Below are 55,841 nucleotides of genomic sequence, written 5' to 3'. Positions count from 1 at the left end.
TCGAAGTTCAGCGTCGTCAAGCTCATGCCATCGCGGCTGCGCCAGATCGGCATCGCCAAGACGGAACCCGGCGACGAGAACAACCAGGACATTTCCACGCTGGTCGGCAAGGTCGATATCCGCCAGCTGGAAAACTACAGCCAGGCCGATCCCGACGCCTATTCCTACAGCGGCGGCCTCAACCGTACGACGCAGGGCCTTCTCGAATTCGTCGAAATGTTCAAGGCGCCGATCAAGGTGCTGCACCCGCTGCTCACCGCCACGCAGGAAGGCAGCTACAACGGCACCGAGAATTTCGGCGCCTTCCCGTTCCAGGGCATCGTGCTCGCCCATTCCAACGAGTCCGAATGGCTGCAATTCAAGCACAACAAGAACAACGAGGCGTTTCTCGACCGTATCCTGGTGGTCAAGGTGCCCTATTGCCTGCGCGTCACCGAGGAGAGGCTGATCTATGAAAAGCTGCTGCGCGAGAGCGAGCTTTCCGCCAGCCCCTGCGCGCCGGAAGTGCTGGAGAATCTCAGCCGCTTCACCGTCGCCACGCGCCTTACGCCGCATGAAAATTCGCCGACCTACACCAAGATGCGCGTCTATGACGGGGAAAACCTGAAGGATACGGATCCGAAGGCAAAATCCCTGCAGGAATACCGCGATGCCGCCGGCGTCGACGAGGGCATGACGGGCGTCAGCACGCGCTTCGCCTTCAAGGTGCTGTCGGAGACCTTCAACTACGACACCAAGGAGGTCGCGGCCGACTCGGTTCACCTGATGTACATCCTCGAACAGGCGATCCGGCGCGAGCAGTATCCCAAGGAGGTCGAGGCGAACTATCTCGATTTTATCCGCTCCGAAATCGCCAGCCGCTATGCCGAGTTCATCGGCCACGAGATCCAGAAGGCCTATCTCGAATCCTATAGCGAATACGGCCAGAACCTGTTCGACCGCTATATTTCCTATGCCGATGCCTGGCTCGAGGACCAGGATTTCAAGGATGCCGATACGGGCCAGATCCTCAACCGCGAGATCCTCGACAGCGAGCTCTCGCAGATCGAAAAGCCCGCCGGCATCGCCAACCCCAAGGACTTCCGCAACGAGGTCGTGAAATTCACTCTTCGCGCCCGCGCCCGCAACGGTGGGCGCAACCCGGCCTGGACCAGCTACGAGAAGCTTCGCGAGGTTATCGAGAAGCGCATGTTCGGCCAGGTCGAAGACCTCCTGCCGGTCATCAGCTTCGGCTCGAAGAAGGATGGTGCGACCGAAAAGCAGCACGCCGAATTCGTTCAGCGCATGACCGAGCGGGGCTATACCGTGCGCCAGGTCCGACGGCTCGTCGATTGGTACATGCGCGTCAACAAGGCCGGCTAAGCGTACCGGATTTGGGGCTGGAGTAGGGGATGGCGCATGCCGAATTTCATCGATCGCCGGCTTAACCCGAAGGACCGGAGTCTCGGCAACAGGCGGCGTTTCCTGAAACGGGTGCACGACGAGCTGAAGCGCACGATCCGCGACAAGGTGAAGTCGGAGAAGATCGCCGATATCGACGCCGCGCACGGCGTTCCCATTCCCAAACGCGGCGCGGACGAGCCGAGCTTCCAGCATTCGGGAGGCAGCGGCGAGCGCAATTATGTCCTGCCGGGAAACGAGGTCTTCTCGCCGGGAGACCGCATCCGCAAGCCGGAGGCGGGCGCCGGAGGTGGTGGTGGACGCGGTCGGGGGCGTGGCGAAGATGCGGACGACTTCCTCTTCGTGCTGTCGCGCGAGGAGGTGCTTGACCTCTTCTTCGAGGATCTGGAGCTTCCCGACATGGTGAAGCTGAACCTCAAGGAAACCGTCACCTACAAGTCGCACCGCGTTGGCTTCACCACATCGGGCACGCCGAGCAACATCAATGTCGGGCGGACGATGCGCAACAGCTTCGGCCGGCGCATCGCCCTGCGGCGGCCGGGCGAGAAGGAGATCGCGGCGCTTAGCGAGGAGATCGCCGCGCTCGAAGCCGCGGCGGAGCCTTCCCGCCAGCAGCGCCAGCGGCTGAAGCAGCTTCGCGAGGACCTTGACCTGCTGGAACGGCGGCGCCGCCGGATCGCCTATGTCGATCCCGTCGATGTGCGCTTCAACCGGTTCGAACGCCAGCCCCTGCCCAATGCGAGCGCCGTGATGTTCTGCCTGATGGACGTCTCCGCCTCGATGGGCGAGCGCGAGAAGGATCTTGCCAAGCGCTTCTTCGTCCTGCTGCACCTGTTTTTGAAACGCCGCTACGAGCGCATTGAAATCGTGTTCATTCGCCACACGGACGAGGCGCGGGAAGTCGACGAGGAGACCTTCTTCTTCAGCAAGCAGAGCGGCGGCACGGTCGTTTCCACCGCGCTGGAGGAGATGGTGCGCGTCATCACGGATCGCTATCCCTCGAATATCTGGAACATCTATGCGGCCCAGGCGTCCGACGGCGACAATGCCAGCGGCGATTCCGAGCGCTGTGCCACGCTGCTGCGTGATACGCTGATGAAGCTCTGCCAATATTACGCCTATGTCGAAATCATCGACGAGCGCGAAAGCGAGATCTTTGGCACGACGGACAACGGCACGTCGCTGTGGCGGGCCTATCGGACCGTCGACGGTGCGGTGCGGAATTTCCAGATGACGCGCATCGCGCGGCCCTCGGACATCTATCCGGTCTTCCGCAAACTCTTTGCCCGGAACCAGCCCGACCAGCTGCGCCGGTGAAGGAGGAACGGATGGCAAAAGAGCCGGTTTCCACCCTGCTGTTCGAAGGTTCCGAATGGAACTTCACGACGCTTTCGCGCGCCTACGAAGCGATCAAGGAAATCGCCATCGGCGAGATGGGGCTGGATGTCTATCCGAACCAGATCGAGGTCATCTCCTCCGAGCAGATGCTCGATGCCTATTCGTCGGTCGGCATGCCGCTGATGTATCAGCACTGGTCGTTCGGCAAGCGCTTCGTCTTCGAAAACGAGCTCTACCGCAAGGGCAGGCGCGGGCTCGCCTATGAACTGGTGATCAATTCCAACCCCTGCATCACCTATCTGATGGACGAAAACACCATGCCGATGCAGGCGCTGGTGACCGCGCATGCTTCCTTCGGCCACAACCATTTCTTCAAGAACAACTACCTGTTCCGCCAGTGGACGGATGCCGGCGCGATCCTCGGCTATATGGACTTCGCCAAGAAATACATTGCCAAATGCGAGGAGCGGCACGGCCTTGCTGCCGTGGAAGAAATCCTCGATTCGGCGCATGCCCTGATGGACCAGGGCGTGTTCCATTATCGCCGGCCGCCACGGCTTTCATCGGAAAAGGTCAGGGAGCGGGCGCGCGAACGGCTGGAATACGAGGAGCAAACCTATAGCGACCTGTGGCGCACGCTGCCGACGGCGACTGGCAGCGTCGGCGTGGAGGAGGCAGAGCGCGAGGCCGGCGAGCGCAAGAAGGTCCTGAACCTTCCCGAGGAGAACCTGCTCTACTTCCTGGAGAAGCACAGCATCATCCTGGAGCCCTGGCAAAGGGAAATCCTCCGGATCGTTCGCGTCATCGCGCAGTATTTCTATCCGCAAGGCCAGACCAAGGTGATGAACGAAGGGTGCGCGACCTATGTGCACTATACGATCATCAACCGGCTGTTCGATCAGGGCCGGATGAGCGAGGGTGCCATGCTGGAGCTGCTGGCAAGCCACGCCAATGTCGTCTTCCAGCCGAACTTCGACGATCCCCGCTTTTCCGGCATCAACCCCTATGCGCTGGGCTTTGCGATGATGCAGGACATCGAGCGCATCTGCACGGCGCCGACGGCGGAGGATCGCGACTGGTTTCCCAACATTGCCGGCAATGGCGACTGCATGGGCACGCTGAAGGATGCGTGGGAGAACCACCGTGACGAATCCTTCATCCTGCAATATCTGAGCCCGGCGCTGATCCGGAAATTCCGCCTGTTCCAGCTCTCCGACCGCTCGGCCGACACGTTTTGCGAAGTCGCCTCCATCCATGACGAACGGGGCTATTCCGCCGTGCGCGCCGGCCTTGCGCGCAACTACGATCCGGGCGCGAACCGCCCGGATATCCAGGTCATCGATGTCGACCTGCTTGGCGACCGGCAGCTTCGCCTGCGCCACCGCATCAAGAACGGCATCCTGCTGGATGAAGGCCGGCGCGATGCGACGTTGACCCATATCCGCCGGCTCTGGGGCTATGACGTCAGCCTCGCCGGCGTCGACGATGCGACCGACCGGGTCGTCTACGAGTGCTCCTCGAAGGTATCGTGACTCACAGCGTTCCCATGCCGCCGTCGATCATGATCTCGCTGCCAATGGTGTAAGCGGCTTCATCAGAGGCGAGGAAGACCACGGCCTTGGCGATCTCCGAGGGCGTGCCGAAGCGGCCGGCCGGAACCAGGCCCTTGATGCTCTCGGCGACGTTCTTGAGGTCGGCCTCGTTGAAGCCGAGCTTGCCGTAAAGCGGCGTCGAGATGGGGCCGGGGCTGACGGCGTTGACGCGGATGCCGCGGCCGATCAACTCGCCGGACAGCGTGCGGATCAGTGATTGCAGCGCGGCCTTCGAGGCGGCGTAGACGCTGGAATTCGGCATGCCGATATGGGCGTTGACCGAGGTGTTGAGTACGATTGAGGCGGGGTTGGCGAGGATCGGCAGCAGCGCCTGCACCAGGAAATAGGGGCCTTTGACGTTGATGTCGAAGACGCGGTCGAAAGCGGCTTCATCCCAGGCATCGACGGGCTTCAGCAGCGCGACGCCGGCATTGACGAAGAGAATGTCGAGGCCGCCGAAGGCCTCGTTGATGGTTGCCGCCACTTGGCTCTGGCCTGCGACGTCGGCGGCGTCCGCCTTGATGACGAGGGCGCCGTCGTCGAGTTCCTTGCGCGCGGCCTCTAGCGTTTCCGGATTGGTGCCGGTGACGGCGACGCGGGCGCCTTCAGCCAGGAATTGACGCGCCGTTTCCAGCCCGATGCCGCTGGTGCCGCCGGTGATGAGGGCGCGTTTTCCGTTGAGCCTGTCCATGATCGTTGTTCCTTCGGGTTATATTGCTGTTTGCTGAAGACGAATATGGCGCAGGCTGCGCGTTCGCACTACAATGCCAAAGGCAGATCTATTTTCCGGAAAAACCGAACGATGAAACTCGACGGCATAACAAGTTTCGTGGCGGTCGCCGAAGCGGGCTCGATCAGCGAGGCGGCGCGCACGCTGCGGCTGTCGAAATCGGTGGTGAGCGAGAGGCTGGCGGAGCTGGAGCGCAGCCTCGGTGCCACGCTGCTCCACCGCACCACGCGGCGAATGTCGGTGACGGAGGATGGCGCCGCCTTCCTCGAACGCGCCACCCGCATCCTCAGGGAAGTTTCGGAAGCGGCAACCGATCTTGCCGAACGGCGCGGCACGCTTGCCGGCCCGATGCGGATTTCAGCGCCCGTCACCTTCGGCCGGCTGCATCTCGGGCCGGCGCTCTTTCCGTTCCTGGCGGCCAATCCGAAGATAGAAATGTCGCTCGACCTCGACGACCGCCGCGTCGACATCGCCTCGGGTGCCTATGACGGCGTGGTGCGCCACGGGACGATCGATGATTCCCGCCTGATGGTGTGGCGGCTGGCACCGAGCCGCCGCGTTCTGGTCGCCTCCGGCGACTATCTCGCCAGCCACGGCACACCGGCGACGATCGCCGAACTGGACGGGCACAAGGGCGTTTTCTACACGAACCGCGGCGTGGCGGACTGGCGCTTCGCGACGGCTGACGGCATCGAGATCGTCCGGGCACGGGTCGGCTTGCGGGTCAACAATGGCGACATGCTGCGCGACGCGGCGGTCGCCGGGCTCGGCATTGCGCTGCTGCCGCTGTTCATTGCCGGGCCGGATATTCGCGCCGGCAACCTGAAGCTCATCGATGTCGGCGTGCGGCCGAGCCCGGAATTCATCTATCTCGCGCATCCGGAAGGACGCCGCTCGTCCGTCAAGCTTCGCGCGCTGGCGGACCATCTCAAGGCGGCCTTCGGCGATCCGCCCTATTGGGAGGAGGGGGCGGGCTGACATGCGGCCCGATTGTTCGGTAAAGCCGGAAGCGAGATCCGCCGTTGGTTGGCTAATTCGAACGACGGTTCGGTGATAGTCATGCTTCACCAACGGGCTGAAAGCGGCGGTCGATCGGATCGCCTTCCCGGTAGGTGGGAGACCAAAATGTTGAAAACCATCCTTGCCTTGGGATTGCTCGTCTTTGCCGCGCCTGCCGGCGCCGAGGTCCCCGATTTTCCGGCTTCCTTCGAGACGCAGGAGATCACCACCAACGGCGCCACCATCCATGTCCGCGTCGGCGGCGCGGGGCCGGCCGTGGTCCTGCTGCACGGTTACGGCGAGACCGGCGACATGTGGGCGCCGATGGCGGCCGATCTTGCCCGCGACCACACGGTCATCGTGCCGGACCTGCGCGGCCTCGGCCTATCCTCCAAACCGGAAAGCGGCTTCGACAAGAAGACGCAGGCCGGCGACGTCGCCGGTGTGCTGGATGCGCTGAAGGTCGAAGAGATCGACCTTGTGACGCACGATATCGGCAACATGGTGGGCTTTGCCTTCGCCGCCGCGCATCCCGACCGGACGAAACGCTTCGTGCTGATCGATGCGCCGGTGCCGGGTGTTGGCCCCTGGGAAGAGATCCTGAAGAACCCGCTGCTGTGGCATTTCCGTTTCGGCGGGCCGGACATGGAGCGCCTCGTCGCCGGCCGTGAACGCATCTATCTCGATCGCTTCTGGAACGAGTTCTCGGCGACGCCCGCCCGCTTCACCGAAACGTCGCGCGAGCACTATGCCAAGCTTTATGCCCTGCCGGGCGCCATGCATTCGGGCTTCGCGCAGTTCGCGGCCTTCGATCAGGACGCGATCGACAACCGGGCCTTCCTGGCTGCCGGCGGCAAGCTGACGATGCCGGTGCTGGCGATCGGCGGTGAGAAGTCGTTCGGCCCCATGATGGCGACCGTGATGCGCGCCGCCGCCAGCGACGTGACCGAGGGCGTAGTGCCCGATTCCGGCCATTGGATCATGGAAGAAAACCCCGAAGCCACGACGAAAATGGTCCGGGCGTTTCTCGACAAGGCAAACTGATCCCGGCCGGAAAATGACCCGTCCTTCGACCTCCGCCCGGCCGGGCGGGGGTTTTGCGGCGCACTGTCACAAAAACATCATGCGGGCTTCCTAATAAGTTCTGGTGGCGGGATAAGACCGGTCGATCGACTGGCTTGGTGACCTGCCGCGCGTCCGGGCAAATGGATTCCGATCATGTTCGAAAACGATCATCTGAGCCGCATCAAGGCAGAAATCGCCGACAGCTTCGACGAGGAGCTGGAAATGCAGATGGAAGAGGAGCAGCTGGACGCGCTCGTCTCCGAGGGCATGTCCGAACCCGCGCCGCAGACGATCGAGCGGCGCATCTATTTCCGCGAGCTGTTCCGTCTCCAGCATGAGCTGGTGAAGCTGCAGGACTGGGTGCAGCACAACAAGCTGAAGGTCGTCGTGCTGTTCGAAGGCCGCGATTCCGCCGGCAAGGGCGGCGCCATCAAGCGCGTCACGCAGCGTCTCAACCCGCGCGTCTGCCGCGTCGTCGCCCTGCCGGCGCCCACCGAGCGCGAGCGCAACCAGTGGTATTTCCAGCGGTACGCCGCCCACCTGCCGAGCGCCGGCGAAATGGTGCTGTTCGACCGCTCTTGGTATAACCGTGCCGGCGTCGAGCGCGTCATGGGCTTCTGCAGCGCCGAAGAGCTTGAAGAGTTCTTCCGCTCGGTGCCGGAATTCGAGCGCATGCTGGTGCGCTCCGGCATCATCCTCATCAAATACTGGTTCTCGATTACCGACGACGAGCAGGAATTCCGCTTCCGCATGCGCATCCACGATCCGCTGAAGCAGTGGAAGCTTTCGCCGATGGACCTGGAAAGCCGCGTCCACTGGGAGGATTACACCAAGGCCAAGGAAGAGATGCTGGAGCGCACCCACATCCCCGAGGCGCCATGGTGGATCGTCGAGGCGGTGGACAAGAAGAAGGCGCGGCTGAACTGCATCGCCCATCTCCTGACGCAGGTTCCCTATCAGGACGTGCCGAAGGCCCCGATCGAGCTGCCGGAACGCGTGCGCAACGACAACTACATCCGCCATTCCCCGCCGGACGACATGTATGTGCCGGAGGTCTACTGACATACCGGTAAGGACACGGATGGAGCATTTTATTTGAATCTCCTCCCTGAGATGGACAAGGAGCACCCGCCGGGCCTCATCGGCGCCTGGCGGGCGCGTCCCGGCGAACGCGTAGTGCCGCTTGCGCCCCAGGAAATCGGTCCGGCGCTCGGCGCCGAAGACGGCTGGGTCTGGCTGCATGTCGATCTCGTTGACCAGCGCATGCAGGGCTGGCTCGCCGGCCATTGCCCCTTGCCCGCGGCCGCGCGCGCCATCCTCGACGGACATGACGAAAGCCTGGTGCTCGGCCAGGAGGCCGGCACGCTGCATGGCGTCGTCGCCGACATGCAGATGGACATGGACCGCATGTCGACCACAATCGGCCGCATGCATTTCGCGCTCACCGACCGGCTGCTCGTCACCGGCCGGCGGCATCCGCTGGAGGCGGTGGACCGGGTGCGGCGATCCTTCGCCGAAGGTTTTTCGCCCGCAACGGCCTGCGAGCTTTTCGAGGGCATCGTCGCGGCCTTCTGCAAGAACACCAATCTTAGGCTCAACGAGGCGACCCGGCTGCTCGACGCGGTGGAAGACCGCATTGTCACCGAGCGGCTGAGCGACGAGCGCCGCAGCCTGAAGGAAGTCCGCCGGCTGGCTGTGTCGCTGCATCGACCGGTGGCGGGCATGGTAGCACTGTTCGAGGAGGAGGACCGCGAGGACTGGGCGCTCTCCGAGGCTACCCATGCCGTGCTGCACCGGCTTTCGTTGCGGCTGGAGCGGCTCGACCGCGAAATCGTCATGGTCAACGATCGTGCCCGCCTGCTGCAAGAAGAAATGGCGGCGGAACTGGCGGACGAATCGAACCGCAGCCTGCGGGCGATGGCGGTGATGAGCGCGCTGCTGCTGCCCGGCACGCTGGTCGTCGGCGTGTTCGGCATGAACACGGCCGGATTGCCGTTCAGCGTGGGTGAATCCGGATTCGGCTGGGCGATGGCGCTCGGCGTCGGCGCCACCGCGCTGTTCTACTGGCTGCTGCGCCGTGCCGGCATCAGCCTGCGGTTCTGATCGTCCCGTCTTGCCTTGTTTGGCCTATTCGGCGGCGACGATGTGGAATTCCCGTGCGCCGTCGCATTTCTTCGCGCCACCCATGATGTAGATGAGACAGCTCGTGCGCAGCAGCGAGGCGAAATTCGACACCGAACCATTGATTTCCAGCGCCTCGTCATAGAGCGTCGAGAGGAAGCGGGATGTCGACTGACCCTGGCCTATGGCCATCTCGTCGATCAGGTCCCAGAAGGCTGCTTCGATCTGGATGCTCGTCGAATGGCCGCCGATCCGCACAGAGCGGTTGACAGGCCGATAGCGTTGCGGGTCCTGGCCCGCAAAGACCTCACACATGGTTTATCCTCCAGTCTTGTTTTTATACAGGCGATTATGCGGCGGCCCTTGAATTTGGTCAAATCATCCTGTGTCGCCCTGAAACAAGAAAAATCCTTCGCATAAAACTCCAGAAATGAAAAACGACGTGCGGTAATGGGCTGCTACCCACGGCGGTGATTCCAGGCGCAATCTTCCCTCCACAAGTCGAACTGCAAGCAGGGGAAGGCAGCGTGGCAAAGTCCATTCATTCGATGATCCGCGTTCTGGATGAAGACCGGTCCGTGGATTTCTACAACAAGACCTTCGGGCTTGCGGTCGCCGACAGGCTCGACTTCGAGACCTTCACGCTCGTCTACATGAGCAATGCCGAAAGCGAATTCGAACTCGAACTGACGATCAACAAGGGCCGCACCGAGGCCTACAATCTCGGCGACGGCTACGGCCACCTCGCCGTGTCGGTTTCCGACCTCGACGGCGAGCACACCCGCATCTCCGGGCTCGGCTTCACCACCGGCAAGATCGTCGAGTTCAACCGCGATGGCGGCCTGCTTGCCCGCTTCTTCTTCGTGACGGACCCGGACGGCTACAGGATCGAGGTCCTGCAACGGCACGGCCGCTTCAAATGAACGGGCTGGCGGCCGGAGGAGGGCCGCCGGTCTCAAACGCAAAGGGAGGAACCTGACATGACGACGATCTACGAGCAGCGCCCGGGACTTTCCCGCCGCGAGCTTTTGAAGCGCGGCACGATCGGCGCGGCACTCATCATCTCCGGCAGGGCGGTGATCAGTCCCGACAAGGCCTGGGGTATGGAGACGACGGCGCTGAAGCCGGAAACGATGGCGACGCTGATCAAGCTCGCCCGCGACATCTATCCGCACGATACGGTCGCCGACCGCTTCTACGCCATCGCGGTCAAGGGCCACGACACCAAGGCCGGCACGGACGCTGCGCACAAGGAACTGATCGAGGCGGGCATCGCCGATCTCGACAAGCGGGCCGGCGAAGGCGGTTATCGTGCCCTCGGCTGGGAGGATGATCGCGTAAAGATCCTGCATGACATCGAGAGCACGCCCTTCTTCCAGGCGGTGCGCGGCGACCTCGTCGTCTCCTTCTATAACCAGAAGGAGCTGTGGCCGCATTTCGGCTACGAGGGCGAATCCTATTCCAAGGGCGGTTATATCGCCCGCGGCTTCGACGACATCGAATGGCTTTGACGGCGGTCTGACGGAACGCGCCGGAGGAGGCGCGACCGCGGCGTTGACGCCGACCGCACATGTTTCGGGAGGAAACCATGGCAGCTCCTTATGATCTCAACGACGACAGCGTGGTCGTCATCATCGGCTCAGGCGCCGGCGGCGGCACGCTGGGCAATGAACTGGCGCAGAAGGGCATCGACGTCGTCGTGCTTGAAGCCGGTGCGCGCATCGAACACGAAGACTTCATCAACGACGAGTGGGACAGCTTTTCCCAGCTCGCATGGCTCGACCACCGCACGACCGGCGGCGGCTGGCGCGTCTCGAAGGATTTTCCCAACCTTCCGGCCTGGATCGTCAAGGCCGTGGGCGGCACCACGACGCACTGGGCGGGCGCCTCGCTGCGCTTCCAGGAGCATGAGTTCAAGACGCTCACCAACTACGGCAAGGTCGAGGGCGCGAACCTGCTCGACTGGCCGGTGACGCTGGCCGAACTTGAGCCCTACTACGCCAAGGCCGAAGACAAGATGGGCGTGACCCGCACCAACGGCATCGAGGGCCTGCCCGGCAACAACAACTTCAAGATCCTGAAGGCCGGCGCCGACAAGCTCGGCTACAAGGAATGCCACACCGGCAACATGGCGATCAACTCGGCCGACCGCGACGACCGCATGAGCTGTCAGCAGACCGGCTTCTGTTTCCAGGGCTGCAAATGGGGCGCCAAATGGTCGACGCTCTACACGGAAATCCCGAAGGGCGAGGCGACCGGCCGGCTGGAGGTGCGGCCGAATTCCCACGTCGTCAAGATCGAGCATGACGACAGCGGCAAGGTGACGGCCGTGGTCTATGCCGACAAGGACGGCAAGCTGCAAAGCCAGAAGGCCCGCATCATCTGCGTCGCCGGCAACTCCATCGAAAGCCCGCGCCTCTTGCTCAATTCCGCATCGAGCAAATATCCGGACGGGCTTGCCAACTCCTCCGGCCAGGTCGGCAAGAACTACATGCGCCACACGACGGGCTCGGTCTACGCCGTGTTCGAAAAGCCGGTGCATTTCTACCGCGGCACCACCATGGCCGGCATCGTGCGCGACGAGGCGAAACACGATCCGTCCCGCGGTTTCGTCGGCGGCTACGAGTTGGAGACGCTGGCGCTCGGCGTGCCCTTCATGGCGGCCTTCCTCGATCCCGGCGGCTGGGGCCGTCCCTTCGCCTCGGCGATGGACAGCTATGCCAACATGGCGGGCCTCTGGATCGTCGGCGAGGACATGCCGCAGGAACAGAACGCCGTAAAACTGCATGGCGAGCTGAAGGACAAATATGGCATGCCGATCCCGGACGTCTGGTTCACCGACCATCCGAACGACGTCGCCATGCGCAACCACGCCTACAAGCAGGGCGAGGCGCTCTATGCGGCGGTCGGCGCGACACGCAGCTTCCCGACGCCACCCTATCCCTCGACGCACAATCTCGGCACCAATCGCATGAGCGAGAAGGCGCAGGATGGCGTCGTCAACAAATGGGGCCAGACGCACGACATCAAGAACCTGTTCGTCTCGGATGGCAGCCAGTTCACCACGGGGGCGGCGGAAAACCCGACGCTGACCATCGTCACGCTCGCCATCCGCCAGGCCGACTATATCGCCAAGGAGATGGGGGCCGGCTCGATCTGAGGTTTACCGCGATCCTCCCCGGTCGCCTCCGGGCGGCCGGTGATCGCGTGCGGCTCCATCGAGCCGTGCCACCTCTGGCCGGCTTCGGCCGGCCACCTTTTGCCGTCCTTCCACGCGGAGCCTATCGCTGCATGAAAATAATCGCCGTCCTCGCGGGCCTCGCCTTGCCCTTCGCCGCACATGCCGCGGAAGGATCCGCGGAAGCGGGCGCCGTCGTCTTCAAGAAGTGCACCGCCTGCCACAGCGCCGACAAGCCGACGAACAAGGTCGGCCCGCATCTCGTCGGCATCGTCGACCGCCCCGCCGCCTCGCTTGCCGACTACGGCAAATATTCCGACGCGATGAAGGAAGCCGCGGCCGGAGGCCTGAAATGGGACGAGGCAACGCTCGCCGCCTATCTCGCCGGCCCCAGGAAGATGATCCCCAAGACACGCATGGCCTTCACCGGCCTGAAAGCCGGTGACGCAGCCGACGTCATCGCCTATCTCAAATCCCTAGAGCCCTAGTTGCCCGCAGCGGCGCAGGCATTGCGAAAATGATCAGCCGGGAAGTTCTCATGACTGCCCCGCGGGAGACTGGCCTTCAGCTTTCGCTTCGTTCTGCTCGAAATAGGGCGCGAACAGCCTTCCGAGTTCGCTGAGGTCCAGCATAACGCGCCGCAGGTGCAACTGCATGATCTCGCGGGCCTTCTCCGTGTCACGGGCCATCACCGCCTCCAGCACGCCCTGGTGATCCTGCACAAGCTGGTCAAGCTGGCCGGCCTGGACGGACAGGCGGCGCACACGGTCCATGTGCTTCTTGGCGTCGGAGATGAAGCTCCAGACGCCTTCGCGCCCGGCTAGGCTGCAATAGAGCGCGTGCATGCGTTCGTCGCATTCGAAGAAGAGATCGGGATTGTCCTCGACGATGGCCAGTTCCTGCTCCTCGATGGCCTGGCGGATGCCGAGCAGGATGCGCCGGTTCGATTGCTGGGCGGCTTCCGCGACGATGGCCAGCTCCAGCTGCTCGCGCACGAACTGCGCCGTGCGCACCGCGTCCATGCGGATGGGAGCGACCACGACGCCTGCCCGCGAACGCAGATCCACCAGCCCTTCCGCACTCAGCCGCGATAGCGCCTCGCGCACGGGCGTGCGGCTGACGCCCAGGAGATCGGCCAGCGCATGTTCGCCGATCGGTTCGTTCGGCTTCAGTTCAAGCCCGATGATCTTTCGCGAGAGCGTGCGGTAGCAATGCTCCGCCGCCGAGATTTTCGTGTCACGCGCCATTCCGCCCCCGTCTTTTGTTTTCTTGCATGCAAATCGCCTTGCAATGCACGATAGCCTGAAAAATATGGATTTTCCACTCATACATCGGGCGACGCTTGACCGCCTCAAAAATCTTGCATACAAGAATGCAAAGACATCTGGGAGGATATCGATGACCAACCGCATCAGGCTACGGCCCGCTGCTTTGCGGGTTTTTGCTTCTGCCGCACTCGCGGTTCTCATGGCCGGCGCGGCCGGCGCGCAGGAGCTGACGATCGGCGCGCTCTATCTCGACGCGCAGGGTTTTTATGGCGGGATCAAGAAGGGTATCGAGGCGGGTGCGGGCGATTCAAGCGTTCGCCTGCTCGGGCAGAACAGCCAGGGCGATGCCGCCAAGGAGGCGCAGTTCGCCTCCACACTGATCGCCTCGAAGGTCAGCGCGATCATCATGTCGCCGGTTTCCGCGACGGCCTCGGTGCCGGTGGTGAAGCAAGCCTCCGAGGCCGGCATTCCGGTCATCTGCTACAACACCTGCGTCAACGACGAGGACGCCAAGAAATACGTCAAGGCGCTGGTCACCACCGACCAGTTCAAGCTCGGCTATGATGTCGGCCTCGTCGCCGGCGATTATTTCAAGGGCAAGGGCATCGACAAGCCCCGCTTTGGCATCCTGAATTGCGACGTCTACGAGGCCTGCGTGCAGCGCAAGGCCGGCTTCAAGAAGGCGGTCGAGGAGACGGTGCCGGGCGTCGAATGGGCGGCCGATCAGGCCGGTTTCGAGCCGGGCAAATCGACGGAAACCGCGACGACCATGTTGACCGGCGATACGGCGATCAACGCCATGTTCGCCACCACCGACAATGGCACGATCGGCGCGATCCAGGGCATCATGGCTTCGGGCCGCCAGGGCCAAGCCGTCGTCTTCGGCAACGATATCAGCGTGCAGCTAGCGCAGTACCTGATCAACGCGCCGGAAACCCTGATCGCCACGAACGGCCAGCAGCCGCAGCAGATGGGCAAGGACTCTGTCGCCATGGCGCTGAAGGCCATCAAGGGCGAGGCGATCGACACCTATCTCACCATCGTGCCGACCGAGATGTTCCTGTCATCCGATCCCGACAAGGTGAAGGCCTGGCTGGAAGCCCGGCCCGACGGTATCCCCTGAGACGCCATAGGCGCCTCGGACTGAGGGTCGCTGCCTGGGTTGCGGCCCTCCTTTTCCAACCTGAACGGCATGGCTTCCATGACTGAACCGCTCGTCCAGATGCGTGGCATATCGAAGGCGTATCCCGGCGTCGTCGCACTTCGCGACGTGGATTTCGCGATCGGCCGCGGCGAGGTCCGCGCGCTGCTCGGCAAGAACGGCGCCGGAAAATCGACGCTGGTGAAGATCCTTGCCGGCGTCGAGCGGCCGGACGAGGGGTCGATCCTGATGGATGGCGCACCCGTCTCCTTGCGCACGCCGATGGACGGCATCAAGGCCGGCATCGCCACCGTGCACCAGGAGCTGAGCGTCGTTCCCGAACTTTCGATTGCGGAAAACGTCTTTCTGGGGCGTTGGCCGAAGCGCGGCGGCGGTATCGACTGGCGGGCGATGGAGCGCGAGGCGCATGCGGCGCTAGAGGTGCTCGGCCTCGATCTCGATCCGCGCCAGCCCGTTGCGCGCATATCCGTGGCGCAGCGCCAGTTGGTCGAGATCGCGCGGGCCCTGCGCCAGGGCGCACGGCTGCTGATCCTCGACGAGCCGACGAGTTCGCTGGTCGCCCAGGAGGCGGAAACGCTGATCCGGGTCGTGCGCCGGCTGGCGGAGCAGGGCACGAGCGTCATCTATATTTCGCACCGCATGGACGAGATCCGGCGGGTGGCCCAGTCCCTCACGGTCATGCGTGACGGCCGTCACATCGCGACGACAGCCGTCGGCGATGTGACGAACCGCCAGATCGTCGAGATGCTGTTGGGCAGTACACAGGCCGAGGGCGAGGTCGTACGCTCCGCCCCCGCCAAACGCAGCCCGCTGCTCTCGATCCGTGGCCTTGAGGTCGCTCCGCGCATCCAGGATGCGAGCTTCGAGATCCGCGCGGGCGAAGTGCTCGGCATTGCCGGCGTGCTGGGCTCGGGGCGCACGGAGCTTTTGCAGGCGATTGCGGGACTTCGGACCATAGACAGCGGTTCGATGACGCTTTCCGGCAGCGATTTCAGGCCGGCGAGCCTGCGCGATGCACGGGCCAACGGCATCTTCATGACGCCGGAGGATCGTCGCGGCGAAGGTGCCGTGATGATGCTCGGCATCGACGAAAACCTCGTCATGGCGAGTTGGGGTTCGGTGTCGCGCGGCGGAGTGATCGACCGGGCGGCGATGCGCGAGAAGGTCACTGCCTCGATCCGCGCGCTCGGCATCAAGCTCGCCCATCCAAGCGAGCCGCTTGGTAATCTCAGCGGGGGCAACCAGCAGAAGGTCGTCATCGGCAAGGCGCTGAATGCCGCGCCGCGCATCCTGCTGCTCGACGAGCCGACGCGCGGCGTGGATATCGGCGCCAAGCGCCAGATCTACCAACTGATGCGCAAGGCCGCGGAGGAAGGGCTCGCCGTGGTCTTCGTCTCCGGCGAGATCGAGGAATTCTGCGAGGTCTGCGACCGCGTGCTCATCCTGCGCGGCGGTAGCATCACTGCCGAGGTGGAAGGCGAGGCGATCCGCACGGAGACGCTGAGCGAGCTGACCACCGGCGAACAGGGAGTGCATTGAGAATGGCCGAAACCCGATCCGAACTCTACCAGAAGTTCGACCTGCGCCACTTCCTGAGCGGCCGCGCGAACGAGATCGGATTGCTGGCCGCAATCCTCGTGCTCTATGCCTTCCTCGCGGTCTTCGCCTCCAATTTCATGACGCTACCGAACCAGCTCAACATTCTGCGCGATGCCGCTTTCGTCGGCATCATCGCCTGGGGCATGACGCTGGTTCTGATCAGCGGCGAGATCGACATTTCCGTCGGCCCGCATGTCGCCTTTGCCGGCGTGCTGTTGGCGTCGCTCGCCCAATCCGGCGTGCCGCTTCCCGTGGCCGCATTGGTCGTGGTGGTTCTCGGCGCCTTGATCGGCTGCTTCACCGGCTTCCTGCGCGCTTTCTTCGACGTGCCGAGCTTCATCGTCACGCTGGCGCTGTGGCTTGGCCTGCGCGGCACCGCGCAGGTCATGTCGGATGCCGTACCCATCGTCATCATGGACTTCAGCTTCCAGCGGTTTGGCGCAGGCTCGTTGTTGGGTATCCCGACGCCTGCGATCATCATGCTGGTGCTGTTCGTCGCCTTCAGCTTCGTCGCCACGCGCACCGTGTTCGGCCGCAGCGTCTACGCCGTCGGCGGTAATGCGGAGGCTGCGCGCCTATCGGCCATCCCGGTGGCGCGCATCCGCATCCTCGTCTTTGCCATCACGGGAGCATTGGCCGCCCTGACGGGCATCCTGATGGCAAGCCGGCTCGGCTCGGGCAACAGCGGTGCGGCCTCCGGCCTGGAATTCGACATCATCGCCGCCGTCGTGGTGGGCGGCACCAGCCTGTTCGGCGGCCGCGGCACGATGCTCGGCACGCTCTTCGGCGTGATCTTCATCGCCGCCCTCGTCAACGGCCTCGTGCTGCTCGGCGTCGATCCGTTCGCGCAGGGCATTGTGCGCGGCGTCGTCATCCTCGTCGCTGTCATGGTCAACATCATCAGCATCAAGCGCATGCGGGGGCGGATGTGAACGCGCTCTTCCCAAAACCCAACCGGGCGGCCGTACTCATGGCACCTAACGTGGTCGAGATGCAGGACTGGCCGGAGCCGGTCGCAGGCCCGAACGACGTGCTGGTGGAGATCGCCGCCGTCGGCGTCTGCGGCTCGGACGTTCACTATTTCCGCCACGGCCGCATCGGCAATCTCGTCTGCGATCGGCCGATCGTGCTCGGCCACGAAGCGGCTGGCACGGTGGTCGCGACGGGCGCCGAGGTGACGCAACTGAAGCCCGGCGATCGCGTGACGCTGGAGCCGCAGCGCCCTTGCGGCCACTGCGCGCAATGCTGGTCTGGCGCCTACAATCTCTGCCCCGACGTCGTCTTCATGGCGACGCCGCCCTATCACGGCGCCTTCGCGCGCCGCGTGGTCAACCCGGCCGATTTCACGTTCGCGATCCCCCATAGCCTGTCCTTCGAAGAGGCGGCGCTGATCGAGCCGCTCGCAGTCGGCCTCTGGGCGACCGAGCGCCTCGCCATGAAACCCGGCAGTTCCGTGCTGATCATCGGCGCCGGCCCGATCGGCCTTTTGGCAGGGCAGGCGGCTGCGGCGCGGGGTGCGACGCGCATCGTTCTCTCCGACATCAACCCGGCGCGCATCGGGCTTGTCGGTCGCTTCCCCCGTTTCGAGGCGCATGATGCCGCGGCCGATCCGCTCTACGAGACGATCGCCGAAGTGGACAATGTCATCGAATGCAGCGGGGCGCCGAACGCGGTCACACGCGCCTTGCCGCGCATCCGCCGCCGCGGCGGCCTAGCGTTGGTCGGCATCAACCCGACGGGTGCCTCCTCGGTCGATTTCTGGCCCGCCATGGAGCGGGAACTCTCGATCCACGGCGTCTTCCGCTACGCCGGCGTCTATCCGCGGGCGATTGAACTGGCGGCAAGCGGGCTGGTGGACCTGCAATCGGTGATCACGAACCGCTTCAGCCTGGAGGAAACAGCGGCCGCACTGACCAATGCCAGCGAAGACATGTCGTCGATCAAATCCGTCGTGCTGCCATGAGTTATGCGGTTTCCCTTATTCTCGATGCGAAGGATTTGGTCGGCGAAAGCATCATCTGGTCGACAGGCGAGAAGGCGCTGTACTGGGTCGACATCGTCGGCAAGCGCATCCACCGGCTGGAGCCGGCAAACGGGCGCCACGACACCTGGCCGACACCTGATTTCGTGACATCGATCGGCCTGCGGGCGGATGGCGGTTTCATCATCGGCCTGCGCCGCACCGTCTGCCTTTGGACGCCCGGTGGCGCCTTCGAGGAGTTCGCCGTGCCGGAACCGGACCTGCCGGAGAACCGGCTGAACGAAGGCCGGGTCGCGCCGGACGGCTCCTTCTGGGTCGCGACTATGCAAAGCAATCTTCACCCGGACGGTACGCCGAAGGACATGGACCGCAATTCGGGCGCGGTCTATCGCATCGCTGCGGACGGGCAGGTTTTGCAGCTGACGCCGAACGACTATGGCATCACCAACACGATGGGCTGGACGCGGGACAACCGCTTCTTCTTCGCCGATACGCTGGCGAATGAAATCTACCTGTTCGACTACGACCAGGCTACGCAGCGGATCGGCAACCGGCGGACCATCGTTGCCGGATTCGCACGTGGCTTGCCAGACGGCTCCTGCCTCGACGCGAACGACAACCTCTGGAACTGCCGTGTCGCTGGCGGTGCGGCGGTCGCAGGCTTCGACGGCGAGGGGCGCCCCATCGGCCTGATCGAGCTGCCGGCAAGCTGGCCGACGAGTTGCACCTTCGGCGGTGAGCATCTTTCCACGCTCTACGTTACCTCTGCCCGCTTCAGCATGACGGACGCCCATCTCGCAGCGCATCCGCTGGAGGGCGGGCTCTTTGCGGTCGAGGGGGTAGGGCAGGGCGTTGCCGAGCCGCGGTTCGGCGCGGCCGCAGATACATATCGGGAGACAACAGGATGACGGAATTCAACGGCAAGAGCATCGTCGTGACCGGCGGCAGCCTCGGTATGGGCCGCGCCTGTGCCGAGCGTTTTGCGGCGGGCGGCGGCAAGGTAATGATCGTGGCGAACGACAAGGTCTCGGTCGACGAGACCGTGGCAGCGATCGGCGCCAATGCGGCCGGCTTCGTCGGCGATGTGCGCAACGAGGCCGACATGCGGGCGGCGGTCGCAGCCGCGGTGTCGCAACACGGCGGCGTCGATGTGCTCGCCTGCTGCGCTGGCATCCAGCGTTACGGCACGGTGGTCGATACGCCGGTGGACGTCTGGGACGACGTGCTCGACATCAACCTCAAGGGCATCTTCCTCGCCGCGAAATTCGCCATTCCCGAGATGAAGAAGCGCGGCGGTGGCGCAATCGTCGCCATCTCCTCCGTACAGGCCTATGCCTCGCAGACCGGTGTCGCCGCCTATACGGCGAGCAAGGGCGCGATCAACGCGCTGGTGCGCGCCATGGCGCTCGATCACGCCGATGACAACATCACCGTCAACGCCGTCTGCCCCGCTTCCATCGACACACCTATGCTGCGCTGGGCGGCCGATCTATGGAAGGGCGAGGGCACGGCCGAGGCGACGCTCGACGCCTGGGGCCGGGGCCATCCGCTCGGCCGCGTCGGCAAGGCGTCCGAAGTCGCCGAGCTGGTCGCCTTCCTCGCCAGCGACAAGGCCCGCTTCATCACGGGCGCCGACGTCAAGATCGACGGCGGCGTTCTCTCCAAGCTCGGCATCATCATCCCAGATTGACCGGAGGCCGCCATGAAACCGTTTCCCGATTTTCGCTCGAAAACGTTCCTGCTCGGCCATATGCGCGAGATCATGGATTTCTACCATCCGATCTGCCTGAATACGGAAGACGGCGGCTATTACAACGAATACCGCGACGACGGCTTCATCACCGATCGCAAGACGCAGCACCTCGTCTCGACCACGCGTTTCATCTTCAACTATGTGACCGCAGCGATCTTGTTCAAGCGACAGGACTTTGCGGAGGCCGCGGCGCACGGCGTCAGATATCTCGACGAGGTCCACCGCGACCCGGAGCACGGTGGTTATTTCTGGCTGATGCATGGCCGCGAGGTGGTGGACACGACGAAACATTGTTACGGCCACGCCTTCGTGTTGCTCGCCTATGCCTCGGCGATGAAGGCCGGCATTGGCGGCATGGCGGAAAGGGTGGCGGAAACCTGGGGCCTGCTCGAAAGCCGCTTCTGGGAGCCGGAGCGCGAACTCTACAAGGACGAGATCAGCCGCGATTGGCAGACGGTCTCGCGCTATCGCGGCCAGAACGCCAACATGCACATGACCGAGGCGATGCTGGCGGCCTATGAGGCGACCGGCGAGGCGCGTTATCTCGACCGCGCCGAAACGCTGGCCCGGCGCATCTGCGTGGAACTTGCCGCCACCGCGCAGGGTGTCGTCTGGGAGCACTATGGCGAGGACTGGTCGGTCGATTGGGACTACAACAAGGACGATCCCAAACACCTCTTCCGCCCCTATGGCTACCTGCCGGGCCATATGACGGAATGGACGAAGCTGCTGCTGATCCTCGAGCGTTACCGCGCAAGTGACTGGATCCTGCCGCAGGCGATCCTGCTTTACGAGACGGCTCTGGCGAAGAGCGCCGATCTCGAATTCGGTGGCATGCATTACAGCTATGGCCCGGACGGCAAGCTCTACGACCTCGACAAATACCATTGGGTCCATTGCGAGACTGTGGCGGCCGCGGCCGGCCTTGCCGAACGCACGGGCCAGGAACGCTACTGGCAGGATTACGACCGGCTTTGGCGCTACAGCTGGCGCCATCTGGTCGATCACGATTACGGCTGCTGGTTCCGCATCCTCTCGCCCGATGGCGTCAAGCAGAGCGACATCAAGAGCCCGCCGGGCAAGACCGACTACCACCCCTTCGGCGCCTGCTACGAAATCCTCCGCGTGCTGGGGGAGGCGCGCTAGCGCGCGATAAGTCTACGCAATGACCTGCCGCGCCACGCGCTCAGCAGCAGGCATCACATTGAGAGCGCCTCGTGAAGAAAACCTGGGAGGGAATTGAAATGATGAAGAGATCGCTGGCCATACTGGCCCTTGGCGTGGCGTGTTTGACGGCGGGTTCTGCGGTGGCGCAGGAGAAGCCGAAATTCGTCTATCTGACCCAGACGGGCATTGACAACAGCTTCTGGCAGTCGATCAAGAAGGGCATGGACGATGCCTGCGCCCAGTTCGAGGCGGAGTGCCAGCTCATCTTCACGACGCCGAACGGCGACCTGCAAAAGCACCTGCAGAACCTCGATACGGTCGTGGAGCAGGGCGTGGACGGCATCGTCACCGTCATCGTCAATGACGACCTCTATGACGAGACGATCAAGAAAGCGGTCGACAAGGGCATTCCGGTCATCACCGCCAATGTCGACGACAGCCAGGGTGCTGCCGGCAATGCGCGCAACGCCTTCGTCGGTCAGGACCTTTTCGAGGCCGGCTACGTGCTGATGAAGGGGCTCTATGCAAAAATCCCGTCAGACCAGCCGGTGCATGCACTTCTCGGCCTGTCGCGGCCGGGCGAAAGCTGGGCGGAGGCGCGCATCGGCGGCGCCAAGAAGTTCCTAGACGAGGTGAAGGCCGCCGAGCCGAACCGGCAGATCAGCTATGAAGTGATCGACAGTTCCAACGATATCTCGGTCACCGCCTCGCGCATCTGCCAATATGTCCAGGGCAAGCCCGAGACCAACGCCTATGTCGATGCCGGCTTCTGGGGTGCGGGTGCCGGCGAATGCCTGCGTGACCTCGGCATCAAGCCTGGCCAGTTGCACATGGCGACCTTCGACCTGGTGCCCGTCGTGCTCGACGAGATGAAGAAGGGTTACGTCGACATCACCATCGACCAGCAGCCCTATTACCAGGGTTACCTGCCGATCCTCCAGCTCGCGATGATGAAGAAGTTCGGCCTCAGCGCCTTCGACGTCAACACCGGCAAGGCCGTGGTGGAGCCGAAGGACCTGGAGCAGGTGGAAAAGTTCATGTCGATGGGCGTGCGCTGAGCCAGTCCTTTTCCTGCCCTCCCGTCCTTTGGGTGGGAGGCTCTTTTCGAGGCCAGAGAGTATGAAACCAAGTGTCCGCAACTTGATGGCGCGGCCGGAAATGGCAGCGCTGCTGATCTTCTTCGCGCTGCTCGTCGTGTTCAGCGTGTTGAACGACCGGTTCTTCACGACCGGAAACATGACCGTCTATCTGCAACCGATCCCGGAAATCGCGATCGTCGCGATGGGCATCACAATCCTGATCATCGCCGGCGAGTTCGACCTCTCCGTCGGTTCCGTCTTCGGCCTGTCGCCGATGGTGACGGTGCTGTTGATGCAGAACGGCTGGCCAACGGCGGCAGCGATCCTGGTCGGTCTCCTGATCGCCGCGCTGATCGGCTTCGGCAACGGCCTGATCACGCTGAAACTCAAGATTCCGTCTTTCATCGCGACGCTCGGCATGCTGTTCATGGCGCGCAGCCTCGCGGTTGTGCTGGCCGGCGGCTTTCCGCCGATCTTTCCGCGCGAACTCAACGTCTCCTGGCTGGTCGGGCGGCTCGATCTCGGGCTCGTCACGCCACGTGTCTCGCTGCTCTATATGATCGCGATTGCGTTGGTGCTGGGCTTCGTGCTGCGCCGCATGGATTTCGGCCACTGGATTTTTGCGACCGGAGGTCATCCGCAGGCGGCGCGCGACATGGGCATCAAGACCAAGCGGGTGAAGATGGCCTGTTTCATGCTCTGCGCCGCGCTCGCCGGCTTTGCCGGCATCATCCAGAGTTTTCGCGTCAAGGTGATCGTACCGAACCTCGGCACGGGCCTCGAAATGCAGGCGATTGCCGCGGCCGTCATTGGCGGTGTGGCTCTCACCGGTGGGGTCGGCTCCATCCTGGGCGCGGTCGTCGGCACACTGCTGATCGCGATGATCGAGAACATCCTCATCCTCAGCGGCGTCAACGCCAACTGGTTCATGTTCGCCGTCGGCGCCATGATCGTGGTGGCGGTCGTCCTCAACACGCAGACCCGGCTAAAAGCCGAGGGCATGAAGGGGTAAGACCATGAACGTAGCTGCAAATCCGGCCCCGGCCGTCGAAGAACCCATCATCAAATGCGTCGGCCTGCAAAAATGGTACGGCGCGGTGCATGCCCTGAAGAATGTCGATTTCCATGCCGCGCGCGGCGAGGTGATCGGCCTCGTCGGGGACAACGGCGCCGGCAAGTCGACGCTGATCAAGATCCTGTCGGGCGTTCACACGCAGGACAAGGGCGAAATCTTCATCGAGGGCCGAAGCGTTTCCATCACCGGCCCGGAAGTTGCGATGGGCCTCGGCATCGAGACTATCTACCAATACACGGCCATGGTGCCGGAAATGTCGATCGCGCAGAACTTCTTCATCGGCCGCGAGCCGCTGAAATTCGGCCGTCCCGGCTTCGGCATCGTCGATCGGGAGAAGATGGCGCGCGAGGCCATGGAGGGGCTGCGCGGCGTCGGCCTGCATCTCCGCGGCGCCGACACGCCGGTCAAAGCCTTGTCCGGCGGCCAGCGCCAGGGCGTGGCGATCGCGCGGGCAATGCACTTCCGCTCGAAGGTGCTGATCCTTGACGAGCCGACCAACCACCTCTCGGTCAAGGAGACCAACAAGGTGCTGGATCATGTCGTGGAGCTCAAAGGCCTCGGCGTCACCTCGATCTTCATCAGCCACAACCTGCACCACATCCACCCGATTTCCGACCGCATCGTCGCCATGGCGCGGGGCGAGAAGATTGCCGATCTGCCCGCCAGCGAGATCAGCGTCGACGAGATGACCCGGATGATCAGCTAGCCGGCGTCACGCCCGGCCGTTCCCAACAGAAAGACTGCATTGGAGCCTCCCATGAAGCGACCGAAAATCACCGATATCAGGGCCACCACCGTCACCGTGCCGCTCGAAGCGCCGCTGCGCCATTCCAACGGCGCGCATTGGGGGCGGTTCGTGCGCACCATCGTTGAGGTGGAGACGGATGTCGGGATCGTCGGCCTCGGCGAGATGGGCGGCGGTGGGGAGAGCGGTGAAGCGGCATTCCGCGCGCTGAAACCCTATCTCGTCGGGCATGATCCCTTCGAGCTCGAAAACCTCCGCTTCATGATCTGCAACCCGACCGCCAGCCTCTATAACAACCGCACGCAGATGCATGCGGCGATTGAGTTCGCGTGTCTCGACATTATGGGCAAGTTCCTCGGCGTGCCGGTCTACGACATCCTTGGCGGCAAGATGCGCGATGTCGTTCCCTTCGCCAGCTACATGTTCTTCCGCTTGCCCAACAAGGATACCGGCGAGGGCGAGACGCGCACGGCCGACCAGCTCATCGAGCAGACGCTCGCCTTGAAGAAAAAGTGCGGCTTCACCACGCACAAGCTGAAGAGCGGCGTCTTCCCACCTGACTACGAACTGGAGGTTTTTCGCGCCTGGGCGAAGGCGCTCGGACCCGACAGCGTTCGTTATGACCCTAACGCCGCCTTCAGCGTCGAGGAGGCGATCCGCTTCGCCAAGGGCATCGAGGATCTCAACAACGACTATTACGAGGACCCGACCTGGGGCCTGAATGGTATGCGCCGGGTGCGAGAGAACACCAGCATGCCGCTCGCCACCAATACGGTGGTGATCAACTTCGAGCAGCTTGCCGCCAACATCCTCAACCCTGCCGTCGACGTCATCCTGCTCGATACGACCTTCTGGGGCGGCATCCGGCCCTGCGTCAAGGCTGCGGGCGTCTGTGAGACCTTCCAGCTCGGCATCGCCGTACATTCGTCCGGCGAGCTCGGCATCCAGCTCGCCACCATGCTGCATCTCGGCGCGGTGCTGCCGAACCTCGTCTTCCACGCGGACGCCCATTATCACCAACTCACCGACGACATCATCGTCGGCGGGCCGATGCGCTATGAGAACGGAGCCATCAAGGTGCCGACCGCGCCGGGGCTCGGCGTCGAGCTCGACCGCGACAAGCTCGGGAAATATGCCGACCTGCACAAGACGCTCGGCGGCTATCCCTATGACCGCGACCCGTCGCGTCCCGGCTGGTTCTCCGTCGTCCCGAACACCAAATGGGCGGATCCGAACGACAACCGTGTCGTCGCCTATTGAGGCGCCGACACGCCTCATTGCGGCCTCACAAGGGCAGGGGCTGGTTTGCGCTCTGTTTGAACTCGACCGTGACGAAGACAAGCGGCTCGGTGCCGATGTTCTCCAGGTCGTGGATCATCGATTGGCCGGCGTCGAAGGTGAAGTGTTTCGTCTCGCCGGCGGCATAGGTGGCCTCGGCGATGCGGCCGTCGCCGTAGTGGCTGCGCGCCCGGCCGGGCACCAGCGCCGTCCAGAAATAGTTCAGCACATGGCGGTGGAACCCGAGGCGTTCGCCCGGAGGGATATGGAGGTGCCAGATACGCAGCGTCTCGGTCTCCGACACGAGTTTTCCGCCGACACGGCCGTTTTGCTGGTTGGCGGTGAATTCCTCGGTCAGAGCCTTTGGCCAGGTCTCGAATGCGTCCATCGTGTGTTCCTCTAGTTCTGGAGCGGCGGGATGAGCCGCTTGGCCTGGAGTTGGCCGATCTTCTCGATCAGCGTCGCTTCGGTCGACCGGATTTCATGGCAGCCGTGGATGCGCAACTTGGTGAGATCGGAGACGAGATCGAAGCCGGTGTGGAAGACCCAGTCGCCGAAACTCCACGGGATGGCGTCTTCGTAGCGGGCGGGGGTGAGGGAATAACGCTCCGTCATCGCCGACCACAGGGGGCCTTTGTCGCGCATGTGATCCACGAGGCGGATCGACAGGGGCGGGCCGATTTCCAGCCCGTAGTGATCGGCGAGCGCTGTCCAGAGCCGGTCCCAGCGGAAGAGATCGCCGTTCGTGACGTTGTACGCCTGGCCCGCGGCAATCGGCGCTGTTGCCGCCCAGATGCTGACGCGGGCGAGCAGGTCGGCATCGGTCGCCTGCATCAGCACGCCGTAGCCGGCGGCGGACCCCGGAAAGCGGAACGGCACGGCGAGCTCCCGGCAGATTGCCGCATAGGCACCGATGACCATGGCGAGGTTCAGCGACTTGCCGCCGATGGCGCCAAGCACGACATCCGGCCGCAGCAGCGAATAGGTCCAGCCATGCCGCGCGCAATATCCCGCCAGCGTGTCTTCGAGATCGTAGTAGAAGTTTGGCGGCATATGGCGCGGATCGTCTTCGCGCATCGGCGTCTTCACCGGCCCGAGATGCAGGCCATAGACCTTGCCGCCCTGGAACAGCACCACCCGCTCGATCGGCGCCCCGGCACCGGCGAGCCCATCCAGCAGGTTCGCCAGCATCGCCGCATTGTGGCGGGCTTCCTGCGCGAGGTCGCGGTCCGGCACATAGGCGGCGTAGAAGACATGCGTCACATCGCGCAGGGCCTCGCGATGGGCTGCAAGCGAGGCCGGGTCTGCAAGGTCGGCCGCGACCCACGGAACGCCGGACATGAAGGCCGGGGCCTCGTTGCGCGCTGTTCCCACCACGCTCCAATCGGAACAGGTTTCGAGATAGCGGACGACGGCGTGACCGATCACACCGCTTGCACCGACGACGAGCGCCTTCTTCGACATGGTTTCCTCCGGACGATTGTGCTTCGCCAGAAGCACAGCAGTTTCCATGCCAGTTGGGCGTGCACCGGAAAACGGGGGCTTGCGAGCCAGGAAACTGTCGCAGTGCGACACGGCTGCGACAGCCTGGTGTTGCAGGCGCGGGCGGGCTCTATGAGCATTGCGCGAAATGACAGAAGCGGCGGCTTCGTGCTATCGGTTTCACAAGGACGTGCTGTTGACGTCGCGGGCGGGACGGCGACAATTCGCGCGTAAGGAACCACGCCGAACATTATCCGGTTGAGGGCGTCGGGAGGACGTAACCATGACTGCCACGACAAACCATTCGCACACGGTCATCTCCGCGCTCGGCCAGTCGGCGCGGTTGCAGGGCGCCAACCAGCCGCATCTGTCGCGCGTCGTCGCCTCCTGGGAGCGCTGCGTCGAACAATACGGCCTCGACCCGTACAAGGTGGCCTTCCCGACCGTCGTCACGCAGACGGAGCTGAAAAGCTACCAGGAGCGAGTGGAGGACCTCATCGCGGTCGCGATGCCGGAAGTGGAGCGGTTGTTTACCCGTTTCGTGGCGCATGACTATATCGTCTCGCTGACGGATGGCCGCGGCGTCACGGTGCTGTTCCGCTCGCAAAACCCGTCGGCAGGCAAGTGCGCCGATTCCGGCCTGATCCTCGGCGCGGTCTGGTCGGAGGAGTTGCAGGGCACCAACGGCATCGGCACCTGCCTTGCCGAGGCAAAGCCCGTCTCCATCGTCATGGACAACCATTTCGACGAGCGCCTCGTCGATTTCAGCTGTACCGTCGCGCCGATCTTCGGCGGTGGCGGCAAGGTGGCCGCCGCCCTCAACGTCAGCACCGCGCGGCCAAGCGACCATTCGGTGCAGTCGATCGTTAGCGAGGTCGTTCGCCGCGCCGCACGTCGCATCGAGAACCGCTTCTTCTCGCGCTGCCACACGGGCCGCGACCTGCTGCGCGTCTCGCAATACGAGGATTTTTCCGATGTCGGCGTCGAGATGCGCATGGCGCTCGATTCCTCAGGCCGCATCGTCGATGCCACGCCGGATGTGCTGCGCTTCCTGTCGCGCAAGAACACGTCCTTGATCGGCCAGTCGCTGTTCGACGTCACAGGTGCTGGCCGCAACGTCTTTTCGAGCGCGGAGTCCGCGGAGATCGAGGTGAACGGCAACCGGTTCTTCATCCGCCTTGCCGAATCCGACAAGCGGCCGGCGCTGGCAGCAACGGCGTCGCGCGTGCTGCCCAAGGCGGCGGTGCAGGCGCCGGACATGAAGCTGCTGGTCGGCGACGATCCGGCGATGGCGCTCCAGATCGGGCGCATGCAGAAGCTCGTCGATCGCCGCCTGCCCGTGCTGTTGCAAGGCGAGACCGGCTCCGGCAAGACGGCGCTCGCCAAGGCGCTGCACCAGGCGAGCGCATGGTCCAAGGGGCCGTTCGTTTCCATCAACTGCGCCGCCATTCCCCCGGAACTCATCGAAAGCGAGCTGTTCGGCTATCGTCCCGGTGCCTTCACCGGCGCTTCCAAACAGGGCTCGAAAGGGCGGATCGCCGAAGCCGATGGCGGCACGCTGTTTCTCGACGAGATCGGCGACATGCCGCTGGCGCTCCAGACGCGCCTGTTGCAGGTGCTGTCTGACGGGGAGTTCGTCGCGCTCGGTGCGACCGAGCACACGAAGGTGCAGTTCTCGCTGATTTCGGCGAGCCTGCACGACATTCCGAAGCTCGTCGAGGAAGGGCGCTTCCGGCAGGACCTGTTCTACCGGCTCAGTGGCGCGACCTTGAGCGTGCCGCCGCTGCGGGCGCGGTCCGACCGGCACCTCGTCATCGAGCGTTTCCTGCTGCGCGAGGCCGCCGAGGCCGGCATTCCCGATGCGCGCATCGATCCGGCGGTGCTGAAAATCCTGCTCGCCTACCAGTGGCCCGGCAACATCCGGGAGCTGAAACATGTGGCCCGCTTCGCGGCGACGCTGGCGGAAACGGCGACGATCTCGCTTCGCGATCTCCCGCCGCCCTTCAAGTCGGATAGCGCCGGCGGCCCGGCCGATGTGACCGGCAATGAACGCCAGATCATCGAGCTGGCGTTGCAGCAGAGCGGCTGGAACGTCAAGCTTGCCGCCCAGCGGCTCGGCATCTCGCGCGCGACGTTGCATCGCCGGATTTCCGCGCTCGGCCTGATCCGCATGGCGTCCGCGCCGTGAGGCGCAGGGCGTGTCGCAGATGTGACACGCCCCTGTCGCTGCGTCCAAGGGCTGCGACACGGGTATTTTTAGTAAGTAGCTGAAATAACATAGTTTTATAAGTTGGCACGCTTCCTGCTCCTTCTTTTGCGAGGCTGGCGATCATCGTCAGGAAAGCAAGGAGGAGCATCCGATGTCGAACAAAGGTCAAACCGCATCTCAGGGCCGCGTCGAGGGCAAGGTGGCGATCGTAACGGGCGGCGCGCTCGGCATGGGGCGGGCATTCTCGCTCCGGCTCGCGGCCGAAGGAGCGACGGTTATTGTCACCGACATCAACCGGGAAGACGGTGAAAAGGTCGTCGCGGACATTGAAGCGGCCGGCGGCACGGCGGAGTTCCACGTCCTCGACGTCGCCTCCGAGGAAGACTGGGCGAAGCTCCAGAAATCCGTCGCGGAAAAATTCGGCAAGGCCGATATCCTGATCAACAATGCCGGCATCTACCTTTCCGGCACGACGGAAAACACCGACAGCGTCGCCTGGGACAGGACCTTTTCGATCAACGCCAAGGGCGTGTTCCTCGGGTCGCGCGCCGCAATCCCGCTAATGCGCAAGGCCGGCGGCGGCTCGATCGTCAATATCAGCTCGAACTGGGGCATCGTCGGCTTCCCCGACGCGGTCGCCTATGTCGCCTCCAAGGGCGCGGTGCGCCTGCTGACCAAGGCCACGGCGACGGAAGTGGCCAAGGATGGCATCCGGGTCAACTCGGTGCATCCGAGCCTGACGATCACCCACCTGTCGAAGGACATCGTCAACGACCCGGTCGCTACCAAGGCGCTGCTTGGGCCGTCCCTGCTTGGCCGTCCTGCCAAGGCCGAAGAGATCGCCAACGGCGTGCTTTTCCTCGCTTCCGACGAGTCCTCCTACATGACCGGCAGCGAGCTGGTCATCGACGGCGGTTATCTCGCGAGCTGATCCTCTCTGGCCGAGCGGAGGCTTGCCATGACCCAATACCTGGTGGAGGCGCGCGGCGTCTCCAAATCCTTCGACGGCGTGCCGGCTCTCGTCAACGGCGAGATCACGCTCGCCCCCGGTGAGGTGCTGGCGCTGTGCGGCGGCAATGGCGCAGGAAAATCAACCTTCCTGAACATCCTCATGGGCCTGCTCCAGAGGGACGAGGGAACGGTGCGCATCCACGGCCGGGAGGTCAATTTCCGCTCGCCTGCCGATGCGCTTGCCGAAAGCATCGCCATCATCACGCAGGAGCTTTCGCCGGTGCCCGACATGACCGCGGCCGAGAATATCTTTCTCGGCCGGGAACCCCGGCGCGGCGGAGGGCTCGTCGATCATGCGGCGATGCTGCGCAATGCGCGTCAACTTCTGGCGGAGCTGCATTTCGACGTCGATGCGGCGCGAAAGATGGCGCAGCTCTCGCTGGCGCAGACCCAGCTCGTCGAGATCGCGCGCGCCATCAGCCGCAATGCGCGCATCCTCATCATGGACGAGCCGACCTCGGCCATCGGCGAGCATGAGACGCAGATCCTGTTCGATGCCATCCGGCGCCTTACCGCCAGCGGCGTCGGCGTCATCTATGTCAGCCACCGGCTCGAAGAGCTTTTCGAGATCGCTAATCGCTACACGATCTTCCGCGACGGCCGCTACATCACCAGCGGCAACATGACCGAGATCGACCGGCGTCACTTGGTGGAGCTGATCATCGGCCACGAGATGCCGACGCGCAGTGAAGCCGCGGGGGCGAAGGCCGATGACGCGCCGATCCTGCTCGACGTGGAGCACCTGTCGCACCGCCAGCAATTCCACGACATCAGCCTCCGTCTGCGCGCCGGCGAGATCACCGGCATCTACGGCCTGATGGGCTCGGGCCGCAGCGAATTCCTGAACGCCGTCTACGGTATTGGCGCGCGCAACGAAGGCGTGGTGCGGCTCTGCGGCACCGTCCTGCCGCCCCAGCGCCCGGACCGGGCGATCGCCGCCGGCATGGCCATGGTGACCGAGGACCGCAAGGACACCGGGCTCAATCTCGAAGCCTCGATCCGGCACAACATCTCGATGCCCGTGCTCGGCAGCCTGGCGCGGTTCGGCATGATCGCGCGCGGTCGGGAAAAGGTGCTGAGCGCCGGCATGATCAAGCGGCTTTCGGTGCGCGCCAGCGGCGACGGTCTCAAGGTCGCGGCCTTGAGCGGCGGCAACCAGCAGAAGGTGGTGGTGGCGCGCTGCCTCGCCTCGCAGCCGAAGGTGCTGATCTGCGACGAGCCCACCCGCGGCATCGACGAGGGCGCCAAGCAGGAGATTTACCAGCTCTTGCGGGACTTTGCGGCGGGCGGCGGCGCGGTGCTCGTCTGTTCCTCCGAGGCGCCGGAACTGCTGCAGCTCTGCGGCTCCATCGCGATCTTCAAGAAGGGTCGGCTGAAGCGCTTCGTGCGCGCCGCCCAGTCCGACCAGCGCACGCTTTTGCACGAGGCATCCTTGAGCCTCAGCCTCGAGGAGGGGGAGGAAAATGTCCATGAACAGTGAAAGTCTTCGTAAGCCGGGCAATCCGGCCCTGTCGCAATTCGGCGCGACCGCCCGCAATATCCTGCAGAACCAGGGCATCCTGATCGTCTTCGTGCTGCTGTGCGTCGTGCTCACGCTGTCGAGCGAGTTCTTCCTGACCTGGAACAACTGGACGAACATCATCCGCCAGACGGCCATCAACGGTATCCTGGCGATCGGCGTCACCTATGTCATCCTCGCCGGCGGCATCGATCTGTCCGTCGGGTCGGTCATGGCGCTCTGCGGCGCGGTGGCCGCGAGCTTTTCGGTGACGCCCGACCATTCGTTCATCGGCGTGGCGCTGCTGGCAAGCCTCGCCACCGGGTTCGTCGCCGGTCTCGTCAACGGCGCGCTCACCGCCTATCTGCGCATCCCGGCCTTCGTCGTGACGCTCGGCATGCTGAGTGCCGCACGCGGCCTGACCTTCATCTACACGGATGGCCGGCCGATCTCGAACCTGTCGCAGCCGTTCCTGTGGTTCGGCAACGGGGCGGTGCTCGGCATTCCGGTGCCGATCGTCGCCCTCGCGGTGGTCTTCGCGGTCTGCTGGTTCGTGCTGCGCTACACAGTGTTCGGCCGCCACGTCTATGCCGTCGGCGGCAACGAGCGGGCGGCGATCACCAACGGCGTGCGCACCCGCCGCGTCACCGCACTCACCTACATCGTCTCCGGCGTGCTCGCCTCGCTTGCCGGCGTCATCCTCACCGCCCGCTCGACCGCCGCCCTGCCGCAGGCCGGCATCGCCTATGAACTCGACGCCATCGCGGCCGTGGTGATCGGCGGCACAAGTCTTTCCGGCGGCAAGGGCACGCTGATCGGCACCGTCTTCGGCGCGCTGATCATCGGCACCATCAACAACGGTTTGGATCTCTTGGGAATTTCTTCCTACTACCAGCAGGTCGTCAAGGGCCTGATCATCGTCGGCGCCGTCCTGCTCGATGTCGGGCGCCGCCGCTAGACTTCTACCAACCACAGAACCTCGGGAGGATATGTCTGTGAAACTGAAGAAACTCGCCCTCATGGCAGCCGCGTTGACGCTGATGTCGACGCAGTCCGCATGGTCCGAATACCGCATCGCGCTGATGCCCTTCGGCCTGCCGGAATATATGTCGACCTTCGTCAACGAGATCGAGCAGCATCCGCTCGTCAAGGACGGCACGGTCAAGATCACCGTTCTCGACGGCCGCTTCGACGCCTCCGTCCAGAGCAACCAGATGGACACGCTGATCACCCAGCGGGTCGACGCCATCATTTTCTCGCCGATCGATTCCGAGGCGGCGACCGCACCCGTGGCGCGCGCCGCCGCGGCCGGCATCCCGGTCATCGGCGCGGTGACGAAGGCTAATTCGGACCAGATGTTCGCCTATATCGGCACCAACGACGTCGATGGCGGCCGCATCATCGCGGAGCGCATGGCAAGCGAACTGAAGGGCGCGGGCAATGTCGTGATCCTGGAAGGCCCGATCGGCAACTCCCCGCAGCTCCTGCGCCGCGAAGGCATCGACGGCGTGCTGGCAAAGAACCCGGAGCTTAAACTGCTCGCCTCGAAGACCGCCAACTGGTCGCGCGCCGAGGGATTGGCGGTGATGGAGAACTGGCTCTCGCTCTACGGCGATGCGGTCAACGGCGTGATCGCCGAGAACGACGAGATGGCGCTCGGCGCGATCCAGGCGATCGAGGGCAAGGGGCTCGACACGGCCAAGGTGAAGGTGGTGGCGATCGACGGCATCCAGGACGGCATCCGCGCCGTGAAGTCGCACGGGCTGTTCACGCTGTTCAAGTCGGCCCATCACGAGGGGCAGGGCGCACTCGACCTCGCCTTGCGCGCGGTCGTCGGCGAGAGCTACGAGCCGAAGGCCGATATCTGGCAGGGCGACATGACATGGGCCGGCGGCACCGCCAAGCAATATGACGTGCCGTGGATCGAGATCACCCCGGCCAATGCCGACAAATTCCTGAAGAAATGACCATCAGCGCGACCGGGAGGACACTCCCGGTCGATCCCGGCCAGGATTGCGGAGCTTATACAATGTTGAAAGACAAGATCATTCTCATCACCGGCGGTGCCAAGGGCATGGGCGAGGCGCATGCGCGGCTCTTTGCCGAGCGCGGCGCGACGGTGCTGATCACCGACATGGACAGGCGCGGCGAAACCGTCGCTCAGGACATCGTCGCGGCAGGCGGCAAGGCCCATTTCCGCACGCTCGACGTCACCGACGAAGAACAGTGGAAAGCCTGCGTCGAATGGGCGATGGCGGAGCACGGCAGGATCGACGGGCTCGTGAACAATGCGGGCATCCTCATCCGCAAGACGATCACCGACATCGACATGGCCGACTGGAACGCCCTGTTCGACATCAACGTGAAGGGCACCTTCCTCGGCTGCAAACATGTCCGTCCCGCCATGAAGGCCGGCGGCTCGATCGTCAACGTGTCCTCGATTTCCGGCCATGTGGCGAACATGGAAGGCATGAGCGCCTATTGCGCCACCAAGGGCGCGATCCGCCTTCTCACCAAGGGCGTCGCCGTCGATTACGCAAAGTTCGGAATCCGTGTCAATTCCGTGCATCCCGGCACGATCTCCACGCCGATGACCGCGGAATACGAGGCCGATCCGAGCAAACACGAGATGCTGGTCGGCGTCACGGTGATGGGCCGGATTGGCCAGCCGCGCGAAGTCTCGGAGGCGGTCGCCTTCCTGCTCTCCGATGGTGCGTCCTACATGACCGGGTCGGAAATGACGGTTGATGGCGGCTTTACCGCGGTGTGAGTGGCGGGCAACCTTGATGAAGGCGGAGGATCCGCGGCATGCGCCCGCGGATTTCCCCCTGGGCCCAAGCCGCGGCCTGTTGCCCACCACAATGCTGGACCTTGCAAAACGCGAACCCGACACTGTACTGATCGCAAGAGGCTGAGGAGTCGCTCGGACAAGAGAAACCCGAGTCGCTTACCCGGCAGTCGATGCATATCTGAGGGTGGGGACGCATGGATATATTTACATCAGCCGGTCTGACGGCGCTTTTGCAGGTCATTGCAATCGATCTGGTTCTCGCTGGCGACAACGCCGTGGTCATCGGCCTTGCGGCGGCGGGGCTGGAGCCCGCGCAGCGCAAGAAGGCGATCCTCGTCGGCATCATCGCCGCTACATTGCTGCGCATCGCGTTTGCCACGGTGGCCGTGCACCTGCTGGCGATCATCGGGCTTCTTCTCGCCGGTGGCCTGCTGCTGCTCTGGGTCTGCTGGAAGATGTGGCGCGAACTGCATGCCGGCCACAATGGCGATGAGGGCGTGAACGTCGAAGGCGCCCCGCGAAAAACCTTCTTCCAGGCCGCGACGCAGATCGTCGTCGCTGACGTCTCCATGTCGCTGGACAACGTGCTCGCCGTCGCCGGTGCCGCGCGTGAACATCCAAGCGTGCTGATCGTCGGCCTTGCGCTCTCCATCGCGCTGATGGGCATCGCGGCGAACTTCATCGCCCGCCTGCTCAACAAGCACCGCTGGATCGCCTATGTCGGTCTCGCGATCATCCTCTACGTCTCGCTCGACATGATCTATCGCGGCGCCGTGGAAGTGATGCCATATCTCTCGCCTTGACAAAGCCTCATGCGGCGGTGGCTTCGCCACCGTCCATGCGCACCCGGCCGCCCAGCCAGCAGCCGGTCGCTTGGCCGTGGTCGACGTTGAAGCGGACCGAGATTTCGGAAGGGCGGAACATCGCCCGGCCCTGGCGGATGGTGATGGTGCGGGGGGAGGCCTCCACCAGCCCGTTTGCCAGCAAGCCGAAGGAGAGCGCCGCCGCCGCGATCCCCGTCGCCGCGTCTTCGGGATAGCCTGACGACTGCGGGAACTGGCGGGCATCAAAGACCTGTTCGGCGCGGTCGACCGCGGCGTAGGGATAGAGGCCCGTGGAGCCGATCCTCGTGCAGATCGCCTCGACCCGCGTGTAGTCGGGCTGGAGGTTGTCCAGAATGTCGGGGCTTGCCAGAGGCACCAGCGTTTTCACCCTACTCGTGCAGGCGTTCTGGATGGGGAAGGGCGCGAGGTGCCTTTCCGCGATGCCGAGCACGCTCAGGATTTCGGCTATGTCGTCGCTCGGCACAGGCTCGATCGTGCCTGCCGGCTGCGAAATCTCGACGGATTCGGCATCCAGAATTCGTGCCTGCACCCGGCCGCTTTTCGTCAGGATGTCGAGGTGGTCCTTCTCCAGCCGTCCGAGATGCTGGAGCAGCCAGATGGCGCCGACGGTGGCGTGGCCGCACATGGACATTTCATGGTTCGGCACCCAGAAGCGAAGTGCTAGATCGTAGTCCGCGCCGGCCGGCGGGCTGATGACGAAACCGCTTTCATGGCCGAAGGCGCGCGCGACCTGCTGCATGTCGGCATCGGACATGCCGTCCGCGTCGAGCACGATCGGCGCCGGATTGCCGCCGTTCGGGCCACCGTAGAAGACGCTGACGAAATGAAGATCGCGATTCTCAAACATGTATTGTTCCTCCGGCCGGATCGTGACGGGGCCAGGATAGGGGGAATGCCGCAGCGGTGGCATGCCCGGCGGGCCTTACGCCTTGACCGAACGGGCCACACCGGACCGCACATCCGAGGGGGATCGGTCGAGCAGGTGCCGCATCGCACGCGCCAGTGCCGCGCTGCTTTCGAAGCCGATCCTGTAGGCGATTTCGCCGATGGGCAGGTCCGTCTCCTGCAGAAGACGGACCGCATTTTCAATGCGCACCTCCTGCTGGAACTGCCCGATCGACCGGCCGGCCGCGTCCCGAAACAGCCGTGTCAGGTGGCGCCGGGACACCCCGAAATGCTGCGCAAGCTGGTCGAGTGGAAGGTCGCGCTCCGCGTGAAGGCGGACGAAAGATGTGATGTCTTCCACCAGCGCGGCCCCATGGTTCTGCGGGGTGGCGGCGGAGAGCGGCTTGCCGGAAAAGACGTCCATGAGGCATTGCGTTAGCAAGGCGGAGGACAGCTTTCTTCGAACGGAACTGTTTGATTCTCCGAGATCTTTGCGCGTGAGCAGGGCCTGGATGGCGCGAATGGCCGACGTCCGGGCGATCTGCACGGGCACGCCGGCGCGCCGGCGGAACGCCGCGCGCGAGCCGATCGTATCGACCAGCCGCAGCAACGCGTCAGGCGCCGCATAGAGCGCGATATGCGCGCTGGCGCCCAGGCCGGCGCGGGTCGTGTGAGCGCGCTCCGGCGGAACCAAGATGAAGCGATCCTGCGACAGCCAGAGGCCGTGCGGCTGGCCCTCGTGCGAGAGTTCGATCACGCCGCTGCTCGGGATCATGACCATGTATCCGTCGTGCCAGTGCCACGGCACGGCATAGTCCTTTCCGCCGCCGATGAGCGCCATATGCTCGTCATCCGCGGCGATCAGCGATGCCGCGTCGCTCGGTTTTCGCAGTTGCTCAAGGGATCGCAGCATGGTTGTCTCCGTGCATCCGGCAGGCCTTCGAAAGGCCGGTCGAGAATGAGATATGCGTGATCGAGGACGTCAGACACAATGCCCCCATCTTCATTTGCCGCCCGATACGGCTTCGAACGCGATACCGTGCGACTGGACAACTGGCGGCAGGCGCCCTGCAACGTCTGGGCCTTTCGCAATGTCGGCGAACTGGTCCCCTCGATGCGCATCCGAGCGTCGGCTCGTGCGGCGGACGAGGCGGTCGGCGACCCGCTCGGCATTCTGGCGACACATGCCGCGGCGCTGCTGCGCAGTTCCACGGATGCCCTCGTCGTCATGAAACATGGCCGTGTGATCGCCGACTATTACGCAGCCGATTTCGGCCCGCAAGACCAGCATATCGTGTTTTCGATCAGCAAGTCGATCACGGGTCTCTTGGCCGGTCTTGCTGAGGGCGACGGGATGCTCGATCCGGAGGCACCCGTTTCTCTTTATGTCCCGGAGATTGCTGGCTCGGTCTACGCGGATGCCACCGTGCGCCATCTGCTGGACATGCGCATCACGCTCGATTTCGACGAGGACTATCTCGACACTGTGGGCAATTACGGCCGCTATCGCCGGGCCGTTCTCTGGCATCCGGCCGAGGCGCGCCAGCCGTCGCTCGATCTCGTGGGTTTCTTGGCTTCGTTGAAAAAAGGCCCGGGCGACCATGGCGGCGCGGTCTCCTACAAGTCGCCAAACTCTGACATGCTCGGCCTGGTGGTCGAGCGGGCCTGCGGGCAGCGTTATGCGGATTTCGCCTCGGCGCGGCTGTGGAAACCGATGGGTGCTACGCAGGACGCGTCGATCACGGTCGATGGGGCCGGGGCGCCACGCGCGGCCGGCGGCATATCGATGACGGCAGGCGATCTCGCGCGCGTCGGCGAGATGATGCGCAATGGCGGGCGATCGCAGACCGGGGAACAGGTGCTGCCGGAAGCCTGGATCGACGACACGACAAGGACCGGCGGCAGTGCTGAGGCCTGGCTGGCAGGTGGCAATTTCTGGCTTCCCGACGGACGCTATCGCAATCAATGGTATCAGACGGGATATCCGAGCGGGGCCTTCGCCGCGATCGGCGTGCATGGCCAATGGCTCTACGTCGATCCGTCCGCCGGCGTGGTCATCGCCAAGCTGTCCTCGCAACCGTTGCCAGTGGACGAGGAATGCGACCGGTTGTGCCTGTCGCTGTTTCAGGCGGTCTGCGCGGCTGCGTGAAAAAACTGCCGCCGGCTTCAGGCAGGCGGCAGTTGTGGAGGTTTGACCGGTTAGGCTTGGCCCGGCTGCCAGTCGCCCGAGGGGATGCTGTTGATCATCCACGGCACGCCGAACTTGTCGACGAGCGAGCCGAAGCCGGGCGACCAGAAGGTCTCGGAAAACGGCATGATCGCCTTGCCCCCTTCGGAGAGTTCGTCGAACCAGCGCTTGGCCTCGGCCTTGTCGGTGGTGTGCAGCGTGACGTCGAAGCCGTTCTTGGGCTTGTCGACATTGGGCGCCCAGGCGACGTCCATGTCGGCGCCCATCAGCGCCTGGTCGCCGACGTCGAGCCAGCAGTGCATCAGCCAGGTCTTGTATTTGGGGTCGCTGATCGGCATGTCCGGCGGCGCGTCGCCATATTCCATGGCCGCGGTGATCTTGCCGCCAAGCACCTTGGCGTAGAATTCGAAGGCTTCGCGGCATTGTCCCTGGAAGCTCAGGCTGGTCACGATTTTCATGGTCGGCTCCTCGTTGTCGATGTTTTGTTCACATGTAAAATAGCCTGCCGTAAGGTGACGTTGATATCAACGTAAATGGATGGCCAAGTCAACCCGCCAAATGGTTTACCCGGCCGAACTTCTCTGAAAGCCGCGCCGGAACAGGGCCGGGGATTTGCCGGTCCACTTGCGAAAGGCGCGATAAAAGGCGCTCGGCTCGGAAAAACCGAGGTCTGCGGCGAGTTCGGCGACGTTCGTGCTGCCGTCGGTGAGCGCTTCCATGGCGAGCGCTCGACGCAAATCGTCCTTGATCGACCGGTAGGTCTCGCCCTCCAGCCGCAGCCGTCGCCGAAGGCTTGGCGCGGCAATGCGCATGCGGCGGGCCAGCACTTCGAAACTCGGCCAGGCGGCGGGCGGTGTGGCATGCAGCCGCTCCCGAATGGCTGCGGAAAGGCCGAGGTCGTGGCGATAGCGCACGAGGATGTTTGCCGGCGCATGGCGCAGAAAATCCTTCAGCGCGCGCTCGTCGCGGATCGGCGGCAGCTTGAGGAATTCGGCATCGAAGACGAGCCGCGTCTCGGGCTGGTCGAAGCGTACGGGCGCGCCGAAGAACAGGCGATAATCGGTGCCGGTGGGCGGTGCGCTGCAGCGGAAATCGACCCAGCGGATCGGCACTCGCCGCCCGACCAGCCAGCAATTGACGCCGTGCACGATGATCCAGAAGGTGCGGTAGGCAAAGGCCGAGCGCATGGCGCCGCTGTCCTTCAGCACGATCTGCGCCAGCCCCTTTTCCACGACCAGTTCGCCATGCGGATCGTCCAGCACCACCCGCAGGAAGCGGAGCGCGCGCCGCAGGGCATGTTCGAGTGTCGCGGTCGACAGGATGGCGTGGCACAGCAGGGCAAAGCTGCCGGCGCGCATCGGGCGCGCGCCCTCGCCGAAGAACTCATCGTCCATGGTGCGGGCCACGGCATGCCAGAGCGCCCCGTATTGTTCGGCCGGAATGGGGCCGGTGATGATGGGCGGCAGGCCGACCTGGGCCAGCAGCGGTTCCGCCGCCACGCCGTGACGTTGCAGGCATTCCAGCGTGTCGTCCATGAAACACGGGGCGATCATGCGGCGTTCCATGGTGACGGTCCCATCCTCGACTATGGCAAAAGCGATCACCAAAACTGCGATGTTCGGTCATTGCATACCATATTTTGCCGCCGCATCATCCTGCCTGAAACGGGTGGGAGCAGGAAAGCATGGAACTGAAGAGCCGCGTCTTTGTCGTTACGGGCGCCAGTTCCGGGCTGGGTGCTGCCGTGACGCGCATGCTGGCCGCGGAAGGTGCAAGCGTGCTGGGGCTCGATGTGAATGTTTCGGCCGGCGAGACACTGGCCGCGGAGCTCGGAGAAAACGTGCGGTTTCGCCAGGCGGACGTGACGAGCGAAGCTGACGCCAGCGCCGCCCTGGCCTGCGCCAAAGAGGCATTCGGCCATGTGCACGGCCTGGTCAATTGCGCCGGCATCGCGCCCGGCGAAAAGATCCTCGGCAAGAACGGTCCGCACGGGCTGGACAGTTTTGCCCGCGCCGTTACCATCAACCTGGTCGGCACGTTCAACATGGTGCGGCTTGCGGCCGCGGTCATGGCCGAGGAGGAGCCGGACGGTTTTGGCGAGCGCGGGGTGATCGTCAACACGGCGTCGATTGCCGCTTTCGATGGGCAGATCGGCCAGGCCGCCTATGCGGCCTCGAAGGGTGGGGTGGCCGCGATGACGCTGCCGGTGGCGCGCGAGCTTGCGCGCTTCGGCATTCGCGTGGTGACCATTGCGCCCGGCATTTTCGAGACGCCGATGATGGCCGGCATGTCGCAGGATGTGCAGGACACGCTGGCCGCAAGCGTGCCCTTTCCGCCGCGTCTCGGCCGGCCGGCGGAATATGCCGCGCTGGTAAAACATATCTGTGAGAATACGATGCTCAACGGCGAGGTCATCCGCCTCGATGGAGCATTGCGCATGGCGCCGCGGTGAGGCCGGCCATGGGAAGGAGGATCGCATGAACAATCAGGACCCGGTGGTCGTCGTCGGCCAGGCCCGAACCCCGCTCGGCGGTTTCCAGGGCGATTTGAAGGATCTTTCCGCACCCGAGCTCGGCGCTGCCGCCATAGGCGCTGCCCTTGCGCGCGGCGGGATCGCCGCGGCTGATGTCGGAGAAGTCGTGTTCGGCTGCGTGCTCACGGCGGGGCTCGGCCAGGCGCCGGCCCGCCAGGCGGCCATCGGCGCCGGCATTCCGTTCGGCGTGGGTGCCACGACCGTCAACAAGATGTGTGGCTCGGGCATGAAGGCCGCCATGCTGGCCCATGACCTGATCCAGGCAGGCTCCGCTGCCATCGTGGTTGCGGGCGGCATGGAGAGCATGAGCAACGCCCCCTACCTGCTCGACCGCGCGCGGCAGGGCTATCGCATGGGACACCAGCGGACGCTCGACCATATGTTCCTCGATGGCCTGGAGGATGCCTATGACAAGGGGCGGCTGATGGGCACCTTTGCGGAGGACTGTGCCGAGGCCTACCAGTTCAGCCGCAACGCGCAGGACGACTACGCCATCGCGTCGCTGGAGAAAGCGCAGAAGGCGGGCGCCGAGGGTGGCTTTGCCGGCGAGATCGCGCCGTTGACCATCGGCTCGGGCACCAAGCAGCGAACCATCAGCCAGGACGAGCAGCCGCAGAAGGCGCGGATCGACAAGATCCCGCTGCTGAAGCCGGCTTTTCGCGAGGGCGGCACGGTGACGGCCGCCAATGCTTCCTCGATTTCGGATGGCGCAGCGGCGCTCGTGCTGATGCGCCGGTCGGCGGCGGAGGGGCAGGGCACCGCTCCGCTCGCGCTGATCCGCGGCCACGCGACCTATGCGGACGCGCCCAACCTCTTTCCGACCGCGCCGATCGGCGCGATCCGGGCGCTCTGCCGGCGCGTCGGCTGGGAAATCGGCGATATCGACCTTTTCGAGATCAACGAGGCCTTCGCGGTCGTGCCGATGGCGGCGATCCGGGAACTGGGGCTCGCGCCGGACCGGGTGAACGTGAACGGCGGCGCCTGCGCGCTTGGCCATCCGATCGGCGCTTCCGGCGCCCGGGTGATCGTCACGCTCGTCAACGCGCTGCGCCTGCGGGGGCTGAAACGCGGCGTCGCATCCGTCTGCATCGGCGGTGGCGAGGCGACGGCGGTGGCGGTGGAGATCCCCGCCTGACCTGACGAAATCCACTGAACGGTCGGCGGAACAAGAACAAGGGACCACATACCGGCGACAACACACCGTCCAACATTATCGGGACGGAAACCCGGCGCGCTTTGCGCGCGCCGGATGGCTTTCTGCGTCTATCCGTGGGCGCCGCAGAAAGCTTCATCAACGCCCGCAGCCATACTGGGAGCGCATCACATGAAGAAACTACTCTTGTCCTCCGTGGTCCTGACATCGGTCGCGATGTTCAGCGCCCATGCCCGGGCCGATATCCTGATCGGTGTCGCCGGTCCCATCACCGGCCCGAACGCGGCCTTCGGCGCGCAGTTCGTCAAGGGCGCGGAACAGGCCGTCGCCAACATCAACGCCGCTGGCGGCGTGCTTGGCGAGCAGTTGAAGGTCGTCATCGGCGATGACGTGTCCGACCCCAAGCAGGGCATTTCCGTCGCCAACAAGTTCGTCGCCGACGGCATCCACTATGTCGTCGGCCATTTCAACTCGGGCGTCTCGATCCCGGCTTCGGAAGTCTATGCGGAAAACGGCGTGCTGCAGATCACGCCCGCTTCGACCAACCCGCAATTCACCGAGCGCGGCCTGTGGAATACCTTCCGCACCTGTGGGCGCGACGACCAGCAGGGCAAGGTCGCGGGCGAATATATCGCCGCGAACTTCAAGGATGCCAAGATCGCCATCGTGCACGACAAGACACCCTATGGTCAGGGGCTCGTCGACGTGGCGCGCCAGACGCTGAAGGAACACGGCATCGGCGACGTGCTCTATGAAGGCATTACCAGCGGCGAGAAGGATTTTTCGGCGCTCATCGCCAAGATGAAGGATGCCGGCGTGACGCTGATCTACTTCGGCGGTCTGCATACGGAGGCCGGCCTGATCATGCGCCAATCCGCCGACCAGGGGCTGAAGGCTACGCTGTTTTCCGGTGACGGCATGGTGTCGAGCGAACTGGCGCAGATCGCCGGCGATGCGGTGATCGGCACGCTGAACACCTTCGCTCCCGATCCGCGCCGCAACCCGACGGCGAAAGAGGTGGTCGAAAACTTCCGTGCCGCGGGCTTCGAGCCGGAGGCCTATACGCTCTATTCCTACATCGCCGTGCAGATCGTCGCCGCCGCCATCGAGAAGACCGGCTCGGCCGAGGACGCACAGAAGGTCGCCGAAACCATCAAGGCGGGCGGACCCTGGGCCACGGCGCTGGGCGAGATCGGCTATGACGCCAAGGGCGACATCACGCGCCCGGACTATGTCATCTACGAATGGAAAAAGGGCGAGGACGGCAAGCCAACCTATTTCGAGAAATAGGGGTTGCTCCGACGGCTGCGGCGGGAGAGGTCTCGCCGCAGCCCATTAAAGCGTGGGCAGCGTCGCGCGGATGTGATCGGCAAAGGTGGTGACGGCGGGCGAGCGGTCGCCTTCCGCGAAGACGATCAGCATGCCGAGATGTGGCAGGTGCGGCAGCGGCGCATTGAGGATGTGCAGGTCGGGCGGCACCGCCTCCTGCGTCATGACGCAGATGGCGAGGCCGGAGCGGGCAAGGCCGATCAGCCCGGCAAGGCTGTTGCTGGCATAGGAGATCTTGTAGCGCAGGCCCGCCCGCGCCATCGCCTCGCAGGCCGCACGGTGGTCCATGGCGTTCGATGCCGGCAGCGCCAGCGGCACCGTGTCGCCGAAATCGTGCAGTTCGAGCGTCGGCTTGCTGCCGACCCAGACGAGGGGTTCGGTGCGCACGACATTGTCGACGTCGTTCAGATTGGGTGTCGAAACCAGCGCCAGATCGACCTTGCGCGATTGCAGCAGCCCCCGCAGTTCGGCGGTCGGCGCCGAGACGACCTTGATCTCGACATCCGGATAGCGCGTGCCGAAACTCTTGAGGAGCATCGGGAAGAAGGACAGCAGGTAATCTTCCGGGCTGCCGAAGACGATGGAGCCGTGCAGGCCCTTGTCCGAAAAGGCGGAGACCGCTTCGTCGTGCATTTTCAGGATGCGCTCGGCATAGGCGAGGAACCTTTCGCCGCTGCCCGTCAGCCGGACCCCGCTGCCGCTGCGGTGCAGCAGGTTTTGGCCAAGCGTCTCCTCCAGCCGCTGCATCTGCATCGTCACCGCCGATTGCGTGCGCCCGACCTGCGCCGCCGTGGCGCTCAGCGAGCCGGAATGGGCGGCGTGCACGAAGGTGATGAGCAGGCGGAGATCGAGCGGACCATGCATATCAGTTTTCCTTATATCCGAATCCAAGAACTATCAATTTTACACAGATGGCGCTAGCGGCTACCGTTTTTTCACAGACATTGGAGGCTCACATGTCAAACAATCAGGATCCCGCCTTCTGGGCAGCCGCACGCAAGCATCTCATCCGCTACGGCGGCAGTTTCGACCCCGCCATCATTGAGCGCGCCGAGGGCTCCTTCGTCTATGACGCGGACAACCGGCCGATCCTCGACTTCACATCCGGCCAGATGAGCGCGCTGCTCGGCCATTCCCATCCGAAGATCGTCACGGCCGTGCAGCGCCAGATGGCGAAGGTCGCGCATCTCTTCTCCGGCATGCTGTCGCGCCCCGTGGTGGAACTCGCCGAGCGCCTGGCGGCGCTGGCGCCGGGCCTCGACCGGGTCATGCTGCTGTCGACGGGTGCGGAATCGAACGAAGCGGCCATCCGCATGGCCAAGCTCGTCACCGGCCGGCACGAGATCGTCGCCTTCTCCAAGAGCTGGCACGGCATGACGGGCGCGGCGAGCTCGGCGACCTACAGCGCCGGCCGCAAGGGCTACGGCCCCGCCATGGTCGGCTCGCTGACCATTCCCGCGCCAAACACCTTTCGCCCGCGCTTTCGCCATGCGGATGGCAGCCTCGACTGGAAGACGGAGCTCGACGACGCGTTCGGGCTGATCGACAGCCAGTCGGTCGGCAGCCTCGCCGCCTTCATCGCCGAGCCGATCCTGTCGAGTGGCGGCCTCTTGGAACTGCCGCTCGGCTATCTCGCCGCGCTGAAGGAAAAATGCCGCGAGCGTGGTATGCTTCTCATCCTCGACGAAGCGCAGACCGGCGTCGGCCGCACGGGCACCATGTTCGCTTTCCAGCGCGACGGCGTGACGCCGGATATCCTGACGCTTTCCAAGACGATCGGCGCCGGCCTGCCGCTTTCGGCGGTCATGACGACCGCGGAGATCGAGGACACGGCGCATGAGCGGGGCTACCTCTTCTACACCACGCATGTCTCTGATCCCCTGCCGGCGGCAATCGGGCTGGCCGTGCTCGATGTCGTCGAGGAGGAAGGGCTCGTCGAGCGCGCGCGCCATATCGGCGGCAGGCTTTTCGAGGGGTTGTCGCTGCTGAAGTCGCGCTTCGAATGCGTCGGCGACGTTCGCGGCCGCGGCCTGATGCTCGGCGTCGAGATCGTCAAGCCCGATGGCAGCGGCGGCTCCGATCACGAGCTTGGCAGCCGCATCGCCGCGGAAGCCTTCCGCCGCGGCCTCAGCATGAACATCGTCAAGCTGCCCGGCATGGGCGGTGTGTTCCGCATCGCGCCGCCGCTGACGATTTCCGAAGACGAGATCGACCTCGGCCTGCGCATTATCGCCCAGTCCATCGAGGCGGCATCGGCGGCCGGCGCAAGCCCTGCCGGCATTGCGGCAGAGTGAGGAAAAACAACCGATGACCGAAACGAACCTTGGCGATGCCGCAACGGCCGAAGCCCCCGAAACCATCCGCGTGCTTGTCGCCAAGCTCGGGCTTGACGGCCATGACCGGGGCGCCAAGGTGGTGGCCCGCATCCTGCGCGATGCGGGCATGGAGGTCATCTATACCGGCCTCTACAAGACGCCGAAGGATGTCGTGCACGCCGCGATCCAGGAGGACGTCGACGTCATCGGCGTCAGCCTGCTTTCCGGCTCCCACGTGCCGCTGTTTCGCGAACTGTGTCGCTGCCTGCGCGAGGAGGGCGCCGAGCATGTGCTCGTCGTCGCCGGCGGCGTCATCCCCGAGCAGGATTATGCCGCGCTCCTGGAAAGCGGCGTCGATGCCATCGTCCCGCAGGAGGCGCGCTCCGACCTGATCGTCACGACGATCGAAGGCCTCATCGCCGCCCGTGGTCGCATATGACGATCGTCACGCATTCCCGAACGGCAAAGCGCGGCACCTACACGCCCTCCGCCGCGCTGGTGAAGGACGTGCTGGCGGGGCGGGCGATCGCTATCGCCCGAATGATCTCGCGCGCCGAAGAAGGCTATCCCGAGGCCGCCGAAGCACTCGCCGAACTCTACAAACATGGCGGCAATGCCCATATCGTCGGCATCACTGGCGTGCCGGGGGCCGGCAAGTCGACGCTCGTCTCGGCCCTCATCAAGGCCTATGCCGCGGAAGGCCGCAAGGTCGGCGTCATAGCGGTCGATCCGAGCAGCCCCTATTCCGGCGGCGCGATCCTCGGTGATCGCGTGCGCATGAGCGAGACGGCCGCCGCCGGCGGCGCCTTCGTGCGCAGCATGGCGACCCGCGGTCATCTCGGCGGGCTGACGCGTGCGACACTCCAGGCGGTCGACGTGCTCGATGCGGCGGGATATTCGCCCATCATCATCGAGACGGTCGGGGTGGGGCAGGACGAGGTGGAGGTGGTGACCGCCGCCCACACCGTCGTGGTGCTCTCCGCCCCCGGCCTCGGGGACGACATCCAGGCGATCAAGGCCGGCATTTTGGAAATCGCCGACATCCACGCCGTCAGCAAATGCGACAAGCCGGAGGCATCGGCGACGGTTTCCGCCCTCCAGGGCATGCTGTCGCTCGGCGGCGGGTCCGGCTCGCACTGGACATCGCCCGTCCTGCCGGTCAGCGCCGTTTCGGGCGAGCGCATCGCCGAGCTGAAGGACGCCATCGGCGCGCATTGGGCGCATCTGCATGATACCGGCGAACTCGCCGCGCGCCAGCGCGCCATCTGCAAGACGCGCATCCTCGGCACCGCAAGACATCTTTTTCAGCAGAAATTCCAGCAGGAATCCGCAACGCTCGAGACGCATATCCGGGCCGTGACGGAACGGCGGATGGACCCGTCGGTCGCCGCGCGCGCCCTGCTGGGTTGGGAGGAAATCCGATGACCGACACCACCCTGTTTTCGACGCAGGCGATCGACAATATCCGCGAAAGCCAGGCGGAATGGGAGGAGGGCGCACTTGCCGCCTTCCTGAAGACCCGGCCGGAGGAAAAAGCCGTCTACGAGACCGAAAGCGGCATTCCGCTAAAGCGGATCTATACCGCCGCCGACGTGGCCGACATTCCGGCCGAGGAACTCGGTTTCCCCGGCGCCTATCCGTTCACCCGTGGCGTCTATCCGACGATGTATCGCGGCCGGCCATGGACCATCCGCCAGGTCGCCGGCTTCGGCAATCCGGAAGCGACCAACCAGCGCTACAAATACATGATCCAGACCGGCCAGACCGGCCTTTCGACGGATTTCGACCTGCCGACCCTGCTGGGCCTCGATTCCGATGATCCGATGGCCTTCGGCGAGGTCGGCCGCGTCGGCGTCGCCATCGACACGATGGAGGATGTCGACCGGCTATTCGACGGCATCGACCTCGAAAAGATTTCGGTCTCGCTGACGATCAACCCTTCGGCCTGGGTCGTCTATGCCATGTTCGTCGCGGTGGCGGAGCAGCGCGGCCTGGATCTCCACAAGCTGACCGGCACCTTGCAGGCCGATCCCTTGAAGGAATATGTCGCGCAGAAGGAGTGGATCTATCCGGTCCGCCCGGCCGTGCGCCTGCTGCGCGACCTCATCATGTACAGCGCCAAGGCGACGCCGAAGATCAATCCCGTCAGCCTCAGCGGCTATCATCTCTCCGATGTCGGCGGCAATGCGCTGCAGGAAATCGCCTTCACCATGGCCTTCACCATCTCCTATTGCGAGGAGGTGACGAAGGCCGGCATGGATATCGACGATTTCGCGCCGCGCCTGTCGTTCTTCTTCATCAGCCACCAGGATTTTTTCGAGCAGATCTGCAAGTTCCGCGCCGCACGCCGCGTCTATGCCAAGATCATGGCCGAACGCTTCAACGCGAAAAAGCCGGAATCCATGCGCCTGCGCGTGCATGTGCAGACGGCGGCCATGAGCCTCACCAAGGTCGAGCACCACAACAACCTCATGCGCACGGCCATCCAGGCACTCGGTGCCGTGCTCGGCGGCTGCCAGAGCATGCACACCAACGGCCTCGACGAAGCCTTCGCCATCCCGACCGAAGAGGCGATGAAGCTCGCCATCCGCACCCAGCAGATCATCCGCGAAGAAATCAACGTGACCTCGGTCATCGATCCCCTCGGCGGCTCCTATTTCATCGAGCGCCTGACGAAGGACATGGAGACCGAGATGTGGAAGATGCTCGACGAGGTGCAGGAACGCGGTGGCGCGATCCAGCTGGTCGAGGAGGGGTGGTTCCAGCAGAAGCTCGCGGATTCCGCCTATGCGACCTTCAAGAAGATCGATTCCGGCGAGAAGATTTCCGTCGGTGTCAACAAGTTCGCCGACGAGGCGAGCAGCACGGCGGACGTGCACATCCACCCCTATGACGACCATTGCACCCAGTTGCAGATCGACCGCCTGAAGATCATCCGGGCGAACCGGGACGATGCGCGCATCAAATCGCTGATGGCGGAACTCGTCGAGCAGGCCCGCTCGGACGACGTCAACCTGCTGCCCACGACCATCGAACTGGTGAAGGCCAAGGCGACGCTCGGCGAGATCTGCAGCGCGCTGCGCGAGGTCTGGGGTTCCTATGACGAACCGATGATCGTGTGAGGAGGCGGACGATGAACCACGCTGTCATTTCCACGATCGAAGGCCCGATCGCCTGGGTCAAGCTCAACAGGCCGGAACGGCTGAACGCCATGAACCGGCAGCTCGTCGACGGGCTTTCCGAGGCACTTGCGGCCGCGGAAGCCGACGAGGGCGTGCGCGCCATCATCCTTCACGGCGAGGGCCGGGCCTTCTGTTCCGGCGATGACCTCAAGGACCTCGACGCGCAGACCGCCTCTGAGGCCGAAACCCAGGACTGGGTGGAGGCCATCCAGGCCGTCACGCTCCAGATCATGCAGTCGCGCAAGATCGTCATCGCCGCGGTGCACGGCTGGTGCGTCGGCGGTGCGCTGGAATGGGTCATCAACTGCGACTTCCGGCTGTTTGCCGAAAAGACCCGCTGGTTCTTCCCAGAAGTGACCTACGGCCTGTTCGTCACAGGCGGCGTGACGGCGCTCCTGACGAAACAGGTCGGCCCGCAGGTCACAAAGGAACTCCTCATTCTCGGCGAGCGGCATGATGCGCAGAAGGCGCTGGAGGTGGGCATCGCCTGGAAGATCGTGGCCGACGACGGGTTGCTCGACGAGGCCCGGCAGCTGGCGCTGACGATCGCCACGCGCCCGTCCGCCGCCGTTGCCGACGTCAAGCGCGCCATCAATGACGGTTTTCACTCATCCCTCGAAGATGCAATGGCGCAGGAGACGGCAGCCACGGTTCGTGGCTTCCTCTCTCCCGAGGCGCAGGCAAAGGCAAAAGAGTTCTGATCCGTGTCAATGACGCCCCATTCCCTTTCGCCCGTTCCGGGCCTCGATGACGCTGAGATCGAAGATCGCGTCCTGCCGAAGATCCTGCTGAAACAGGCCGAGCGCTTCGGCTCCAGGCCCTTCCTCGACCTCGGCGGCGGGTCCGCGAGTTTCGAGCAGATGCTGGACCTGTCCACCCGGCTGGCAAACGGGTTGCGCAAGCTCGGCGTCGGGCGCGGCGACCGGGTGGCGATGCTGCTCCCCAGTTGCCTCGAACTCGTCGTGACGTGGTTTGCCGCCGCGCATCTCGGCGCAATCGAGGTGCCGAACAATCCGGGCCTCAAGGGCGATTTCCTCTGCCACAACCTCAACAATTGCGGCGCCGAGGTGCTCATCGTCGATGCCGATGTGCTGCCCGAACTGGCGATCGTCCAGGACAGGCTGCCCGACGTGCGCACGCTCATACTGGTCGGCGCCGATCCCGCGATGGCGCGCGCGGCGGGGGTGAAGATCGACCGAATCGTACGCTTCGAAGACTGCCTGGCATCGCCAGCGATCCTCGACTTCGCGCCCGTCCACTATTCCGATCCCATGGCGATCCTTTACACGTCAGGCACGACGGGTCCTGCCAAGGGTGCGCTGATGTCGCACCACCATTGTTATTCCTGGGCGGCGGCCATGGCGGCGAACCTCGGATACACCACCGAGGACAGCTATTTCTCCGCCCTGCCGCTCTTCCACACCGACGCCCAGATGTTCGGCGTCTACCTGCCGCTGATCTACGGCACCAAGGCGACGCTCGCCGACAGTTTCAGCGCCTCGCGCTTCTGGAGCCAGGTCCGAGAAAGCGGCGCCACGGCGACCAACCTGCTTGGCGCTATGGCTGTCATCCTGATGCGGGCGCCGCCGTCCGACAGCGATAGCGACAACCCCGTGCGGGTTTGCCAGTGCATTCCCATGGTGCCGGACCAGCAGGCCTTCGAGCGTCGCTTCGGCATGCGGCTCGTCACCGGCTACGGCCAGACGGAAACCAGCTTCGTAACGCTCGACACCGTCGACGATACCCGGCCCGGCTCCTGCGGCAAGCCGCATCCCGATTGGGAGGTCGCCGTCGTCGACGACAAGGACCGGCCGCTGCCGCCCGGCACGATCGGCGAGATCGTCTCACGCCCGAAGAAGAGCTGGAGCATGTTCTCCGGCTACTACCGCGCCGAGGCCAAGACCGTGCAGACGCTTCGAAACCTCTGGTACCATTCCGGTGACGCCGGCGTGATGGACGAGGACGGCTGGCTCTATTTCAAGCACCGGCTGAACGAGGCGATCCGGCGGCGCGGCGAAAACATTTCCGCCTATGAGGTGGAGACGCTGGCCGAGCAGCACCCCGACATCGTCGAAAGCGCCGCCTTCGGCATCCCGTCCGAATTCACCGAGGAGGACATCATGGTGGTGGCGCTGCGCCGCGCCGGCTCGACGCTGGCGCCCGCCGACCTGCTGGAGCATTTCCGGGAAAAGGCGCCACGCCACATGGTGCCGCGTTACATCGAGATCACCGACGCGCCGCTGCCGCGAACGCCGACCGAAAAGGTGGCCCGCAGCGTCCTGCGCCAGCGCGGCCTCAGCGAGGCGACCTTCGACCGCGGCACGCGCTAGCCCTCTATTTTCGATTTGAAAGCAAGGACCGGAGGGAGTGCCAGGAAAGGTTCGCCTATCGTCATCGGACAAACAGGTTCGAGGTAAGAGACGATGCGTGAAATCATCCGCTTTGCATGGGGGATCAGCTCCCTGGGCGACTTCGTTGTCGCCATGTCCGACAAGGGCTTGGTCGCCCTGGAATTCAGTTCGCAGCGCGCCGCAATGGAGGATGCGTTGCGCAGCCGCTTTCCCGATGCCGAACTGGAGCACGACCAGACGGCGCTTGCCGGCGTGCTCGATGCCGCTGCCGGTCTGATCGACGATCCGGCAATTGGCAGCGACCTTCCGCTCGATCTGCGCGGAACGCCCTACGAGGTAAGGGTCTGGCAGATGCTCCGCGACATCTCCGCCGGCGAGACGACGAACTATGGCGCGCTGGCGGCAAGGCTGGGCACACGCGACGCGCGGGAGGTGACGGTGGCGATCGCCAGCAATCCACTCGCGATCGTCGTTCCCTGCCACCGCGTCATCAAGAAGGACGGCTCGATCTCCGGCTATCGCTGGGGCGTCCAGCGCAAGCGCGTGCTTTTGGCGCGCGAGCAGCGGGCTCACGGACTTGGGGCTGAGCCGCGGTCAGAGGCCAGATGAGCCGGGACGGACTTGTCGCGGTTACAATCTGGCCGGTCGCCTTCGCGACGCTGCTTGGTTTATGATTGCGGGATACGCCATCCGCAATTGGGGCCGCCGGGAATGCCTGCCGATCTTCACCATCTCCTGATCGTCTACACCGCCTATGTGATCGCCGCCGGCAGTCCTGGCCCGAGCAATATGCGCATCATGGGTGTGGCCATGCACCAGGGCAGGCGGGCAGCTCTCCTGCTCGCCGCCGGTGTCGTCAGCGGCTCGATCTTCTGGGGCATGATGGCTGCGACGGGTATTTCCGCCATCCTGACCCGCTATGCCGAAGCCCTGTTCGTGCTCAAGATCTTTGGCGGCCTCTATCTGCTCTATCTCGCCTACAAGGCGGGCCGTGCGGCGCTCACCTCCGACGACAAGGCTCGGGAGGCGATGTCGAAGGACGCCGCGCTCTCCGGTGCTTCGCTCTACCGGCGCGGCCTGCTGATGCATCTCACCAACCCGAAATCGATCCTCGCCTGGATCGCGCTGATGACGCTCGGGCTTGGTCCCGGCGCATCGACGCACACGCTCGTCGCCATCCTCGGCGGCTGCGCGGTGCTAAGCGTCACCATCTTCTGCGGCTACGCCATCGTCTTCTCGACTGCGCCCATGGTGCGCCTCTATCGCCGGGCACGGCGCGGGATCGAGGGGACGCTGGCGGTATTCTTCGGCCTTGCCGGCCTGCGGCTGCTGGTGTCGCGGGTTTAGGAAGACTGCTTACCCGACGGGGTGCGAAGATGCTCCATCAGTGCGCGCGCTGTCGGGTCAAGCTCCTCTTCCGCCCGAAAACACAAGAGGAGCCGGCGTCTCGCCCAGGCGTCGGAGAGCCGCACGGAGGTGATCGGCATGGTGCGCCGGCAGCGGCGCGCGGCGGTTTCGGGCAGGATCGAGATGCCGACGCCTTCCGCCACCATTCGGCAGACGCCTTCGAAGGTGCGCAGGCGCACGCGCGGGCGCAGCCGGTGGCCGGATTGCGCGGCGTGCCCATCAACATGGTCTTGAAGCGCGCCCGCAAAGCCGATGTAATCCTCGCCGAGGATCTGGCCGAAGGCGACCTGCTTTTCCGCTGACATCGGATGGTCGCGCGGGAGCACCACGACAAGCCGGTCCGTCGCGAAGGGCAGGGCGGTGAGCGCCGCCGTCTCGACCGCATCCGAGACGATGCCGATATCCGCCAGCCCATGCTCCAATGCCTTGACGATCTCGGTGCTCGGCCGTTCGGCAAGCTCGATGTCGACCTTGGGATGTTCCGCCAGCCAGGAGCCGAGCCGGTCGGGCAGGAATTCGGTGATCGCCGCCGTGTTGGCGAGGAGCCGCACGGTGGAGCGGATGCTGCGCGCATGTTCGGACAGCTCCGCCTGCATGGCGCCGACATTGCGCAGGATGAGACGGGCATGATGCGCCAGCGCCTCTCCGGCGCGGGTCGGCGTCACGCCGCGCCGCGTGCGCACGAAAAGCGACAGGCCGCCCGAAGCCTCCATGTCACGCAGCCGCTCGCTTGCGGCGGCGATGGAGAGGTTGGCCGAGCGCGCGCCATGCGTAAGGCTGCCGGCATTGAAGACGGCGAGGAACAGGCGGAGGTCTGCAAGATCGAAGCGCATTTCGGGAGGATAACACGCCACCAGCTTTCGGAAAGGCCGAAGGCTGATGGCGGATATTCCCGATTGCCGCCCGCCCCGCCGGGCGCTCTTAATCGCGGCATGGAACAGAGCGAAACCACATTTCTGATCATCACCGCCGCCTTCTTCGTCGCCGGGCTCGTCAAGGGCGTCACGGGCATGGGCTTGCCCACGGTGGCGATGGGCATCCTCGGCGGGCTGCTGTCGCCGCTGACCGCCGCGGCCCTGCTGCTCATCCCCTCGCTGGTCACCAATGTCTGGCAGCTTCTGGCGGGCCGCCATCTCAAGGCGTTGCTGCTGCGCCTCTGGCCCATGCTGGCCGCGATCTCCCTCGGCACGCTGGCGGGCTCCGTCCTGCTTGCGAGCGGCGAGACCGACCGCACGACGGTGGCACTCGGGCTGACGCTGGCCGCCTATTCCGCCTACACACTGCTCGCCCGCCAGCATCGGGTGCCGCCCGGCTGGCAGGCCTGGGCTTCGCCGGTCGTGGGCCTGGCGACCGGCCTGTTCACCGGCGCGACGGGCGTCTTCGTCATTCCCGCCGTGCCCTATCTGCAGGCCCTGGGGCTGGAGCGCGACGAACTGGTGCAGGCGCTCGGTCTGTCGTTCACGGTCTCGACCATCGCGCTCGGTCTGGCGCTGTTCCTGCACGGAACGCTGCCGATGGCGGACCTGAAGGCCTCGATGCTCGCGATCGCGCCGGCGCTCGCCGGCATGTTCGCCGGCCAGGCGCTGCGCACGCGCATCAGCCCGTCGGCATTCCGGCGCGGCTTCCTTCTCTGCATGCTCGGCCTCGGCCTGGAGATGGCGCTGCGACCGCTGTTCTTTCCATGACCGCTTAGGTATGAACCCGGCCAAGGAAATCGCGCAGGAGCGGAACGACCTCGTCGAGATGCGTTTCGAGCAGCCAATGACCGCCATCGAGCAGGTGAAGCTCGGCTTCGGGCAGGTCGCGCAGATAGGCCCGCGCCGATTTTTCCGGCATGTAATGGTCATTCGGTCCCCACACGATCAGCGTCGGCGGCTGGTGGTCGTGGAGGTACTTTCGATGCTGGGGAAACCAGGTGCGGTTCTGCTTCAGCCCGGCGATGAGGTCGATGGCGATCTCTTTGCGCTTTGGAGTCATCAGCGACCAGTGCAGCGTCCAGAGGTCGGGCGGTATGCTGGCGGCAAGCTCCGGTCCCAGCGCGTTCAGGAATTCCTCCTTGAACGTTTCCTCTTTTATAGCCTGGGCTAGCGTCGCCCGCATGTCCGCGTGGGAGAGTGTCCAAGTCTTCTCGATATCCGCATATTTGGGGCCAAGTGCATCTTCATAGGGGATGTCGCCGTTCTGGATGATCAGGGCGACGATGCGGTCCGGTTGTCTGATCGCCAGCCTCGCGCCGATCGGCGACCCGAAATCGTGAAGGTAGAGGGCGAAGCGGTCGATGCCGAGCGTTTGCACGAACTGGTCGAGGAAAGCGGCGTATCCATCGAAACTATAATCGAAATCCTCCGGCGTGGAACTGTAGCCGGCGCCGGGATAATCCGGTGCGATCAGCCGCCAGCGATCCGCCAGCCGCGGCATGAGATTGCGGAACTCGTAGGAGGAGCAGGGGTAGCCGTGAGGGAGGAGGACGACAGGCGCATCCTCCCGTCCGGCCTCGCGATAAAAGGCATCGATGTTTCCGATCTTTCTGTGCCGGTGGCGCACAAGCGTATCCATGAGGGTCTTCCTCCGCGATGTTGAATACATGGAGGAAAGACGAGGGAACCCCCGGAACTGTTCCCACCACTCGCCGGTCCGCGGCCGGCACCCCGCCCTTGAAACCGCATATCCAGCGCTATCTACAGATGCGCCGGCACAAAATCCCCGCCGGCGGCGACCCGACCCTCAACGGCAGGACCCCTTCGTCGGTAAAGGCGAAGGCGGCACGATCCGGCCATTTTCAACCCGACAGGAGAACCGGCATGAGCGGCAACATCGCGGAAAACATGGAAGTCATCGGCGCCGACGGCGTGCATGTGGGCACGGTCGATCGCGTCGAGGCCAACCGCATCAAGCTGAAGAAGGCCGACAGTTTCGGCAAGCACGAGGGCCATCACCACTATATCGAACTGGGCTTCGTCGCCGATGTCGAGGGCGACAAGGTGCGCCTTTCGGCCAATGCGGACGTGGCCGTGACCTTGGAGGAAGAAGAATCCGGCCGTCCGGTCGATCTCTAGCCGAAGAATGGGGCCGGCTCGCCGGCCCTTTTGCTGCCCTCGGAATCTTGCTGGGAAGACCTGGATTTTCGATGG

At 64.4% G+C, this 55,841-nt stretch carries 55 protein-coding genes (1 of these 55 only partly in view); 43 read left to right on the top strand and 12 right to left on the bottom strand.

What is annotated here, in order from left to right; translation table 11 throughout:
- The 3 genes in view from GB927_RS01295 to GB927_RS01285 are tightly spaced (at most 36 nt apart) and all read left to right on the top strand, a layout consistent with a single transcriptional unit that may run on beyond the window.
- A protein-coding gene (locus tag GB927_RS01295; protein WP_256114704.1) for a PrkA family serine protein kinase crosses the window boundary here: on the top strand, window positions 1-1,362 show its 3' portion. It extends 588 nt beyond the left edge of the window; the window shows 1,362 of its 1,950 coding nt (coding positions 589-1,950); its start codon lies off the left edge, out of view; its stop codon occupies window positions 1,360-1,362.
- A 36-nt stretch (window positions 1,363-1,398) separates the two neighbouring features.
- Complete coding sequence (locus tag GB927_RS01290) at window positions 1,399-2,718, top strand: YeaH/YhbH family protein (RefSeq protein ID WP_256114703.1); 1,320 nt, start codon at window positions 1,399-1,401, stop codon at window positions 2,716-2,718.
- An 11-nt stretch (window positions 2,719-2,729) separates the two neighbouring features.
- Window positions 2,730-4,271 carry a SpoVR family protein gene (locus tag GB927_RS01285; RefSeq protein WP_256114701.1) on the top strand — a complete coding sequence of 514 codons (1,542 nt, stop codon included), beginning with the start codon at window positions 2,730-2,732 and terminating at the stop codon, window positions 4,269-4,271.
- Window position 4,272: 1 nt separating this feature from the next.
- Here GB927_RS01285 and GB927_RS01280 read toward each other — a convergent pair whose 3' ends face one another.
- Entirely contained in the window at window positions 4,273-5,022 is a 750-nt protein-coding gene (locus GB927_RS01280; protein ID WP_256114700.1) for an SDR family oxidoreductase, read from the bottom strand.
- Window positions 5,023-5,133: 111 nt separating this feature from the next.
- On the opposite strand from GB927_RS01280, the gene GB927_RS01275 reads away from it, so the two are divergent.
- From GB927_RS01275 to GB927_RS01260, 4 genes are all read left to right on the top strand, one after another.
- Complete coding sequence (locus GB927_RS01275) at window positions 5,134-6,039, top strand: LysR family transcriptional regulator (RefSeq protein ID WP_256114699.1); 906 nt, start codon at window positions 5,134-5,136, stop codon at window positions 6,037-6,039.
- A gap of 147 nt (window positions 6,040-6,186) precedes the next feature.
- Complete coding sequence (locus tag GB927_RS01270) at window positions 6,187-7,104, top strand: alpha/beta fold hydrolase (protein ID WP_256114697.1); 918 nt, start codon at window positions 6,187-6,189, stop codon at window positions 7,102-7,104.
- Window positions 7,105-7,278: 174 nt separating this feature from the next.
- On the top strand, window positions 7,279-8,187 hold the full coding sequence (gene ppk2, locus GB927_RS01265; RefSeq protein ID WP_256114696.1) for a polyphosphate kinase 2: 909 nt from the start codon (window positions 7,279-7,281) through the stop codon (window positions 8,185-8,187).
- A 33-nt stretch (window positions 8,188-8,220) separates the two neighbouring features.
- The gene (locus GB927_RS01260) at window positions 8,221-9,228 is read left to right on the top strand and encodes a CorA family divalent cation transporter (protein WP_256114695.1); all 1,008 of its coding nucleotides are present in this window, start codon (window positions 8,221-8,223) and stop codon (window positions 9,226-9,228) included.
- A gap of 24 nt (window positions 9,229-9,252) precedes the next feature.
- Here GB927_RS01260 and GB927_RS01255 read toward each other — a convergent pair whose 3' ends face one another.
- Window positions 9,253-9,561: a ribbon-helix-helix domain-containing protein gene (locus GB927_RS01255; RefSeq protein WP_256114694.1), complete on the bottom strand. Its 309-nt coding sequence runs from the start codon at window positions 9,559-9,561 to the stop codon at window positions 9,253-9,255.
- Window positions 9,562-9,773: 212 nt separating this feature from the next.
- On the opposite strand from GB927_RS01255, the gene GB927_RS01250 reads away from it, so the two are divergent.
- The 4 genes from GB927_RS01250 (at window position 9,774) to GB927_RS01235 (ending at window position 12,912) form a co-directional block, all read left to right on the top strand.
- Entirely contained in the window at window positions 9,774-10,169 is a 396-nt protein-coding gene (locus tag GB927_RS01250; RefSeq protein WP_256114692.1) for a VOC family protein, read from the top strand.
- Window positions 10,170-10,226: 57 nt separating this feature from the next.
- Window positions 10,227-10,757: a gluconate 2-dehydrogenase subunit 3 family protein gene (locus tag GB927_RS01245; protein WP_256114691.1), complete on the top strand. Its 531-nt coding sequence runs from the start codon at window positions 10,227-10,229 to the stop codon at window positions 10,755-10,757.
- 77 nt (window positions 10,758-10,834) lie between these two features.
- A complete protein-coding gene (locus GB927_RS01240) occupies window positions 10,835-12,406 on the top strand; it encodes a GMC family oxidoreductase (RefSeq protein WP_256114690.1) in 1,572 nt (523 codons plus the stop codon).
- A 131-nt stretch (window positions 12,407-12,537) separates the two neighbouring features.
- The gene (locus tag GB927_RS01235) at window positions 12,538-12,912 is read left to right on the top strand and encodes a c-type cytochrome (RefSeq protein WP_256114689.1); all 375 of its coding nucleotides are present in this window, start codon (window positions 12,538-12,540) and stop codon (window positions 12,910-12,912) included.
- Window positions 12,913-12,960: 48 nt separating this feature from the next.
- Here GB927_RS01235 and GB927_RS01230 read toward each other — a convergent pair whose 3' ends face one another.
- A complete protein-coding gene (locus GB927_RS01230; protein ID WP_256114688.1) occupies window positions 12,961-13,671 on the bottom strand; it encodes a GntR family transcriptional regulator in 711 nt (236 codons plus the stop codon).
- Between the two features lie 151 nt (window positions 13,672-13,822).
- Here GB927_RS01230 and GB927_RS01225 point away from each other — a divergent pair, with 151 nt between their 5' ends.
- The 11 genes from GB927_RS01225 (at window position 13,823) to GB927_RS01175 (ending at window position 25,513) form a co-directional block, all read left to right on the top strand.
- On the top strand, window positions 13,823-14,815 hold the full coding sequence (locus tag GB927_RS01225) for a substrate-binding domain-containing protein (protein WP_256114686.1): 993 nt from the start codon (window positions 13,823-13,825) through the stop codon (window positions 14,813-14,815).
- A gap of 78 nt (window positions 14,816-14,893) precedes the next feature.
- Entirely contained in the window at window positions 14,894-16,393 is a 1,500-nt protein-coding gene (locus GB927_RS01220; protein WP_256114685.1) for a sugar ABC transporter ATP-binding protein, read from the top strand.
- Between the two features lie 2 nt (window positions 16,394-16,395).
- On the top strand, window positions 16,396-17,385 hold the full coding sequence (locus tag GB927_RS01215) for an ABC transporter permease (protein ID WP_256114684.1): 990 nt from the start codon (window positions 16,396-16,398) through the stop codon (window positions 17,383-17,385).
- A 38-nt stretch (window positions 17,386-17,423) separates the two neighbouring features.
- Window positions 17,424-18,416 (top strand): NAD(P)-dependent alcohol dehydrogenase, encoded by a 993-nt coding sequence (locus tag GB927_RS01210; RefSeq protein WP_256114683.1) that lies wholly within the window; start codon window positions 17,424-17,426, stop codon window positions 18,414-18,416.
- Complete coding sequence (locus GB927_RS01205; protein ID WP_256114682.1) at window positions 18,413-19,342, top strand: SMP-30/gluconolactonase/LRE family protein; 930 nt, start codon at window positions 18,413-18,415, stop codon at window positions 19,340-19,342. Before GB927_RS01210 ends, GB927_RS01205 begins: the two co-directional genes overlap by 4 nt.
- Window positions 19,339-20,124: an SDR family NAD(P)-dependent oxidoreductase gene (locus GB927_RS01200; protein ID WP_256114681.1), complete on the top strand. Its 786-nt coding sequence runs from the start codon at window positions 19,339-19,341 to the stop codon at window positions 20,122-20,124. Before GB927_RS01205 ends, GB927_RS01200 begins: the two co-directional genes overlap by 4 nt.
- A gap of 12 nt (window positions 20,125-20,136) precedes the next feature.
- The gene (locus GB927_RS01195; RefSeq protein WP_256114680.1) at window positions 20,137-21,333 is read left to right on the top strand and encodes an AGE family epimerase/isomerase; all 1,197 of its coding nucleotides are present in this window, start codon (window positions 20,137-20,139) and stop codon (window positions 21,331-21,333) included.
- Window positions 21,334-21,431: 98 nt separating this feature from the next.
- Window positions 21,432-22,412, top strand: a complete 981-nt coding sequence (locus GB927_RS01190) for a sugar ABC transporter substrate-binding protein (protein ID WP_256114678.1) — start codon at window positions 21,432-21,434, stop codon at window positions 22,410-22,412.
- Between the two features lie 61 nt (window positions 22,413-22,473).
- Window positions 22,474-23,445: an ABC transporter permease gene (locus GB927_RS01185; protein WP_256114677.1), complete on the top strand. Its 972-nt coding sequence runs from the start codon at window positions 22,474-22,476 to the stop codon at window positions 23,443-23,445.
- Between the two features lie 4 nt (window positions 23,446-23,449).
- Window positions 23,450-24,214: an ATP-binding cassette domain-containing protein gene (locus GB927_RS01180; RefSeq protein WP_256114676.1), complete on the top strand. Its 765-nt coding sequence runs from the start codon at window positions 23,450-23,452 to the stop codon at window positions 24,212-24,214.
- A gap of 51 nt (window positions 24,215-24,265) precedes the next feature.
- Window positions 24,266-25,513, top strand: coding sequence for an enolase C-terminal domain-like protein (locus tag GB927_RS01175; RefSeq protein WP_256114675.1), 1,248 nt, complete (start codon window positions 24,266-24,268; stop codon window positions 25,511-25,513).
- A 25-nt stretch (window positions 25,514-25,538) separates the two neighbouring features.
- Here GB927_RS01175 and GB927_RS01170 read toward each other — a convergent pair whose 3' ends face one another.
- On the bottom strand, window positions 25,539-25,919 hold the full coding sequence (locus GB927_RS01170) for a cupin domain-containing protein (RefSeq protein WP_256114674.1): 381 nt from the start codon (window positions 25,917-25,919) through the stop codon (window positions 25,539-25,541).
- Between the two features lie 11 nt (window positions 25,920-25,930).
- Window positions 25,931-26,995 (bottom strand): SDR family oxidoreductase, encoded by a 1,065-nt coding sequence (locus GB927_RS01165; RefSeq protein ID WP_256114673.1) that lies wholly within the window; start codon window positions 26,993-26,995, stop codon window positions 25,931-25,933.
- A gap of 301 nt (window positions 26,996-27,296) precedes the next feature.
- Here GB927_RS01165 and GB927_RS01160 point away from each other — a divergent pair, with 301 nt between their 5' ends.
- From GB927_RS01160 to GB927_RS01130, 7 genes are all read left to right on the top strand, one after another.
- Entirely contained in the window at window positions 27,297-29,201 is a 1,905-nt protein-coding gene (locus GB927_RS01160; protein ID WP_256114672.1) for a sigma-54-dependent Fis family transcriptional regulator, read from the top strand.
- A gap of 172 nt (window positions 29,202-29,373) precedes the next feature.
- On the top strand, window positions 29,374-30,153 hold the full coding sequence (locus GB927_RS01155) for an SDR family NAD(P)-dependent oxidoreductase (protein WP_256114671.1): 780 nt from the start codon (window positions 29,374-29,376) through the stop codon (window positions 30,151-30,153).
- Between the two features lie 27 nt (window positions 30,154-30,180).
- The gene (locus tag GB927_RS01150) at window positions 30,181-31,713 is read left to right on the top strand and encodes a sugar ABC transporter ATP-binding protein (RefSeq protein WP_256114670.1); all 1,533 of its coding nucleotides are present in this window, start codon (window positions 30,181-30,183) and stop codon (window positions 31,711-31,713) included.
- Entirely contained in the window at window positions 31,703-32,689 is a 987-nt protein-coding gene (locus GB927_RS01145; RefSeq protein WP_256114669.1) for an ABC transporter permease, read from the top strand. Before GB927_RS01150 ends, GB927_RS01145 begins: the two co-directional genes overlap by 11 nt.
- A gap of 37 nt (window positions 32,690-32,726) precedes the next feature.
- On the top strand, window positions 32,727-33,698 hold the full coding sequence (locus tag GB927_RS01140) for a substrate-binding domain-containing protein (protein WP_256114668.1): 972 nt from the start codon (window positions 32,727-32,729) through the stop codon (window positions 33,696-33,698).
- A gap of 62 nt (window positions 33,699-33,760) precedes the next feature.
- The gene (locus GB927_RS01135; protein WP_256114667.1) at window positions 33,761-34,501 is read left to right on the top strand and encodes an SDR family NAD(P)-dependent oxidoreductase; all 741 of its coding nucleotides are present in this window, start codon (window positions 33,761-33,763) and stop codon (window positions 34,499-34,501) included.
- Between the two features lie 215 nt (window positions 34,502-34,716).
- Complete coding sequence (locus GB927_RS01130; protein ID WP_256114665.1) at window positions 34,717-35,325, top strand: TerC family protein; 609 nt, start codon at window positions 34,717-34,719, stop codon at window positions 35,323-35,325.
- 7 nt (window positions 35,326-35,332) lie between these two features.
- On the opposite strand, the gene GB927_RS01125 is transcribed toward GB927_RS01130, so the two are convergent.
- Complete coding sequence (locus GB927_RS01125; protein ID WP_256114664.1) at window positions 35,333-36,214, bottom strand: PhzF family phenazine biosynthesis protein; 882 nt, start codon at window positions 36,212-36,214, stop codon at window positions 35,333-35,335.
- 75 nt (window positions 36,215-36,289) lie between these two features.
- Complete coding sequence (locus GB927_RS01120) at window positions 36,290-37,165, bottom strand: AraC family transcriptional regulator (protein ID WP_256114662.1); 876 nt, start codon at window positions 37,163-37,165, stop codon at window positions 36,290-36,292.
- A gap of 78 nt (window positions 37,166-37,243) precedes the next feature.
- On the opposite strand from GB927_RS01120, the gene GB927_RS01115 reads away from it, so the two are divergent.
- Window positions 37,244-38,401 (top strand): serine hydrolase domain-containing protein, encoded by a 1,158-nt coding sequence (locus GB927_RS01115; RefSeq protein WP_256114660.1) that lies wholly within the window; start codon window positions 37,244-37,246, stop codon window positions 38,399-38,401.
- A gap of 50 nt (window positions 38,402-38,451) precedes the next feature.
- On the opposite strand, the gene GB927_RS01110 is transcribed toward GB927_RS01115, so the two are convergent.
- On the bottom strand, window positions 38,452-38,898 hold the full coding sequence (locus GB927_RS01110; RefSeq protein WP_256114659.1) for a VOC family protein: 447 nt from the start codon (window positions 38,896-38,898) through the stop codon (window positions 38,452-38,454).
- Between the two features lie 105 nt (window positions 38,899-39,003).
- Entirely contained in the window at window positions 39,004-40,005 is a 1,002-nt protein-coding gene (locus GB927_RS01105) for an AraC family transcriptional regulator (RefSeq protein ID WP_256114658.1), read from the bottom strand.
- Between the two features lie 119 nt (window positions 40,006-40,124).
- Between GB927_RS01105 and GB927_RS01100 the strand changes: the two genes are divergently transcribed.
- The 3 genes from GB927_RS01100 to GB927_RS01090 all read left to right on the top strand — a co-directional run bounded on the left by GB927_RS01100 (window position 40,125) and on the right by GB927_RS01090 (window position 43,416).
- Window positions 40,125-40,892: a 3-hydroxyacyl-CoA dehydrogenase gene (locus tag GB927_RS01100; RefSeq protein ID WP_256114657.1), complete on the top strand. Its 768-nt coding sequence runs from the start codon at window positions 40,125-40,127 to the stop codon at window positions 40,890-40,892.
- Between the two features lie 25 nt (window positions 40,893-40,917).
- The gene (locus tag GB927_RS01095; protein ID WP_256114656.1) at window positions 40,918-42,108 is read left to right on the top strand and encodes an acetyl-CoA C-acyltransferase; all 1,191 of its coding nucleotides are present in this window, start codon (window positions 40,918-40,920) and stop codon (window positions 42,106-42,108) included.
- Window positions 42,109-42,297: 189 nt separating this feature from the next.
- Window positions 42,298-43,416 carry a branched-chain amino acid ABC transporter substrate-binding protein gene (locus tag GB927_RS01090; RefSeq protein WP_256114655.1) on the top strand — a complete coding sequence of 373 codons (1,119 nt, stop codon included), beginning with the start codon at window positions 42,298-42,300 and terminating at the stop codon, window positions 43,414-43,416.
- 45 nt (window positions 43,417-43,461) lie between these two features.
- Here the strand turns inward: GB927_RS01090 and GB927_RS01085 are convergent, their stop codons facing one another.
- Window positions 43,462-44,319, bottom strand: a complete 858-nt coding sequence (locus GB927_RS01085; protein ID WP_256114653.1) for a LysR family transcriptional regulator — start codon at window positions 44,317-44,319, stop codon at window positions 43,462-43,464.
- 92 nt (window positions 44,320-44,411) lie between these two features.
- On the opposite strand from GB927_RS01085, the gene GB927_RS01080 reads away from it, so the two are divergent.
- From GB927_RS01080 to GB927_RS01045, 8 genes are all read left to right on the top strand, one after another.
- The gene (locus tag GB927_RS01080; RefSeq protein WP_256114652.1) at window positions 44,412-45,749 is read left to right on the top strand and encodes an aspartate aminotransferase family protein; all 1,338 of its coding nucleotides are present in this window, start codon (window positions 44,412-44,414) and stop codon (window positions 45,747-45,749) included.
- Window positions 45,750-45,762: 13 nt separating this feature from the next.
- On the top strand, window positions 45,763-46,209 hold the full coding sequence (locus tag GB927_RS01075; protein ID WP_256114651.1) for a cobalamin B12-binding domain-containing protein: 447 nt from the start codon (window positions 45,763-45,765) through the stop codon (window positions 46,207-46,209).
- Window positions 46,206-47,195: a methylmalonyl Co-A mutase-associated GTPase MeaB gene (gene meaB, locus GB927_RS01070; protein ID WP_256114650.1), complete on the top strand. Its 990-nt coding sequence runs from the start codon at window positions 46,206-46,208 to the stop codon at window positions 47,193-47,195. The genes GB927_RS01075 and meaB overlap by 4 nt, the downstream gene beginning before the upstream one ends.
- Complete coding sequence (locus GB927_RS01065) at window positions 47,192-48,892, top strand: methylmalonyl-CoA mutase family protein (protein ID WP_256114649.1); 1,701 nt, start codon at window positions 47,192-47,194, stop codon at window positions 48,890-48,892. The genes meaB and GB927_RS01065 overlap by 4 nt, the downstream gene beginning before the upstream one ends.
- 11 nt (window positions 48,893-48,903) lie before the next feature.
- On the top strand, window positions 48,904-49,653 hold the full coding sequence (locus GB927_RS01060; RefSeq protein ID WP_256114648.1) for an enoyl-CoA hydratase/isomerase family protein: 750 nt from the start codon (window positions 48,904-48,906) through the stop codon (window positions 49,651-49,653).
- Window positions 49,654-49,662: 9 nt separating this feature from the next.
- A complete protein-coding gene (locus tag GB927_RS01055) occupies window positions 49,663-51,282 on the top strand; it encodes an AMP-binding protein (RefSeq protein ID WP_256114647.1) in 1,620 nt (539 codons plus the stop codon).
- 93 nt (window positions 51,283-51,375) lie between these two features.
- On the top strand, window positions 51,376-51,912 hold the full coding sequence (locus GB927_RS01050) for a methylated-DNA--[protein]-cysteine S-methyltransferase (protein ID WP_256114645.1): 537 nt from the start codon (window positions 51,376-51,378) through the stop codon (window positions 51,910-51,912).
- Between the two features lie 102 nt (window positions 51,913-52,014).
- Window positions 52,015-52,650 (top strand): LysE family translocator, encoded by a 636-nt coding sequence (locus GB927_RS01045; protein WP_256114644.1) that lies wholly within the window; start codon window positions 52,015-52,017, stop codon window positions 52,648-52,650.
- Here GB927_RS01045 and GB927_RS01040 read toward each other — a convergent pair.
- Window positions 52,647-53,564, bottom strand: a complete 918-nt coding sequence (locus tag GB927_RS01040) for a LysR substrate-binding domain-containing protein (RefSeq protein ID WP_500809268.1) — start codon at window positions 53,562-53,564, stop codon at window positions 52,647-52,649. The genes GB927_RS01045 and GB927_RS01040 overlap by 4 nt on opposite strands.
- Window positions 53,565-53,642: 78 nt before the next feature.
- On the opposite strand from GB927_RS01040, the gene GB927_RS01035 reads away from it, so the two are divergent.
- Window positions 53,643-54,395: a sulfite exporter TauE/SafE family protein gene (locus GB927_RS01035; RefSeq protein WP_256114643.1), complete on the top strand. Its 753-nt coding sequence runs from the start codon at window positions 53,643-53,645 to the stop codon at window positions 54,393-54,395.
- A gap of 4 nt (window positions 54,396-54,399) precedes the next feature.
- On the opposite strand, the gene GB927_RS01030 is transcribed toward GB927_RS01035, so the two are convergent.
- On the bottom strand, window positions 54,400-55,266 hold the full coding sequence (locus GB927_RS01030; RefSeq protein WP_256114642.1) for an alpha/beta fold hydrolase: 867 nt from the start codon (window positions 55,264-55,266) through the stop codon (window positions 54,400-54,402).
- A gap of 245 nt (window positions 55,267-55,511) precedes the next feature.
- On the opposite strand from GB927_RS01030, the gene GB927_RS01025 reads away from it, so the two are divergent.
- The gene (locus GB927_RS01025) at window positions 55,512-55,766 is read left to right on the top strand and encodes a DUF2171 domain-containing protein (protein ID WP_256114641.1); all 255 of its coding nucleotides are present in this window, start codon (window positions 55,512-55,514) and stop codon (window positions 55,764-55,766) included.
- Window positions 55,767-55,841: the final 75 nt, after the last annotated feature.

It is taken from the genome of Shinella lacus (genome assembly GCF_010994755.1).
Taxonomy (GTDB): domain Bacteria; phylum Pseudomonadota; class Alphaproteobacteria; order Rhizobiales; family Rhizobiaceae; genus Shinella; species Shinella lacus.
This window is presented reverse-complemented; position numbering and strand designations above follow the sequence as displayed.

What these genes read in the sequence shown, in the direction of transcription:
- GB927_RS01290 (WP_256114703.1), top strand. Translation starts at nt 1,399, where the DNA reads ATGCCGAATTTCATCGATCGCCGGCTTAACCCGAAGGACCGGAGTCTC.
- GB927_RS01285 (WP_256114701.1), top strand. Translation starts at nt 2,730, where the DNA reads ATGGCAAAAGAGCCGGTTTCCACCCTGCTGTTCGAAGGTTCCGAATGG.
- GB927_RS01280 (WP_256114700.1), bottom strand. Translation starts at nt 5,022, where the DNA reads ATGGACAGGCTCAACGGAAAACGCGCCCTCATCACCGGCGGCACCAGC.
- GB927_RS01275 (WP_256114699.1), top strand. Translation starts at nt 5,134, where the DNA reads ATGAAACTCGACGGCATAACAAGTTTCGTGGCGGTCGCCGAAGCGGGC.
- GB927_RS01270 (WP_256114697.1), top strand. Translation starts at nt 6,187, where the DNA reads ATGTTGAAAACCATCCTTGCCTTGGGATTGCTCGTCTTTGCCGCGCCT.
- ppk2 (WP_256114696.1), top strand. Translation starts at nt 7,279, where the DNA reads ATGTTCGAAAACGATCATCTGAGCCGCATCAAGGCAGAAATCGCCGAC.
- GB927_RS01255 (WP_256114694.1), bottom strand. Translation starts at nt 9,561, where the DNA reads ATGTGTGAGGTCTTTGCGGGCCAGGACCCGCAACGCTATCGGCCTGTC.
- GB927_RS01245 (WP_256114691.1), top strand. Translation starts at nt 10,227, where the DNA reads ATGACGACGATCTACGAGCAGCGCCCGGGACTTTCCCGCCGCGAGCTT.
- GB927_RS01240 (WP_256114690.1), top strand. Translation starts at nt 10,835, where the DNA reads ATGGCAGCTCCTTATGATCTCAACGACGACAGCGTGGTCGTCATCATC.
- GB927_RS01235 (WP_256114689.1), top strand. Translation starts at nt 12,538, where the DNA reads ATGAAAATAATCGCCGTCCTCGCGGGCCTCGCCTTGCCCTTCGCCGCA.
- GB927_RS01230 (WP_256114688.1), bottom strand. Translation starts at nt 13,671, where the DNA reads ATGGCGCGTGACACGAAAATCTCGGCGGCGGAGCATTGCTACCGCACG.
- GB927_RS01225 (WP_256114686.1), top strand. Translation starts at nt 13,823, where the DNA reads ATGACCAACCGCATCAGGCTACGGCCCGCTGCTTTGCGGGTTTTTGCT.
- GB927_RS01220 (WP_256114685.1), top strand. Translation starts at nt 14,894, where the DNA reads ATGACTGAACCGCTCGTCCAGATGCGTGGCATATCGAAGGCGTATCCC.
- GB927_RS01215 (WP_256114684.1), top strand. Translation starts at nt 16,396, where the DNA reads ATGGCCGAAACCCGATCCGAACTCTACCAGAAGTTCGACCTGCGCCAC.
- GB927_RS01210 (WP_256114683.1), top strand. Translation starts at nt 17,424, where the DNA reads ATGGCACCTAACGTGGTCGAGATGCAGGACTGGCCGGAGCCGGTCGCA.
- GB927_RS01205 (WP_256114682.1), top strand. Translation starts at nt 18,413, where the DNA reads ATGAGTTATGCGGTTTCCCTTATTCTCGATGCGAAGGATTTGGTCGGC.
- GB927_RS01200 (WP_256114681.1), top strand. Translation starts at nt 19,339, where the DNA reads ATGACGGAATTCAACGGCAAGAGCATCGTCGTGACCGGCGGCAGCCTC.
- GB927_RS01195 (WP_256114680.1), top strand. Translation starts at nt 20,137, where the DNA reads ATGAAACCGTTTCCCGATTTTCGCTCGAAAACGTTCCTGCTCGGCCAT.
- GB927_RS01190 (WP_256114678.1), top strand. Translation starts at nt 21,432, where the DNA reads ATGATGAAGAGATCGCTGGCCATACTGGCCCTTGGCGTGGCGTGTTTG.
- GB927_RS01185 (WP_256114677.1), top strand. Translation starts at nt 22,474, where the DNA reads ATGAAACCAAGTGTCCGCAACTTGATGGCGCGGCCGGAAATGGCAGCG.
- GB927_RS01180 (WP_256114676.1), top strand. Translation starts at nt 23,450, where the DNA reads ATGAACGTAGCTGCAAATCCGGCCCCGGCCGTCGAAGAACCCATCATC.
- GB927_RS01175 (WP_256114675.1), top strand. Translation starts at nt 24,266, where the DNA reads ATGAAGCGACCGAAAATCACCGATATCAGGGCCACCACCGTCACCGTG.
- GB927_RS01170 (WP_256114674.1), bottom strand. Translation starts at nt 25,919, where the DNA reads ATGGACGCATTCGAGACCTGGCCAAAGGCTCTGACCGAGGAATTCACC.
- GB927_RS01165 (WP_256114673.1), bottom strand. Translation starts at nt 26,995, where the DNA reads ATGTCGAAGAAGGCGCTCGTCGTCGGTGCAAGCGGTGTGATCGGTCAC.
- GB927_RS01160 (WP_256114672.1), top strand. Translation starts at nt 27,297, where the DNA reads ATGACTGCCACGACAAACCATTCGCACACGGTCATCTCCGCGCTCGGC.
- GB927_RS01155 (WP_256114671.1), top strand. Translation starts at nt 29,374, where the DNA reads ATGTCGAACAAAGGTCAAACCGCATCTCAGGGCCGCGTCGAGGGCAAG.
- GB927_RS01150 (WP_256114670.1), top strand. Translation starts at nt 30,181, where the DNA reads ATGACCCAATACCTGGTGGAGGCGCGCGGCGTCTCCAAATCCTTCGAC.
- GB927_RS01145 (WP_256114669.1), top strand. Translation starts at nt 31,703, where the DNA reads ATGAACAGTGAAAGTCTTCGTAAGCCGGGCAATCCGGCCCTGTCGCAA.
- GB927_RS01135 (WP_256114667.1), top strand. Translation starts at nt 33,761, where the DNA reads ATGTTGAAAGACAAGATCATTCTCATCACCGGCGGTGCCAAGGGCATG.
- GB927_RS01130 (WP_256114665.1), top strand. Translation starts at nt 34,717, where the DNA reads ATGGATATATTTACATCAGCCGGTCTGACGGCGCTTTTGCAGGTCATT.
- GB927_RS01125 (WP_256114664.1), bottom strand. Translation starts at nt 36,214, where the DNA reads ATGTTTGAGAATCGCGATCTTCATTTCGTCAGCGTCTTCTACGGTGGC.
- GB927_RS01120 (WP_256114662.1), bottom strand. Translation starts at nt 37,165, where the DNA reads ATGCTGCGATCCCTTGAGCAACTGCGAAAACCGAGCGACGCGGCATCG.
- GB927_RS01115 (WP_256114660.1), top strand. Translation starts at nt 37,244, where the DNA reads ATGCCCCCATCTTCATTTGCCGCCCGATACGGCTTCGAACGCGATACC.
- GB927_RS01110 (WP_256114659.1), bottom strand. Translation starts at nt 38,898, where the DNA reads ATGAAAATCGTGACCAGCCTGAGCTTCCAGGGACAATGCCGCGAAGCC.
- GB927_RS01105 (WP_256114658.1), bottom strand. Translation starts at nt 40,005, where the DNA reads ATGGAACGCCGCATGATCGCCCCGTGTTTCATGGACGACACGCTGGAA.
- GB927_RS01100 (WP_256114657.1), top strand. Translation starts at nt 40,125, where the DNA reads ATGGAACTGAAGAGCCGCGTCTTTGTCGTTACGGGCGCCAGTTCCGGG.
- GB927_RS01095 (WP_256114656.1), top strand. Translation starts at nt 40,918, where the DNA reads ATGAACAATCAGGACCCGGTGGTCGTCGTCGGCCAGGCCCGAACCCCG.
- GB927_RS01090 (WP_256114655.1), top strand. Translation starts at nt 42,298, where the DNA reads ATGAAGAAACTACTCTTGTCCTCCGTGGTCCTGACATCGGTCGCGATG.
- GB927_RS01085 (WP_256114653.1), bottom strand. Translation starts at nt 44,319, where the DNA reads ATGCATGGTCCGCTCGATCTCCGCCTGCTCATCACCTTCGTGCACGCC.
- GB927_RS01080 (WP_256114652.1), top strand. Translation starts at nt 44,412, where the DNA reads ATGTCAAACAATCAGGATCCCGCCTTCTGGGCAGCCGCACGCAAGCAT.
- GB927_RS01075 (WP_256114651.1), top strand. Translation starts at nt 45,763, where the DNA reads ATGACCGAAACGAACCTTGGCGATGCCGCAACGGCCGAAGCCCCCGAA.
- meaB (WP_256114650.1), top strand. Translation starts at nt 46,206, where the DNA reads ATGACGATCGTCACGCATTCCCGAACGGCAAAGCGCGGCACCTACACG.
- GB927_RS01065 (WP_256114649.1), top strand. Translation starts at nt 47,192, where the DNA reads ATGACCGACACCACCCTGTTTTCGACGCAGGCGATCGACAATATCCGC.
- GB927_RS01060 (WP_256114648.1), top strand. Translation starts at nt 48,904, where the DNA reads ATGAACCACGCTGTCATTTCCACGATCGAAGGCCCGATCGCCTGGGTC.
- GB927_RS01055 (WP_256114647.1), top strand. Translation starts at nt 49,663, where the DNA reads ATGACGCCCCATTCCCTTTCGCCCGTTCCGGGCCTCGATGACGCTGAG.
- GB927_RS01050 (WP_256114645.1), top strand. Translation starts at nt 51,376, where the DNA reads ATGCGTGAAATCATCCGCTTTGCATGGGGGATCAGCTCCCTGGGCGAC.
- GB927_RS01045 (WP_256114644.1), top strand. Translation starts at nt 52,015, where the DNA reads ATGCCTGCCGATCTTCACCATCTCCTGATCGTCTACACCGCCTATGTG.
- GB927_RS01035 (WP_256114643.1), top strand. Translation starts at nt 53,643, where the DNA reads ATGGAACAGAGCGAAACCACATTTCTGATCATCACCGCCGCCTTCTTC.
- GB927_RS01030 (WP_256114642.1), bottom strand. Translation starts at nt 55,266, where the DNA reads ATGGATACGCTTGTGCGCCACCGGCACAGAAAGATCGGAAACATCGAT.
- GB927_RS01025 (WP_256114641.1), top strand. Translation starts at nt 55,512, where the DNA reads ATGAGCGGCAACATCGCGGAAAACATGGAAGTCATCGGCGCCGACGGC.